The sequence below is a fragment of the Streptomyces sp. NPDC025638 genome (assembly GCF_055558775.1).
Window position 1 is genome coordinate 225,782 of record NZ_JBVHLX010000014.1, and the last position, 55,260, is coordinate 281,041.

Genomic DNA, 55,260 nt, shown 5'->3' on the forward strand with positions numbered 1-55,260 from the left:
GTGCCGTTCGGGCTCGCCCAGCCGCGCCACCTCGTGCGGTCGCGTCCCCGGCAGCTGGACACGGCCGTCGACTACAAGCAGGCGCGGATCGAACGGGTCGACCTGGACGCCCGCACGGTGCACCTCGCCGAGGGCATCCGGCTGTCGTACGACATCCTCGTGGTCGCCACCGGAGCGACGCTGCTGCCGGAGGAGACCGAGGGACTGACCGGTCCCGGCTGGGGCGAGAAGGTGTTCACCTTCTACGACCTGCCCGGCGCGACCGGTCTGCACGACGCGCTGGAACGCTTCGACGGCGGCCGCGTGGTCATCGACGTGGCGGACCTGCCGGTCAAGTGCCCCGTCGCGCCACTGGAGTTCGCGTTCCTTGCCGACTGGTACTTCCAGCGGCGAGGCATCCGGGACCGGGTCGAGCTGACGTACGTCACCCCGCTGGACGCGGCCTTCACCAAGCCGGTCGCGGCCAAGGCGCTGGGCGGGCTGCTCAAGGAGAAGGGAGTTGAGCTGGTCACCGAGTTCACGCTCGGCGAGGTCGACGGTGCCGGGGGCCGGCTGGTGTCGTACGACGAGCGCGAGGTGCCCTTCGATCTGGCGGTGGTCGTGCCGCTGCACGCCGGCGCGGAGTACGTGGGCCGCTCCGAGGGACTGGGCGACGAGCTGGGCTTCATCCCCGTCGACCCGCACAGCCTCCAACACCCGGACCACCCCGAGGTGTTCGCCATCGGCGACGCGGCCGGCCTGTCGGCGTCGAAGGCGGGCTCGGTGGCCCACTTCGAGGGCGAGGTGCTGGTGCACAACATCGGGCGCTTCCTCGCCGGACAGCCGCTGGACGCCGCCTTCGACGGGCACACGAACTGCTTCGTGGAGACCGGCTTCCACAAGGCCCTGCTCATCGACTTCAACTACGACACCGAGCCACTGCCCGGCCACTTCCCCGGCCCCGTCGGCCTGCCGCTGCTGAAGGAGTCGCACGCGAGCCACCTCGGCAAGCTCGCCTTCGAATGGCTGTACTGGCACAGCCTGCTGCCCGGCCGAGAAGTGCCCGGCATCGGCTCGGCCATGCCCGAGCGCGGCAAGAACCACGTGTCCGCCTGACCGAGAGGAGCACACCGTCATGCCCACCGCCACCTACGCCGACACCGCCGTCCCCGTCGACGACGAAGGCTTCTTCACCGACCCCGCGCAGTGGACCGAGCCGATGGCCGAGCAGATCGCCCGGGAGCAGGGGATCGACGAACTGACCGACCGGCACTGGACGGTCATCCGCTTCATGCGCGAGCAGTACGCGGCCAAGGGCACCGGCCCCACCGTGCGGGTGCTCGGCAAGACCTCCGGTGTGAGCGTCAAGGAGCTCTACCAGCTCTTCCCGAAGGGCCCGGCGAAGATTGCCGCGAAGATCGCCGGGATTCCCAAGCCCCGCGGCTGCATCTGAGGAGGTGCCCGTCATGGCCGACACCGCAACGATCGAGAAGGTCTCGATCATCGTCTCCAAGGGATCCCTGGAAGGGATCTACCCGGCCCTGATCATGGCCAACGGCGCCCGCGCCGAGGGCATCGAGGCCGACCTGTTCTTCACCTTCTTCGGCCTGGACGCGATCACGAAGAAGCGCTGGGAGCACATCAAGCTGGCCACCGTGGGCAATCCGGGCCTGCACCTGCCGACCCTGCTGGGTGGCATGCCGGGCGTGCCGGACCTGGTCACCCGGTACATGGAACGCAAGATGGACAAGCTCGACATCCCGCCGATCCCCGAGTTCATCGAGATGATCGCCGACACTGGCGCGGGCATCTACGCCTGCAAGGCGTCCGTCGACCTCTTCGAACTCGACAAGGACGACCTGGTCGAGCAGGTCCAGGGGATCATCACGGTCGGGGAGTTCTACGAGCGTGCGGCCGGCAGCCAGATCATCTACACCTGAGATGACCGGGGTCCTCGCGGGTCGGTACGACGGGCCAGGCGCCGCTCTCGGCCTGGCCTGCCTGCAGAAGGAGCAGGCGGGCCAGGTCACGTGCCTCGTCGGCGGTGAGCGCCGCCCACACGCCCGGTTCGCCGCCCTGGTCGCGGCCCACGTCCAGAGTGACCCGGCCGATGGGCCGGTCCGCGGACGCCAGCCGCAGATACCGCACGGCGATCCTGCGCCCGCAGGTGGTCACTACGCAGCTGTCCTCGCTCGTCGTGGGCCGGTCACGTCCTGTCGTCGTCATGGTCCTCACGCTCCTCCGCCGGGTTGCTGACGGTCCCCCTCGGCTGTCGTCTGCGATCTGAATACCCGGAGGGGTATAAGCAACAGCGTCACGCGAGGCCGCATTGTTCCCCGGCGCGGGGCGCGCGTTTCCCGTTCACGGGCGGGTGGCGAGGCGATCCGGGCTTCCGTTGTCCGGCATCGCCGGGGCGTCGCTCGTCCGCTCCGGTGTTCGTCCGGAGCGCCTGAGCATGTACCAGCTGAAGGCGATCCCCGCGGCCGCGGCCACGGAGGCCCATGTCCAGGGGCTGGTCAGCAGGGTGTGGCGGAGGTCGGTGCCGATCTGCTGGCTGAGGACGAACACGCCCATGACGGCGACGAACCAGCCGAAGGACTTGCGCAGCGCGTCCTGCGGGATACGTCCGGCGAGCAGACCGCCGATCACGCTGCCGACCACGGCGGTCGCCGTGACGAGGGCTGCGAAGCCCCAGTCGATGTGCACGCTGGCGAGGTAACCGGCCAGGCCCGCGAAGGACTTCATGGCGATGACCAGCAGTGAGGTGCCGACCGCGACGGTCATCGGCAGGCCGCCGAGCAGCGCGAGGGCGGGCACGACGAGGAAGCCTCCGCCGGCGCCGACCAGTCCGGTGACCAGGCCGACGACGATGCCGTCCAACAGCACGTGCAGGACGGGGAGTTCGTGATGGACCTTCTTCGGCGCCTGCCTCCGCCCCCGGATCATGGCGACCGCGGTGGCGATCATCATGAGGGCGAACGCGATGAGCAGGACCGTGCCGGGGATGAACTCGGCCAGACGTCCGCCCGCGTAGGCGCCGGTCATGCCCGCCAGACCGAACAGCAGCCCCGTACGCCAGCGGACGCGTCCGGCACGGGCGTGCGAGACGACCCCGGCGGCACTCGTGACGCCGACGACGAACAGGGAGGTGGCGATGGCCTCCTTGGTCTCCATGCCGGCCAGGTAGACCAGAATCGGCACGGTCAGGATGGATCCGCCGCCGCCCAGGATGCCGAGGCTGACGCCGATGAGCAGGGAAGCGGCGATGATGACGGCGATCATGACGCACCCCGCAGGGCGGCGACGACCGTGTCGAGGTCGGTGCGCGGGCCGCGGTTGTAGGGCAGCTTCGACAACAGCATGCCCATCGCGCAGGTGTTGGTGAGCGCGGCGACGGCCAGCCCGGCACCGACGGCCGTGCCGATCAGGTGCAGTCCGGGCACGAACAGGCCCGCGACGCCCGTCACCAGCACCAGGCTTCCGGCGACGAGCCGGACCTGGCGCTCCAGGTCCCAGCGCTCAGGCCCTCGGTTGAGCGGGCCGCCGGCGGACTCCCATGCCATGACGCCGCCGTCAAGGACGCGCAGGTTCGGCAACCCGGCCTCGGCGAGGGCCTGTTCGGCCTGGGCGGCGCGGGCGCCGGAGCGGCAGATGAGGACGACGTCCTCGTCGAGGTGGTGGAGCAGTTCGGCGCGGTGCTCGCGCAGGGTGTCGAGGGGGACGTTGTAGGAGCCGGGGATGTGCGCGGTGTGGAACTCGCCGGGCGTGCGCACGTCCAGCAGACGCGGGCCCTGGCCCGACTGGGTCAGCTCGCGCAGAGCGGCGGGATCAAGACGTGATGTGTCGGCATGGAGGGTCATCGGGGGTTCCCTGTTGTCCGTGAGGCGTTCTTTTTGTCTGTGAAGCGTCTTTTTTTATGGGGAGCGGGCGGCGTCCGGTGCCCCGGTCGCCGCCCGGTTCGCGGGTGGATCAGACGTCGGCCGACGCGGGCAGGGTGAGCCACGCGCCGTAGCCGCCGAGCAGGTCGGAGACGTCCGTGCGGCCCTTGTGCCGCAGCAGGCTGGCGGCGATGGAGGAGCGGTGACCGCCGGCGCAGTGCACGACCAGAGGCCGGTCGGCCGGGATCTCGTCGATACGGCGGGCCAGTTCGGCCAGCGGGATGTGCAACGAGCCCTCGATGAAGCCCTCTTCGCGCTCGGAGGTGTTGCGCACGTCCAGAACCAGAGGTGCTTCGTCGCCGTCCAGCAGCGGGCGCAGTTCGTCGGCGGACAGGCGGCTTGCCTGCTCCATCTCGTCGGCCAGGGCCGGGAAGGCGCCCTCGGGCTCGCGCAGATACCCGCCGACCTTGTCGAAGCCGATCCGGGCGAGCCGGGTGACGACCTCCTCCTCGCGATCCTGCGGCGCGACCACGACGACCTCCTGCTCGGGGGCGACGACCATGCCCGCCTGCTCGGCGAAGCGGCCGTCCGCGGGCACGTTGACGGAGCCCCGCAGATACCCGGGAGCGAAGTCCTGCGGCGAGCGGGTGTCGATCACGACCGCTCCCGCCGCACGCCGCTCCATGAACTCCTCCACCGACAGCGGCCGGGGCACGGCGGCCGCGTCGAACAGGCCGTGCTCCTTGCGGTTGAGGATGGCGTCGTAGACGAAGTAGGCGGGCGCGGACGGCTGCCCCGCCGTCACCAGTTCCACGAACCGCTCCTCGCTCATCGGCCGGCAGGCGTAGTTGGTGGCACGCTGCTGGCCGATGGTGGACTGGCGCTGGGTGGAGAGGTTCTTGCCGCAGGCGGAGCCGGCGCCGTGGGCGGGGAAGATCCGCACGGCATCCGGGAGGGCCATCAGCTTGTGCTGGACGGTGTCGTAGAGCATCTTGCCGAGTTCCTCGGCGGTCACTCCGATCGAGGCCAGCAGGTCGGGGCGGCCGACGTCGCCGATGAAGAGCGCGTCACCCGTCAGCACGCCGTAGGGGACCGTGTCGTCCGCGTGCTCGTACACCAGGACGCTGATCGACTCCGGGGTGTGACCCGGGGTTTCGAGGATCTGGAGCTGGACGTCGCCGAGGCTGATGCGTTCGCCGTCGGTCAGCTTGTGTATGGGGTACTCGGCCTCGGCGCGCTGCCCGTAGCCGATCCAGGCGCCGGTGCGGTCGGCGAGCTCCAGGTGGCCGGCGAGGAAGTCGGCGTGGAAGTGGGTGTTGATGACCGCCTCGATGGTGAAACCGTGGGCGGCGGCGTCGGTGAGGTACTCGGAGACGTCGCGGCGCGGGTCGATGACGACGGCCTTGCCCGTGGTCTCGTCGGCGATCATGTACGAGGCCTGGGAGAGGCAGTCGAGGTAGTACTGGGCGAAGAACATGGTCGGGTGACCTCCATAGCGGATGCGATCAATTACCCCGGGGGGTATGTGGAAGGGTCTGGTCCGCCCTTGTCGGAGGGCGGGGGCGGTGGCCGGCCCGGGTCGGGGGATGCCCGGGCCGACCGGTCAGAGGCGGCCGGTGAGCATGCCGTGCCAATACACCGGCGGCAGGCCGTACCGCTTGAACAGCCACATCGTGCGGCGCTCCTTGAAGGGGTCGAGCAGCGGGAACGTGGGTGTGGGGTTCAGGTCGTAGTCGAACTCGGCGAGCAGCATCCGGTCGCGGGCCGTCACCAGCGGACAGGACGTGTAGCCGTCGTACCGGCGCGACAGGGAGCGTCCGTTCATCACGTCCAGCAGATTCGCGGCGACCACCGGGGCCTGCTTGCGTACGGCCGCGCCGGTCTTCGAGGTGGGCAGGTTCGCCACGTCGCCGAGCGCGAAGACGTTGTCGTACGACGGGTGCTGGAGCGTGTGCTTGTCCGCGGCGACGAAGCCCTGGGGGCTGGCCGGATCGGCGAGCGGACTCGCCTTGACCCAGTCGGGCGCGCTCTGCGGCGGCACGGCGTGCAGGAAGTCGTAGCCGAGGATTTCCTTCGTGCCGCCGGCGTGGTCGGTGACGGTGAGTTCGCGGGCGTCACCGTCGACGGCGGTCATCTCGGAGCGCAGCCGCACCTCGATGCCGTACCGGTCGGCCACCTTCTCCAGTACCTGTGACCACGCGGGCACCTTGAACATGGCCGGATCGGGGATGACGAGGACGATCCGGATATTGTCGAGGACCTTCCGCCTGCGCCAGTGATCGGCGGCCAGGTAGGCGATCTTCTGCGGGGCGCCGCCGCACTTCAGCGGGGTTGCCGGATGGGTGAACACGGCCGTGCCCGAGCGCATCTGCTTGATCAGCTCCCACGTGCGTGGGGCGTACTCGGGTGCGTAGTTGCTGCTCACCCGGTCATGGCCCACGGCCTCGCCGAGGCCGGGGACACCACCCCAGTCGAGCTGGAGTCCCGGTGCCATCACCAGGTATTCGTAGGCGAGTTCGCCGCCACCGGACAGGGTCACCGTGCGGGCCTGCGGGTCGACGGCCAGGGCGCGGCGGCGGATCCAGCGCACGCCGTCCGGTATCACCGACCCCTCGGGGCGCCGGGAGGTGCCCAGGGTCGCCTGGCCGCCGCCGACCAGGGTCCACAGCGGCTGGTACCAGTGGGTGTCGGACGGTTCGATCAGGGTGATGTCGTTGACGCCTGCGCGGCGCAGGCGGGCGGCGACGCTGATGCCGGCGCTGCCGCCGCCGATGACGGCGACGCGGTGGCGGCCGGAGATCGGTGCGTCGGTGGGGGAGGGGGTGGCGGCCAAGACGGCTCTCCTTTCCAGCTGGCGGGTGTGCGGGTGTGCGGGTGTGCGGGTGTCGGACGGGGGTCAGGCGGCGTGCTCGTGCGAACCGGCCGCGAGGGGGCGCCCGCCGCGGGCCCAGGCGTCGGTGCCGCCCGACACGGAGTAGGCGTCGATGCCGCGGAAGGTCATCAGGTCGGCGGCGGTCCTGCTGCGGTTGCCACGGGCGCAGATCACGTACACCGGCCGGTCGGCGGGCAGCTCGTCGCACCGGGCCGGCACGGTGCGGAGCGGCATCAGCCGCGCGCCGGGAACGTGCCCGGCCGCGTATTCCTCCGCCTCCCGTACGTCGACCACGAGCGCACCGTCGGCCCAGGCCGCGGCGCATGCCTCGGGTGTCACTTCACGAGCCAATTGGTTGCCTCCTCAATTACCCCCAGGGGTATCTCTTCGGCGAGAGTACGGCCATCCGGCGAGGAGCGTCAAATACCCCGTGGGGTATTTGCCCGCGGGGCAATCCGAGGCTCGGCGTCAGGGCCGGGAACCGGTCGTGATCCCTGTGGTGGGCTCTGAGCAGCCGGTGCGTCATCCGCGTGCCGCGGCCCGGTCCGAGGGGCGCGGTGACCGTGCAGCCGTGGGTGGTGATCAACTGCTCGGACGACGAGGGCGGCGAGAGGAAAGCGGCGGCCATGGAGCGGGGCGGCGCGGTACCTGTCAACTCGGCCGGCAGCCGGCTCACCGTGCAGCGCTGACGTCGATCGGCATGACGCCATGCCGGGTCACCGTGATGATGGTGCTGCCGATGGCCGGGCTGGGGCCGGCCGGGGGATCCTGGGGCTGTCGCTCGGAGTCGCGGCGTACCACGAGGTGATCCTGATGATCGAGCCTGCTGCCCAACTCGCCGTCCCGGCCCGGATGCCGGACGTGTGGCGCCCCGGGGCGATGGCGCTGCTGGTGCCGGCCGGGGTGGCGATCGCCGCACTGGGCGCGGCGATTCCGGCGCGCGCGGCGGCACGGCAGGCCACCGCCCGGGTTCTGCGTACGGAGTGAGTGAGGGCCGCGGTCACGGCGATGACGATCCGTCAGGTCACTGGCCATGTGCGGAGGCCCGCTTCACGGTCACAACGGAGCACATGAGATCAGCCGGATGGCCTCGATGAAAGCCGGACCCCACATCTCGTGCTGCCGACCGGCACCGGATCAGCGGTGCTCGATCCAGTAGCCCACCCCGGCGGCCACGGCCACAACGGCAAGGGCGACTCCGGCCGCCTTGTCAGCTTCCGGGTTGGCCCAAGCTCCGCTTGTGGGTGGGTGAGCTCCCGCTGGTTCAGTGTCGCTGTCCTCGGCCCATGCGGTCCGTGAGTCTGGGCTCATCGGCTCGCCCGGCTCCGGCGGCTGCGGCATCGGTGCAAGCCGAGGGAAGAGCAAGCGTGCGATTAGTGATGCTCGCGTCGAAGGCGGCCGGCCGTGAAGGTGAGGGGCGTCGGCGTGTCTCCCGGCTACGGCGGCAATGACCAGGCGCTTTCCCTGGCTGACGGGAAGTCACCTGCGGAACTGGATTGAGGGTCCGTATTGCGGCGGTGTGTGCCGTGTCACGCATTCCAAGGCTGCCCAAGTTGCATGCATCACAGCGCAAATGTCCGTTTAGCGTCCATGCTCGAAACGGCTACCGACTCCCGAAGTGGAGCCCATCGGCAACCTCTTGGGCGCGAAGTCCCAAAGTGACCCATGACACAGCACTCGTGACATTCCTGCTTGTTCCCCCGGAAAGGTGCCACATTATGGCCGCTTACCTCTGTCCTCCTGCCGTAATACACGGCGAGCACGCCGTGAAGACCAGCCAGATCGTGGCGGAGGTGCGCGACCGGCACCCGCACGCGGCGTGGGCGCCGCGGATCGACGGCATCGCGGCCAGTACGGGCATCGAGACCCGCGGGTGGATGCTGCCGCTGGAGACCGCCGTCGCGCCGGGCAAGGGCAACGGCCTGCAGGCTGTCGGCATCGGGCCGGCCCAAGAGGCGCTGGCACGCGACGGGTTCAGCCAGCAGGACGTGGACCGTGTGATCGCCGCCCTTGAGGCGATACCCGCGCCGCAGACCGTCCAGGAGCGCACCGCGCCGGCCTGGGAGGCCGTGCAGTCCTACGGGGAGCGTGCGGCGCGCGGTGCCCTGCAGATCGCCGGGCTGGACGCCGCGGACATCGACTGCCTGATCACCAGTCACTCCACCACCCCGGCGCTGCCGGGTCTGGACATCTCCCTGGCCAACAAGCTTCAGCTCCGCAACGATGTGATGCTGCTGCCGGCCTCGCAGTGGGCCTGTATCGCGGGGACCCGCTCCCTGGCGCTGGCGGCGGAACTCGTGGCCGCGGACCCCGACCGGGTGGTCCTCGTCGTGATCGCGGAGGCGCTGAGCACGACCTACCAGCCCGCGGACGACACCCTCGAGTCCCTGATCGTCCGGCTGCTGTTCGCGGACACCGCGGTCGCCGCGGTGGTCACGGGCCGCCCGAGGCGCGAGTCGATGCTGCGGCTGGACGCCGCCTGGCACCACACCCTGCCCGGCACCCACGACCTGCACCGCCTGGAGACGAGGTCGGACGGCACCCACTTCGTGATGGACCGGCGTGGGCCGCGCGCCGTACAGGAGACGGTCACCGCGATGTGGGAGTGGCTGCGCGTCCGTTACCAGGACAACCCCGACTCCTGGCACCCCGACGTGCTGCTCGCCCACCCCGGCGGGACCCGGGTGCTGGAGTACATGGAGCAGACGATGCCCGACACGTGGCCGTCGGGGCTGCTGGACCACAGCCGGGACAGCTACACCAGCGGCAACCGCGGAGGCGCCGCCGTGTTCGACATCATGCGGCGGGCGCACGACGCCGGGCAGAAGTCGGGCAGTCGCGCCGTTCTGTACGCGGCGGCACCGGGCCTGACCGCCACCGCCCTGGAGGGGGAGTGGCTGTAGTACGAGCCCGCGCGACCCGTACCAGCAGAACGGGTCGCCCGCATCACAGGTCACGACACCTGTACAGCTGAGGGCGCCGTGCGTACCGTCGGTGGCTCCGGCGGACGCGCACGCCGCCCGTACCCTCGCCGCGCTTCAGGTGCCATACGCCGGCCGCGCGCCGCCCTGCGGCCGTGTCACCTGGCGACTTCCGCCCAGACCACCTTGCCGGTGTCCGTCCACCGCACCCCCCACCGGGTGCTGAGCCTGTGCACGATGTACAGGCCACGACCGCCGTCGTCGAGGAGGCCGCCCCGGTTCAGACGTGGACTGCCGTTGCCGGTGTCGCCCACCTCGCACAGCAGGCCATGACCGGCCCTGATCAGCCGTACGGTGATGGGACCGGTGGCGAAGCGCACCGCGTTCGTGACCAGCTCGCTGATCAGCAGCAGCACGTTGTCCAGGGTGTCGTCCTTGGTACGCCATTGCCGCAGCAGCGCGGATACCTGTGCGCGGGCACGGGCGGGTGCGTCGTAGCGGGCGGGCAGCCGCCAGGTCGCGGTGTCCCCCTTGCGGTATCCGATCATGCGCGCGAGCAGCAGGGTCACGTCGTCGCGCTGACGCACGGGCGCCAGAGTGGAGACGACGCGCCGTGCGGCCTGCTGCAGGGTGTCCCAGGGGTGCACCGTGGACACGGCGTCCGCCAGCCTGCCGATGCCCTCGTCGATCGACAGGGCCGGATCCTCCACCAGGCCGTCGGTGTAAAGGGCGAGCAGGGAGCCCGGGGGTGCGCCGAACGTGTGCACGTCGAACGGCTCCCGCAGCGCGAACTCGGCGCCCAGCCCGGGATGAGGGCGGACCGCGAGCGGGCCCGCGTGCCCGTCCGGGGACACCAGGACCGGGGGGAGATGGCCGGCGCTGGACAGCGCCACGTCGTGGCTGACCGGGTCGTAGAGGGCGATGCAGCAGGTCGACCCGAGGGCGCTGTAACCGGCGGCCAGCCCGGACTCCGAGTCGTCCAGCAGCGTCACGGTCTCGTCCAGGTGCTGCAGCACCTCGTCGGGCGCCAGTCCCGCGGACAGCAGCGCGCGGGCCTCCATGCTCAGCTGGCCCATGGTTGCCGCGGCTCCCAGGCCGTGCCCCACGACGTCACCGACCACCAGCGCGGTGCGGCCGTCCGGCAGCGGAAAGCTGTTCACCCAGTCGCCGCCGACGCCCGCGCTGTCGGGGGTGGCGGGCTGGTAGACGCTGGCGATCTCGATGGTGTCCCCGCCCGCCCGGGGCAGCAGCCGGCGCTGCAACGCCAGCACCTGCGTGTGCTCGCGCTGGTGCTGACGGGCCAGGTCGACGTGATGGACGGTCCTGGCCACCAGTTCCTGCAGGTCGAACAGCTCGCTGTCGCGGAAGGGAGAGTCCGCCCGCCGCCAGACCTCCGCCACGCCCAGTACGACAGGCGGCGGGCCGTCCAGGACCAGCGGTATGCATGCCACACCCGCCGACCGGTCACCGGGCACCAGGGCACGCATCACTCGCGGACTGCCGAGTACCCGCTCGACCGCCTCCCGGTCGGGTATGACGATGGCCTGCGGGGCATCGTCCCGCTGTACTGCCTGCGCCAGCAGGCGACTCGCGTCGCTGGGAAGATCGTCGCCCGGAGTCACATAGCCCTCGGGCCATGCCCGGTCGGGCACCAGGGCCGCCCGCCGTAGCCGGATGCGCCCCTGCGCCCGCTCGGTGACTCCCTCGCCCGTCCACACGGCGAAGTCGAGGTCGACGGCGGCCACGTCTCCCCAGGCCAGCAGGGACTCCGCCAGCGACTGCGCGGTCTCGCCGATGTCCAGCGAGGTGCCGATCGCGGTCTCGGCGGCGTACAGGTGCAGCCGCCTGGCCATGGCGATCACGGAGACGGTCAGGCCTTCCTGGGGCACGGCGGCGGGCAGGATGCTCAGCGAGACCACCAGCTCCGACCCGTCGCCGCGCCGCAGGCGCTGGATCCGGGCGACGTGCGCCTCACCGGTTTCCAGGACCTGCCGCAACCGCCTGGTGACTGTCGGTATGTCCCCGGGAGGCAGGAGATCGACGAAAGCGCTCCCGACCACGGCGTCCAGACCCGCGAATACGGGGGCGTCCAGATTGCAGCGGGTGATTCTCAGGTCCCTGTCCAGGTTGACCGCGCCGAGAATCTGCTCCTGACGGCTGGTTGCCGCGTCGTCGGGTACGCGTCGGCCGGTGGTGCGGTCGCCCTGCGCGTCGGCAGGACGCGCGGCCGCTGCCGCTCCGCCGCTCGGGATGTAGCGCCCCAGAGCGCTGCTGACCAGTTCGAACGGCGAAGAGGACGAAGGGGAGGGTGTGGAGTCCATGCGGCTCTCTCCCTGACGGGCACACCTCATTGAATAACATCGGGAGTCGCTTCGCCCACATCGGCGGATCACGCGGTGAACGCGGACCGTGAGGAGTGCAGTGGCCGGTGGGGCGGAGCACACCTTGCCGGGGGCCGTGGATGCGACGACCGCGGCAGGACTGCTGGGGCGCCGGCACCGGCGCCGACGGCTCCGGTGAGGTCCGGGCACGTCGGCGTCGATGCCGGCGACGTGGAAGCCGCAGCCGGTCAGCGACTCGTAGTAGTGCGTCCTACTTCGGTGCCTGGAAGCCGCCGATCTTCTGCTCGAGCAGTTCGGCCAGCCGCAGCGGGGTGCGGTCCTCGAACATCGGACCTATGAGCTGCACTCCCACCGGCAGACCCTCTGGGGACCGGCTCGCTGGTATGGCGGTGGCGGGTAGGCCGGGCATGGTGGCCAGACCGGCCCAAACCAGTTGGTCGAAGTACGGGTACTCGACGCCGTCGATGTCGATCCGGCGTTCCCTCGGATCGGGGTTGTGGTCGTGCGGGAACGCGGGAGTGGGCGTGATCGGACACACCACGGCGTCGAACTCGGCGAAGAGCTGCCGCCAGCCGTGGCGGTGGAGCTCGCGACGGCTGTTCGCCTCGATCCAGTCGCGGTGGCTGAGCACCATGCCGCGCAGCCGTGCCGCATCGAGGCTCTGGTCGTCTGCGCTCAGTCCGGCGGCGCGGCTCCGCAATAGTTCGTACGCTTCGACGGGAAAATGCGCGGCGGATCCCGAGAACAGCAACTGCGTGTAGATCAGCGCGGCTTCGGCCAGATCGGGCAGCAGCGGACTGCGCCGTTCGACGCGGGCGCCGCCGTCGACGAGCGCGTCGGCCACCCGGCTCACGCCCGCCCGCACAGCGGACCCGGTCGCAATGAACGGATGCATGTCGAGGACCAAGACCCGGAAGTCGCAGAGCCGCTCGTGGCGCGCGGGCGGCAGCCTCAACTCGTGCGCCACACCGAGCGTCAGCGGGTCCGGTCCGGCCATGACGTCGAGCAGGAGCGTGAGGTCGCGGGCAGTGCGCGCCATCGGACCGACGACGGCGAGGTCAGGTTCGGTCGGCAAGGCCGGCGCACTCGGCACGACCATGCCGCGGTTCGCCGCCAGCCCGAGCGTCGGCTTGTGTGCGTAGACACCGCAGAAGTGTGCGGGGGTGCGCAACGAACCGGCCATGTCGGAGCCGATGGACAGCGCGCCGAATCCGGCTGCGAGGGCCGCCGCTGATCCGCCGGAGGATCCACCCGGCGTGCGAGCGTGATCCCATGGGTTATTGGTGGTGCCGTAGATCTCGTTGAAGCTCTGCACATCTTGCAGCCCCAAGGGCACGTTGGTCTTACCGAGCACCACCGCGCCTGCGGCCCTGAGCCGCGACACCTGCACCGCGTCCTCGGCCGGCACGTAGTTCCGGTGCAGCGGTATGCCCCAGGTCGTGGGTAGCCCGGCGATGTTGTAGGACTCTTTGACCGTTACCGGAATGCCGAGCAGCGGCCGGTCCTCACCGCGGGCGCGCGCCTGGTCGGCACCGCGCGCGGCGGCCCGTGCACGGTCGAAGTCCGGCACGCAGATCGCGTTGATCGCCTTGTCGTCCTGCTCAATACGGGCGATCGCGGCGTCGGTCAGTTCCGCCGAGGTCACTTCGCCGGCACGTAACGCAGCCGCGAGCTCTTCGGCCGTCAGAAAATTCCACTCCATGAATCCGACCGTATCGGCCTCTGGAACAGGTCATGAAATGCCGTTTCGCACAACGGGGTTCAGCGTCGTTGGTGAAAATCTCGGGTGGAGGGTTCGTCGAGCACCTGGGCGATCGTTCACGGGCATCCGCTGTGCAGGCCGCTACCCGACTACCGTCGCTCCACATGACGGCCACCGAGATGGACATCACCGAAGACTTGATCCGGGACCTGCTGCGCGAGCAGCACCCCGACCTGGCGGATCGCCCCCTGAAGCTCGGAGCGCTCGGCTGGGACAATCAAGTGTGGCGGCTGGGCGACGACCTCGCCGTCCGGTTGCCCTGGGCGACTCAGTCCGCGGACGCGCTGCTGCGCAAGGAACACGCCTGGCTGCCCCTCCTCGCCCCGCATCTTCCTCTGCGGATCCCCGTCCCGCAGCGTCTCGGTGAGCCCTCCGAACGGTTTCCGCGGCCCTGGCTCGTCACCACCTGGGTGCCGGGCGAGCCCGCCGACCGTGCCCCCGCTACGCGCGCCGTGGAGGCAGCCGTCACCCTGGCCGACTTCCTGACCGCTCTTCACCGCCCCGCCCCCGACGGGGCGCCGGCAGGCCGGGACCGCGGTGACCCGCTGGCCGACACGGCCGAACACTTCGCCCAAGGGCTTGCCTCGGCCACCGAACTGGGGCTGATTCACGACCCGGACGCCGTCCGCGCGGTCTGGGAAGATGCCGCCGCAGCGCCGGACTGGACAGGCCCACGTCTCTGGCTCCACGGCGACCTGCATCCAGCCAACATCCTGACCACGAACGGCACCTTCTCCGGGGTGATCGACTTCGGCGACCTCTTCGCCGGCGACCCGGCCTGCGACCTCGCCGCCGCTTGGATCCTGTTGCCGGACGGCGCAGTTGACCGCTTCCACGAGACCTACCAGCCAAGTCCGGACGCCGCGACCCTACGCCGCGCCCGCGGCTGGGCGGTGCTGCGCGCCCTCTCCTGCATCCACATCGGACACGCCGGCGTCCACGGCCGCCCCGGAGGCAAGCCCACCTGGGGCCCACCCGCCCACGCCGCACTGCAACGCCTCACCGCATCGGTTCACCAGTGATCAAGCACACCGGCGAGAGGTTACGAGACGTCGCGGCGGGTGGCACGCATCAACGTGCCCTGGATGATGGGGAGTTCCTCCTCGACCCGGTCCGGTCCCATCCGGCCGAGCATCTCGAGGCGGACCGCGTCCCGGAGCCGGCATCACGAGGTGCGGCCCGTCTCACGCCTCTGGCGACGCCGGCCCGGCGAATCCCGGACGAGTGAGCGCGTGCGATGCGACGTTCGAGGCCAGAGGTTGAAAGGCAAGCTGAGCGAGCGTGCTGGACGATCAGTCCTCGAAGTAGGCCTTTGAGCACTGCATCGTCGCCCTCGGCGATGACTTGGCGGAGGTCGAACTCCTTGGCTTGCACATGGTCTGCAGCAGCTCGAAGAACGTCCGCATACCCTCCGCCGAGTCGACCTCCGGTACCCACGGAATGCCCGGCGGGTGCGGGACTGAGAACGACACCGAGTCGGCGAACAACGCCGCCGTCTCCGCGTTCCGGTATTGGCGGGTAAGGGCGACCTCGCGGGCACCGCCGCGCTGAGCCGCCGGCAGGCAGGCCCACCATCAGCGGCGCACGGGCGCGCACGTCAGTCTTCGTCTGCGCTGGACAGGGCTTCGGTGATCAGGCGGGTGGCGAAGTCGCGGTCGTCGGTGAGTCGGTTGATGTGCTCCGCGAGCAGGAAGGTGGTGGCTTCCAGGGGGGTCAACTCGTCCTTGGTCCAGTATCCGTACTGCTTGCGCCACAGGCTGGGGCTCAGGCCGGTGCCTGCAGCGATGAGCAGGCCGGCCATGGTGGGGATGGCCTCGGGATGGACGCTCCTGGGCATCATGCGCATTGAGGCCACGAGATTGGGCACCACGCACTCGATGACATCCTTGCCGTGGTCCTCGTAGGCCATCCGCAGCCACTGCATGAACATGTAGATGAGTGTGCACGTGCCGTCCAGCATGTCATCGATTCCGCCGGGACCCAGGGACGCGGCGAATTGGTCGGTCAGCGCTTGTTGTTCGGCGTCGGTCTGGGTCTTGTGGTCGTAGACGGCTTTGAGCCGAGAGTCGATCATCATGAGGGCTGCGCCCACATCGCCGGCGGGGGCGTACTGGGGGTCGCAGGGCGATGACACAGGATTCCTCCTCGGGTGGCCGTGGGCAAACGCGGTGTGTTCGTACAGTAGTCATCCGGTGACGCGAGGGATTGGCGAATCCCTGTGAAGGACCTTTGGGCGGTGCGACCCGAGGGGTTTTTGAGTGTTATGTCCCTTTAGTCGCAGAGGTTGACTGAGGCGGTGACTGGCCGGCCGGCGTCAGACCCGGCGCGGCCCCGCCTCGAATCTGACGGTCTTCACCCTTCTACGTCTCGTAGTAGTTTGGACCGGCCGGAGAGAGCCCTGTCGGGCGGAGGTGGGGTCGAGCAGAAGGAGGTGTCCGCGTGACGGGCAGTGGGTCCGGGCCTGCTCGATCCCGTCCTGGCGCAGTTGCTCGGCCAGGGCCTGGTTGCGCCCGCACACCACCTGACCTCGCTGGAGGCGTTCGCCGTCCGGGCTGCCGGTGGCCAGCCAGCGCCCGGCTCACCGGCCGCCCACAGGGCCGCCAGCACCTCGCCCTCCAGCTCCCCGCTCTGGCCTGCCGCCGCCTCGGGTTGACCTCGATGCTGTGGACCTGCTGGGGCGAGGACTGGCGCAAGCGTGCCACTTCCCACTCGGTTCACGACACCGTCCTACGGGACCTGCGCGGCGGCGGCACCATCCTGCTCCACGACTCCGACTGCACCTCCGCCACCGACTCCTGGCGCACCACCCTCCGCGCGGTGCCCCGCATCCTCGACGCCTGCCGGGCACGCGGCTGGCAGGTCGGGCCCCTCCACGAGCACGGCATCCCCGACCATCACACCGACCGTCGACTGCGGCTCGCCTGACCGCCGGCCTCAACAGGCACAACTGAGCGTGCCTCCCGCGCCCCTCGGGCTTTGTGGGTCGAGATCAGGAAGGGCTCACCGCGCCGGCCGGGCGGTCTCAGTGTTGGTGGGCCATGCCCCCGTGGGACGACTCGTCCTCCGACATGGCGGCATGGGGCAGAGACACCGTGGTCTCCGGGTTTTCGGGCACGACCGGGGCTCGCGATGTGAAGGAGATGCCGTTGGGGGCGTCACCGACCGGAATGCGGGCGACCACCTTGAGCGCAGCGAGGTCCAACACGGCTACGTCGTCTTCGTAGACGTTGGTGATGAAGGCGTGCCTGCTGGTTGCGTCGACGGTGATGCCGTGCGGGCCCTTGCCCACGGTCGGCCTGGCCACCACGGTGAACGTCGCCGTGTCGATGATCGAGACCGTCTTGCCCGGTTGCGCCTCCGTACCCTGGTTGGCGGCCAGGAGATAGCGGCCGTCAGGGCTCACGTAGATCTGGGCGGGATGCGGGCCGGAGAAAACCTTGGCCACGACCGTGCGCTTGGCGACATCGATCTTCGCGACCGCGTTCTCGCCTCCGAGTGTGACGTAGGCGTACCGGCCGTCCGGTTGGAAGGCAACCTGTACCGGAGAGGCTCCCACCGGGATGCTTGCCACCTGGCGGTCCTTGGCGGTGTCGAGCACGCTGACGGTGCCGGCGACCATGTTCGCGGTGTACACCCACCGCCCGTCGGGACTGGGCCGCATCCCGTGCGGGCCCTTGTCGACGGTGATTCCTCCGCCGCGGGACAGTGACTTGGCGTCGAAGACGGAGACCGAGCCGTCTCCGGCGTTGGACACATAGGCCTGTTTGCCGTTCGTGCCGAGGATGACGTGGGCGGGCATTTGGCCAGTCGCGGCCGTGCCGAGGAGCGAGTAGCGGGAGCCATCCAGCTTCACCACCAGGTTCGCCGGTTCACTGACCGCCCATACGGTGCGACCGTCCGGGGCGGCCTGCACATTGTGGGGACCGGCGATTCCCTTCACCGTGGCGGTCACCCGGTTCGTCGAGGCGTCGATCGCGGTCAGACTGGCCCCTTCCTCGTTGGCCACCCAAACGGTTCCGGTCACCATCCCCCGGTGCGCGGCAGCCAGTTCGGCCGCAGGCGATCGGCCGGGCCCCTGCGACTGCTCCGGTAGCACCAGGACGATAGTGGCGGCGGACAGGCCGACGGCTGCGGCTGTCAGAAAGACACGGGATTTCCTCACGGGCTGACCTCTCGTAACTGTGTTCAGCGACCAGATCCGATGGTTCCGGCGAATCATGACGATTCCGTCAAGCTTCGACGTTGCTTCCCTGAAGGTCGTGGCGATCGCTCGCTGCCGGAAGGCCGATACGGAACACGGCCCCCTTGCCCGGTCCGTCGCTGCTCGCGGTGATGCTGCCGCCGTGTGCGTGGACGAGGGCACGAGCGATGGCCAGGCCGATGCCCGTGCCGCCGTGCTCCCGGTCGCGGGCCGCGTCGGCCCGGTAGAAGCGTTCAAAGACGTGTGGCAGGTGTTTCGGAGCGATGCCCTCGCCGGTGTCGGCGACGCTGATCACGACGCCCCGGTCGGCGGGCTCGGCGGCGAGGGTGACTTGCCCGCCCGCCGGGGTGTGGCGTAGGGCGTTGGTCAGCAGGTTGACCAGCACCTGGACCAGCCGGTCCCGGTCCGCGTCGACCGGTGGTGTGCCGGGGGTGACCGTGACCCGCAGGTCCACGCCCTTGGCCTGGAAGCCGGGGCTGACCGCGGTCGCGGCTGCGTCGGCCGGCCGGTCCACCGGGAGGGTGGCCCGGGTCAGGCCGAGCCGGTGTTCCTCGGCGCGGGAAACCAGCGAGATGTCCTCGACGAGCCGGTGCAGCCTGGTGGCCTGCGCGCCAAGGACATCCAGGGTGTGCTCGTCGAGCATGCGCACCCCGTCGGCGAGGCCCTCCAGGTACGCCTCGATGGTCGCGAGCGGGGTGCGCAGTTCGTGGGCGACATCGCCGAGCAGTCGGCGCCGGGTGCGCTCGGTGTTCTCCAGAGCGTCGGCCATGGTGTTGAAGGCGCTGGTGAGAGTCTCAAACTCAGGGCCGAGGAGCGTCGGTCCAAGGCGCGCGGTGTAGTCGCCGGCGGTGACGCGGTCAGCCGCGTCGGCCAGCTCATGGATGGGACGGGACAGCCGTCGTGTGATGAGTACGGCAGCGGCGACGGCAGCGGCCAGGAATGCCGCGATGCCGATGCCGAGAGCGATGCCGCCCGCGGCCAGGAACGCATCCTGCAGATGCCGGGACAGCGGGGGAGACACCGCCCCCATCGCGCTGCGCAGGTGGCGCCTGAGCAAGGGCGGGCCGACGGCGAAGGCCACGGCGGAAAGAGTGGCCAGGCCGACGAGCACCACGAGCAACTGAGCCATCACCAGCCGCGCCGTGAGGCCGGGGCCCCAGGTCATCAGCCGGTGCCCATCCGATAGCCCACCCCGCGCACGGTGAGCAAGAAGCGTGAGACGGCCGGGTCGTCTCCGAGCTTGCGGCGCAGTCGCGCGACGTGGACGTCCACGATGTGCTCGTCACCACCCCACTCCGGTCCCCAGACCCGGTCGATCAGCTGCCGTCGGCTGAACGCCAGACGCGGGCGGGACGACAGCGCGTCGAGCAGGTCGAACTCCAACCGGGTCAACTCCACCGGACGGCCGACGAGGGTGACCTCCCGCGCCTCCGGATCGACGGCCAGGTCGCCGAAGCGGCGAACCGGCTCCTGCCCCGGCATCGGCTGCCCGCCCCGCGGCCGGCGCAGCATCGCCTTGACCCGGGCGACCAGTTCCCTGGGGCTGAACGGCTTGGTCACGTAGTCGTCGGCGCCGACGGACAGGCCCACGAGCTTGTCGACCTCGTCCGCACGGGCGGTCAGCATGATCACGTATGCGTCGGTGAAGGTGCGCAGCTGCCGGCACACCTCTACACCGTCGATGCCCGGCATCATCAGGTCGAGCACCACGACGTCGGGTTCTGTGGACCGGGCCGACGCCAAGGCGTCCGCACCGGTGGGTACGACGTCCACGGCGAACCCTTCGCGGGTCAGGTAGTCGCCGACCAAGCGGCCCAGCTCCACCTCGTCGTCGACCACCAGAGCCCGCCGGGTGCCCGCTGCTACAGAGCCGTCTGTCATCTAGGTCCTTCCTCCTCCGGAGACCTCCACGCTTCCTCGCGCAAGGGAAATCGCGCATGGGCACCAAGGGCCTTGACCATGGGCCGAACGGCCCTCTTGGAATGCGGCGGGCGTTACATCGGGCCTCGTACGGTTGGGTGAACGTAGGCGGTGAGACCCGTTCCCGGCAGGGGCTGGGCCGTCCAGCCGCGGGCGTAGTGGGGCGGGCGGGATCCTCTCCTGACCAGCGCGGCGGTGGGTACGCGCTCGGCGCGGTGTACCAGGGCACGCACGGTGGTGTTGCGGTTGTTGCCGCCGACGTTGGCCGAGGCGCAGTCGGCGTAGTAGCCGATGGGCGGGGCGTGTTTGCCGCTGACCAGGCAGGGTGCGGTGAGGCCGAGTCGGCGCAGGTCTTGGGCGGCGGCTCGGTACCGGTCGGAGAGGGCACGGGCGTCGGCCGCCTGGTGATGCAGGATCGCGAACTGGGCCGACAGGTGCAGGGCGAGGAGCCCACCGAGCAGGCCTGTGGCGAGGGTACGGGTGCGGGGTCGGTGGAGGGCTTCCACGGCGTGTGCGCCGAGCGTGGCGAGCGGCAGGGAGAGCAGGGCGTAGGTGGGCAGCAGGAAGCGCGGGGCGGAGTAGCCGATGAGCAGGAGATAGGGGACGCTCAGCGCGGCGGCGCAGGCGACGGGCAGCAGGGTGACTGTCGGTCGGCCCTTGCCCGTACGCCGGGCGACGACGCAGGCGGTGAGGGCGAGGGCGGGCAGGGCGAGCCACCACAGGGTGAGTTCGGGCCGGGTGAGCGGGACGTGGCAGGGGCGGCACAGCAAGGGGCCGTTGAGGCTGCGCCAGGCCAGGCCGCCCGCCCACTGCATCCGCATGCCGCCCTCCGTGCCGCTGGCCGCGTGCAGCCGGGCGCCGATGCCGCCCCAGCGGACGTATGCCTCGACGACCCATTCCGCCCCGCCGACGACGAGCCCACCGACCACCGCGAGCGCGGGTGACGGACGCCGCCAGGCCGGGACGAGCGCACACGCGGCGAGGAGCGGCAGGGCGAGCCAGATGCCGTCGGAGAAGCGGAACAGAGTGGCGGCCGCGACCGTGGCGCCCAGGCCGGGCAGCGTCGGCCGTCGTGCCCCGGTCGGTGCGGCACGTAGGAACCAGCCGACCGCCGCCACCGCCGACAGGGCCACCCACAGATTGGGCATGGCCAGCGGCCCGTACAACGCGGTGGTCCACAGGCCGGCGAACAGCAGCGCCGCCAGGGCGGTCCGGCCCGGGCCGAGCAACGGCCGCCAGGTGCGGTAGGCGGCGTAGAGGGCGGCGGCGGACAGCAGTGCCAGCACGATCCGGAGCGCGGTGGTGGATCCGGTGACGGCGAGCACGGGTGCGGTGAGGAAGCTGATGCCTCGTGAGCGAGGTGCGCTGAAGTACGCGGCCGGGTGGCGCGGGTCGACCTGGGAGACGTACACCGCCTCGTCCCAGCCGAGCCCCAGGTGCGGGACGACGAGCGCGAACTGCACCCCTGCGTAGGCGAGCGCCACCAGTGCCAGCCACGGGACGCCGCCCGGGGCCCGGAACCGGGCCGTCGGGGGCGGCGCGGCGGCGGCCGACGGGGTCATGCGCTCAGCGCACCGGTGGCCAGCAGGCCCAGCAGCGCCACCCCGACCACGATCCGGTAGACCACGAACGCGTTGAAGGAGTGCTTCGCCACGAACTTCAGCAACCAGGCGATCGAGCCGTACGCCACCACGAAGGACACGGCGGTGCCCACGGCCAGCGGCGCGACACCGACCCCCGCGCCCACGGCGTCCTTCAGCTCGTACAGGCCCGCGCCGGTCAGAGCCGGAATGCCGAGGAAGAACGACAGACGGGTGGCCGCCACGCGGTCCAGGTCCAGGATCAGGGCCGTGGACATCGTGGCGCCGGAGCGGGAGAAGCCGGGAAAGAGCAGTGCGAGGATCTGCGAACTGCCCACCAGCATCGCGTCCTTCAGCGTGGTGTCGTCCTCGCCGCGCTTGTGCCGGCCCATCTGGTCGGCCGCCCACATCACACCCGACCCGACGATCAGCGAGCCCGCGACCACCCACAGCGAGGCCAGCGCGCCCTCGATGAGAGGCTTGGCCACCAGGCCGACGGCCACGATCGGGATCGTGGCGTAGATGACCCACCAGGCGAACTTGTAGTCGTGGTGATGCCGCTCCTCGCGGTGGACGATGCCGCGGCCCCATGCGGAGACGATCCGCACGATGTCCTTGAAGAAGTAGAAGAGCACGGCGGCGATCGCGCCGACCTGGATGACGGCGGTGAAGCCGACCACGGAGGTGTCGTCGACCGGGATGCCCATCAGCCCCTCGGTGATCTTCAGATGGCCGGTGGAGGAGACGGGCAGGAACTCGGTCACCCCCTCGACTATGCCGAGGACGACGGCCTGACCGAGGCTGATGGCACTCATCGGGGTCCTTTTCTGTATCTCTGGTGGGCGGGGTAGAGGTGTCGGTGATCGGCACAGCGGCGGAGCTGTGGCACGGGCGGGTGCGGCGTCAGCGGCGCAGTCTGCGCAGGGCCCGGCCTGCCCGGCCGCGCCAATTGGCCCTGGTGCGTTGCCGGCCGCGGGAGGCGCGGGTGGCGGTGAGGTCGGCGAACAGGTCCTCGTAGAGCCGGGCGATCCGCGCGGGGTCGAAGCGGTGAGCAGCGCGCCGGGCGGCTCGGCCCATGCGGCGGCGGTCGGGCTCGTCGGCGATCAGGTCGAGCAGCGCGGTGGCCAGTGCCTGCCGGTCGCCCACGGGGACGAGGCGGCCGTCGACGCCGTCGTGGATGATCTCGGCGGGGCCCAGGGGGCAGTCGGTGGCGACGACCGGGGCGCCGCACCGCATGGCCTCGACCAGGGTCATGCCGAAGGACTCGGCATCGGAGGCGGAGGCGACGATGGACGCCTTGGCGAACTCGGCCTCGATGGGCGAGGCCACGCCCATCAGCACCGCCCGGCCTCCCAGCTCATGGTCGTCGATCAGTTGTTGCAGGCGGCTCTTGTCGGTTCCGGCGCCGTAGATGCGCAGGGTCCAGTCCGGGTGCTCGGCGGCGACCTCGGCGAACGCCTCGATGAGCAGGTCGAACCGCTTGCCGCGGGCCAGACGTCCGGCCGCGGCGATGACCTTGGCACTGCTGTCCGCGGCCGGAAGGCCGAGGTCGGGCACACCGTTCGGGATCGCCAGGACCCTGACCCCCGGCAGGCGCATCTTCGCCCGGTAGACGGCGGCATCCGCCTCGGTCGTGGTGACCACGGCGTCCAGGCGCCGGTAGTGGCGGGCGAGTTGGGCGCGCAGCTTCGTGCTGTGGCTGTCGTGGGTGAGGTGTTCCTGCGCGATGCGCAGGGCGTGGGGCGGGGCGAATCGGGCCAGGTACACGTTGACACCCGGCCGGGTACCGATGATCACGTCCGCGTCACAGGCCCGCACATACTGCTCGGCCCGCTGGTCGGTCAGGCGGCTGTACTGCCTGTACCGCTTCTCGGCGGTGGGGAAGACCTCGGCCGGCCGGTGCAGCAGCGGGTCCGTCGCATCGGTGCTGTTGTCACGTATGTCGACAAGTGGCACCACCGTCACCCGCGGATCGACGGCGAACCGCGGACGGGTGCGGTGACGCAGCATCGAGACGACGGTCACCTCGTGCCGGTCGGCGAGCGCGGCGGCGAGATTGAGTGTGGTGCGGATGGTGCCGCCGATCCCGTACACGTTGTGGATCAGGAAGGTGATCTTCACTCGGAGCTCCCCGGGGTCGGCTCCACGACGGTGCGGGTACGACGGCGGGACCTGACGATTTCCAGGGCTGACGGCAGCAGGGAGACGCCGACGATCACCCCGGCCAGGGGCAGCAGACAGCGGTCGACATTCGGGATGCTCGACCCGAAGGCGTATCCGCCCAGCACCAGCCCCAGCGTCCACACCAGTCCGCCGGTGACCTGCCACAGCGCGAGGGTGCGGGTGGGCACGCCCACGATCCCGGCGAGCGGGTTGAGCACGGTGCGCACCACCGGGATGAACCGGGCCAGCACGAACGCCTTGCCGTGGCCGTGCCGGGACAACAGCTCCTCGGCCCGCGTCACGCCGTTCGCCAGGTGGCGGTTGCGGGTGCGGGCCACGAACGCCCGGCCGGCGCGGCGGCCGGGCAGGTGGCCGACCTGGGCACCGAGCAGCGCCCCGGCCGCCGCGGCGGCCGGCACGGCGGGCAGCGAGAGATGCACACCGTTCTGCGTGGTCGCGCACAGCAGACCGGCCGTGCACAGCAGTGAGTCGCCGGGCAGGAAGAAACCGATCAGCAGCCCGGTCTCGGCGAACAGCACCAGGAAGACGCCCGCGGTGCCGAGTGCCGTGAGGAGTGAGGTGGCATCCAGCGGATCGAGGGCTTGCTGCACCTGGGAACCTTTCCGGCCTGTGCTGTCCTCGGGCACGGACGCATGGCACACTCGGACCACGGCAGCATTTACACGGCCGTAGAAGTTCTACACGACTGTAGAAGAAGAGCGGGAGAACGACAAACCCCATGGGAGCCGACACACACGAACGCGGCCCGAAACGGGCCAACGGTGCCCGCGAGGCGGAAATCCTCGACCTGCTCCAGCTCGCCGAGGCAGCGCTGACTCCCGGAGAGGTCGCCGAGCGGCTCGGGGGAGAGCTGACGTACAGCAGCGTGGTGACGATCCTGACCCGCATGCACACCAAGGGCCTGCTCACCCGCGCCCCGCGCGGCAGGGCGTACGCCTACGCCCCCGTCACCGACGACGCCGGCTTCGCCGCCCGCCGTATGCGCACCGTTCTGGAGGAACGTCCCGACCGCGAGGCGGTCCTCGCCCGCTTCGCCGACGGGCTGTCCAACACGGACGCCGACCTGCTGCGCCAGCTGCTCGGCCCCGACCAGCACCCCGGACAGTAGGAACAGGAAGGGGCCGCCCGGATGCATGTCGCCGTCTATCTGCCGCTGCTGCTCTCGCTCATCGCCCCGCTCGGGGCCCGCCCGCTGGCCGAACGCTGCGAGCCCCGCCTTGCCACCTGGCTGCTCGCCGCCTCGGCCCTGGTCCTGGGCGCGGCGACCACCATCTCCCTGGGCCTGCTCGCCGTGGCCGGCCTGGTCCGCATCCCGCAACTTGCGGCTCTGGGGCATTGGTCGGCGCAGACGGCACGGCACGACGACCCCGCCGAACTGTCCGTTTCGCTGATGGCCGGCCTGCTGCTCGGCGGCGCCGTGCTCATGGCCGCCCGGATGGTGTGGCGACGCGCCCGCTCACTGGCCACCGCCGCATGGGAGGCCGCCTGCATGCCCGCACGCGACGGCCTGGTCGTCGTCGACGACGACACCCCCGACGCCTTCGCCGTCCCCGGGCTGCCCGGCCGGGTCGTCGTTTCCACCGGCATGCTGCACACCCTGGACGAGTCCGAGTACGACGTCCTGCTCGCCCACGAACGCGCGCACCTCACCGCCCACCACTACGCCTTCGTCGCCCTCACCCAGCTCGGCGCCGCCGCCAACCCGCTGCTGCGCCCCCTCGCCACCGCCGCCACGTACACCATCGAGCGCTGGGCCGACGAGAACGCGGCCACCGCCACCGGCGACCGCACCCGTGTCGCCCGTACCGTCGGCAAGGCGGCCCTCGCCGCCCACCGCGCCCCGGCCCGCGCCCGCACCACCGGTGCCGCCCTCGGCATCCTCGGCCGCCGCAGCCCCCTCGCTTCTGCCGGCCCGGTGCCCCGTCGCGTCGCCGCACTCCTCGCGCCGCCGCTGGGGCGCCATCCGGCCCTCACCGCGGCAACCGCAGCCGTCCTGACCGCCGCGACGCTCTCCACCGCCGAGGCCGCCCACGACTTCCACCTGCTGTTGCGGACCATCGGCGCCTGGTCGTGACTTCTCAACGCGTCGGATTGCAGCCACGGGTGTCGTTGCAGAGCGGGCGCATAGGATCGCCGGTATGGCACTGCGACCTGTGATGGTGAACATCAAGGCTCTTGATCCATCGGCCGTCGGCCGGTTCTGGGCCCAGGCGCTCGGCTGGAGTGCCTACAGTCCGGGCGTGACCACCTACGTCGGACCCGCCGGCGGCCTCGTCTGGCCGGACCCCGTCGCCGTCGGCATCGACGTCGTTCCCGTCCCGGAACCCAAGACAACACCGAAGAACCGTGTGCACCTCGACCTCGCCACCACCTCTGCCGCCCATCAGGCGGAGCTGGTCGCGCGCCTGACGGCTCTCGGTGCGACGCCGGCCCACGTGGGCCAGGGCGACGTGCCGTGGACGGTCCTCGCCGATCCGGAGGGCAACGAGTTCTGCGTGCTGGAGCCTCGGGAGGTCTACCGGGACACCGGGCCGATCGCCGCGGTGGTGGTCGACTGCGCGGATCCGCGGGCCATGGCCCGGTTCTGGGGTGAGGCGATGGACTGGACCCTGCACGAGGTGACCGATGATCAAGCGGTGCTGCGCTCCGCCAAGGGTGTCGGCCCGTATCTCGAGTTCCTCCGCACGCCGGGCGTGAAGACCGTGCCGGACCGCATCCATCTTGACCTGCTGCCCTACCCCGGTGACGACAAAGCAGCGGAGGTGGCCCGGCTGCGGGCCCTCGGCGCCACCGACCTCGACCTCGGCCAGGGCGACGTCCCCTGGACGTGCCTGGCCGACCCGGAGGGCCACGAGTTCTGCGTCCTCGCCGGCTCATGAGCCACGACCCCGGGTGGGTCGGGCTGCGGAGTCTCTGCCGATTCCGGCGGCAGGCAGGGGCCGGCGTCGCTGCCGACGTTCAGCAAAACGCAGTTCACGCACCGTGCGGCGATGATGTGCGGGTGTTCTACGAAGATCTCAGCGAGTACACCTACCAGGACGAGGACACGTTCGGCGACAGGGAGTCCAGTCGTTGCTGAACCTCTCCATTGGGCTGGGTGCGCTGGCGCGGCGGGAAGAGGGGTTGGCTGCGATCGAGGAGGCGGTCGGCATTCGGCGTGTGCTGGCTGAGGCTGATCCCGACGCCTACTTGCCCGACCTTGCCCAGTCGGTGCTGAACCTCTCCATCCGGCTGGGTGACGTGGGGCATTGGGAGGAGGGGTTGGTCGCGATCAAGGAAGCGGTCGGCCATTACCGTGTGCTGGCCGCCGCCCGTCCCGACGCCCACTTGCTGTCTCGCCATGTCGTTGCACCGCCTGCCCAACTATCTGCGTGCTCTGGGGCCGTGGGACGATGCCACGGCCGCGATTGCGGAAGCGGTCAGCCATTACAGTGTGCTGGCTCAGGCGCACCCTGCGCTGTTCGACAACGCCTTGCGGCAATTCAGGGAGGCCATGGCCTGGCTCGACGTATTTCGTCAGATGCGGGAGGAGGGCAGCCCCTGACGCTGATCTTCTCCATGCCCTGCTCGACGAGGGAAGCATGTCGCCGGCACCGCATCGTCCGCAGTGCGCCCAGCCCGCCAACCGCAGTCACTGATTGCCGATCCAGGCCATCGGGCTACCCGAGTGCGGCTGCCTCGGCCGCTGCTGCCGCCGCCTCTTCGTCGCGCCCGAGCGTGGCCAGGCGGCGCGCCTGCTTGCGCAAGGCCTTGGCGAGGGCGGGGAGGTAGGTGCCGGGCTGGTCGGCGGCCAGGCGGCGCCGGATGATGACGGCCTCGGTGACGGCAGTCACCGCTTCCTCGTCGCGGCCCAAAGCAGACAGCCGGGTCGAAAGGTTGCTCAGACAGGTGGCGAGGTGTGGCTCGTGGACGGTGGGTCGGACGGCGGCCAGGCGGCGCCGGATCGCCACCGCCTCGGTGATCGCTTCGAGGGCCTCTTCACGGCGGTTCGCCTTCCCCCGTCGGACGGCCAGGTTGTTGAGGCTGAAGGCCAGGGCGGGGAGAGCGGCGTCCGGAACGCTGTCGGCGAGCCGGCGCCGGATCTCCACGGCCTCCTCCGAGGCGGCCAACGCTTCCTCGTGACAGTCCGCGGACACCAGGCGGGTCGACAGATTGGTCAGGTTGACGGAGAGAGCGAACCGGTGCCGCTCCGGCTGGACGGCAACCAACTCGCGGCGGATCGCGACCGCTTCGCGCACCGCGCTCAGCGCCTCCGCCGTCCGCGCAAGCTCCCCCAAGCGGAGCGAGAGGTTGTTGAGGCTCTTGGCGAGATCGTCGCGGTAGAGGTCGGGCCGTTCGGCGGCCAGTTCCTCGCGGATCTCCACGGCTTCCTGGATGGCGGTCAGCGACTCCTCCCGCTGTCCCAGCGCGGACAGGCGCAGGCTCAGGCCGTTGACGCTCTCCGCGAGGTGGGCCCGGTCCTCAAGCGCGGGAGGCGACTGCCGCGCGCGCAGCTCGCGCCAGATGGCCACGGCCTCCCGGCTGGCGTTCAGTCCCTCCTCGTACCGGCGCAGCGCTCCGAGCCGGTACGAGGTGCGGTCCAGAGCGCGCGCGAGGGCGGCCGGCCGGTCGGGGCCGTCGGCGTGGTCACGGTGGTGTTGTACCAGCCGCAGCAGCAACTGGGCGGCGACGTCCGCGAGGTTGTGGCTATTCTGCGGCAGACGGTCGGCCAGGTCCTCCAGGAGGGCGCCGGGGGTGGCCGGGTCGTCGGCGACACGGCGCAGGGCCTCGACCAGCGGCTGCGGGTTCTCGGTACGGGTGGCGACCTCTACGGCCGGCGCGGCGAGCAGACCGGGGTGCGCGGCGCACAGCGCGGTCAGATCGGAGCCGAGCCGGTCGCGGAGGTCCGGCTGGGCGGCTGCCCGGGTGAGGACGGTGAGCAGCCGGGTCGCCTGGGCCGGTCCGGAGCCGGGCAGCAGACTCTCCGGCAGACGCGGATGGCGGTGCAGATGGCGGCCGAGGAAGCGCTCGGCGAGCCGGTCGGGTTGGAGGCCGTCCCACACACGGGCGTCGTCCGGCGGGTACAGGGCGCGGATCCAGGCGCGCACGGCGCCCCGTCGGTCGCGGGGCTGGTCGGACAGGTTCGGCACCCTCGCCAAGAGCGCGTCCGCCTCGTCCCCGTCGTCGGCCCCGAACAGGAACGCCGCGGCCAGGGCGTCGACGAGGGTGTTCATGGTGAGCTGCGGGTGGAGGTGGTGGGCGGTCGCGGCGGCCGTCCAGTAGCGGCGCTCGTGGCCCAGCAACCGGTCCTCGACGGTCTCGGTGCCGGTGCCGGTGCCGGTGCCGGTGCCTGTGGCGGTGGCGGTGGCGGTGGCGCGGGCGTCCGGCGTGTCCGGGTGGTCGGCGGTGTGCGGGGCCTCGGGGCCCGTGCCGGTGGCCGCGTCGAGGAGGTCGGCCAGGACAGTCATGTGCAGGGTGAGAGCGCTCGCCAGGCCGGGCCCGCCCAGCGCCGGCACGGACAGGCTCGCGGCCAGCGCGGACCAGGGATGATCCTGCCAGTGCCGCACATGCCGTAACTCGGCGGCGAAGCCGTTTGTCGCCTCGCGGTAGGCCGCCTCACGGTCGCCGACTTCGGGCTCCAGCGGCTTCAGCGCGGTCACCGGGGCCCCACCCAGCAGATCCTCGGCCTCGAAGGTGCCGTCGCGCAGGTCGTTCCACCAGTCCTCGGCGGTCCGGGCCAGCAGGACCAGCTTGATGCGGACCGCGCCGCTGTTGCCGGCCAATGCCCGCAGCAGAGCGGACATTTGGCCGGGGCGTGTCTCGGCGTAGTCGACCACCAGCAGTGTGGGGACCGCGGCCGACGCCAGTACGGCCAGGTCCGCGGCGGGGGCGTCGGCGCGCAGCCACAGCGTGGCCCACCGGGGCGCACCCTGTTCGAGTCCGGTGGCGAGCTGATGGGCCAGACGGGTCTTGCCCTGTCCGGCCGGACCGTGCACCAGCCAGACGCCGAAGCCCGGCTCGTCGCACCAGGCGCGCATGCGTCTCAGCAAGCCCTCCCGGCCCCGGAACGGCACCACAGCGCGCCGGGCCCGCAACAGCACGGCGGGGGATGCCAGGAGGCCCGCCGTGGGGCGGGTGTCGTTGGTGTCGGCCAGATGCCGCCACTCCACGGGCTCCAGCGGCTCCCCGCCGTCCCGGGCCGCGCCATGCTCGGCCAGGGCCGCCCTGAAGGCCGGGTCGTGGTGGAGGACGTAGGCGGGTACGACGCCGAGGCCGGCGTGTCCGAACCCGGCGAGGTCGGCGGCGATCACCCCGGTGAGCAGGCCGCCGCTGAAGACCGCGGCCCCGGACATGCCTCCCCAGGGCGATGTGCCGTCGGCCGTCGGCGCGGGGACCTCGCGCAGGGTGACGACGTGCCGGTTGTCGGCGCGGCCGGTCAGGGGGTTCAGGGTGCCGGTCGCCTGCCACACCTCGCGGGGACGGTCGGGACGCTGGATGGCCTCCGGCGTCCCGGCGAACTCACAGGGCGTACCGGGCCGGTCGGTCACCAGCCGCCCCCAGCCGGGCGCGGCGCCCTCCGGCTGCACCCAGGCCGGATCGGTGACGGACAGCAGGGCGGCGTCGTCCCGGCCGCCCGGGGTGCCGCGCCAGATCACGGCGGCCCGGCATCTGGCCCCGTCGCCCGGCCTGAACACCTCGATCTCCGCAGCGTCCGGGACGACGTGTGCCGAGGTCAGCACCAGTCCGGGCGCGATCACGTACCCCGAGCCCCGCTCGCCACCCTCCACGGCCACCACTCGCTGACGGTGCATCGGTCCCCCTGACGGACGTTTCGAGAAGCGGTGCGGGGCAGCCCCTCAACCGGCCCTGAGATCCGGATCAGTCCGGGATGCGGTCCGCCGTGTTCCCGGGCCCGGCCGGCCGGTCGATGCCGCCGCTGACGAGCAGGTCACCGCCGGTGGCCTTGCGCGGGGTGAGCGTGAACGACACGCGGTGGGTGCGGCCGCGGGAGACACCCGCCTCGGCGTCCGCGCCGACCGCCCAGAGTCGGAAGCCCGCCTTCGCCTTCGCGTCCGCCCGGATCTCCACCTCGAACTCCATCTCCACGGGCCCGACCGCGAAGACCAGGTCGGGGTGGTTGCCGCCCACCCCCGCCGCCTCGATCAGCTCGTCGCGTACCGCGGCGACCGCCTTCACCAAGGGAATGTCCACCGAACCCCGCCCTTCCCGTCCCGCCTCGTACTTCGCCGACACCACCGTAGAGCGCACGTCTCCCTCGCACAGACGAAACGGGCAGTCGCGGGACACGGTCGGTCACGCTGTGCCGACCGCCGTGCCCGTGAGGCATGAAGCGGGTGATCCGGCGGACCAGAACCGGAGAGTGTCCGCGTGCCGATTCTCCGAGCCTCGGCATGGCCGAAGTGCTGGCGAAAAATCCGTACTTGAAGGACAGTTCTCATGGCAGGGTTCGGGGTGTCGCGGACACGTGCGGCGGGGGAGGAGGCGCGATGCATCGAGGCGCTCAGGGCGCCGCGTGTGTAGTGCTCGCCGTCGGCGTCGGTGTAGTGACCAACATCCTCACCAGTCATGTCAACGTGGCGCTTGTCGTCGCGCTGGGTGTGATGGTCGCCGTGTGGGCCGCGCTGGAGTGGGTGCGCTCCGGACCACCGGGCTCGGATCACCCGCGCCGAGTCACGGTGAAGCAGACGGTGCGGCGTTTGAACGCGGGTCGGGTGCTCGGAGCCAGGCGCACGGGAAACGCTGATGTGAGCGTCGACCAGAACATCGGGAGCACGGACGGTCACGCGGAGATCATCGGCGTGGACGATGCCGACGCATGAACCGGTCGGGCACGGCGGTCCGATGCCGTCGGACGTCGTCGCGCGTTCGGCCGAATTTTCCGGCCGCGGCTGGGCGATGCGCAAGATTGCGGCCTGGCTGCGTACGTCCGCCTCGCCCCTGTTGTTGATCACAGCTGGGCCGGGCTGCGGCAAGACGGCCCTGGCCGAGCGTCTCCTACAGGTTTCGGCGGGGACCGTTCGGGTTGACCGAGTCAACCGGACGGACTGCCGAATCGATGCGGCCAACTTCTGTGACCAGCGCACCTTCGCCTCGGTCGACCCGGTGCGGGTGTTGGAACGTCTGGGTGAGCAACTGGCGGAGAACGTCCCTGGCTACGGTGCGCAGTTGCTGACGGAAGCGGGCCGCAGTACGGGCGACATCTCCGTGCGCCAGCAGGTGCGGGCGCTTCCCGGAGCGGTTGTGTCGGTCCAGGCGGTGGTCATCAACTTCGGTGACCGCAACCCACGCCGGGCCTACGACGAGATCATCCGCCGGCCGCTGACGCGGCTGCATGAACAGCACGGCCGGCGAGTGGTTCTCCTCGTCGACGCTCTGAACGAGGCCGAGGCAGCGGCGAGTTCCCTGGGCGTGATGTCGCTGGGTGCGCTGCTGGGTGTGGAGGCGGAAAATCCGGTACCGGGGCTGCGCATGATCCTCACCAGCAGCCGCGGCCGGGTCGAACAGGAACTGGGTGGTGTCTGCCGCTTCGACCTCGTCACCGACGAGCCCGAGGGCAGCAGTGATGTGTACGACTACACGCGGGCGCGGCTCACCGGCCGAGTCGCGCACGCCGAGGACCTGGCGCAGCGCATTGCCCGCGTGGACGGGGGAAACTTCCTCTACGCCCGGTACGTCATCGACGACATCCTCAGCGGACGCATGTCGGCCGACCGAGCCGGACACGAGGCTCTGCCCGCCGACCTCGCCCACATCTATGCCGGCTTCCTGCAACGCGAACGGAACCGGGCCCCCGCCCGGTGGTCGGAGCAGATGCGACCGGTACTGGCCGCACTCACCCTCGGTCGCGGCGAGGGACTGACGCGCGAACAGATTGCCCGTGCTACGGATCTGCGGGTGTCCACAGTCGACGACACCCTGCGCGTCTGCGCGCGCTATCTGCAAGGTGCCTTCCCCCACGGGCCGTTCCGCCCGTTCCACGCCTCGTTCACCACGTATCTGCTCACCACCACCGATCAGGACCTCTACGCGGCGGAAGCCGGCGTTGACCTCGTGGAAGGGCTGGTCCGACCGTGGGTGCGCCGATGGGAGGAGTGCGACGCACTGACGCTGCGGCATGCGGTGGAGCACATGGTGGAGGCCATCACCCTGCAGAGCGACGGGCGCACACGCGACGATCTGGTGCGTCTGCTGATGGACACCCTGCAGGATCCTGCGTATCTGGTGGCCATGGTGGCACGGCACGGGGTCGAAAGCCTGGTGGTGGCCGTGGAACAGGCAGCGCGTGCCACGCGCGAGCTGTCCCGAACCCTCGACCCGCTTCAGTCGGTGCTGTCGAGGCAGCTCGGAGTGCTGCTGGAACTCGACGACGACTCCGGCACGTTCTTGTCCCAGCTCCAGTTGGAGGCGGCCGCGCAGGGCGAAACCGCCCTGGTCGAGGCCATCGACTTCTTTCGCACCGGAAGTGCGTGGCGTGGGCTGCGGGTGCTGGGCGGCACGACCTCCGAGTCTCCGTTGTACCGACTGTCCCTGGTCGGACACACCGAGGACCTCACCGCGGTGGCGGTGACGGATGACAGCCGCCACGCGATCACCACGTCGTGGGACCACACCGCCCGCGTCTGGGACCTGCTGACCGGACGTCAGTTGTCAGCCTTGGAGCACCGCGGCGTTCCCTGGCACGTGACGGCAGGCAACCGCTTCGCGGTTACGGCCGCAGACGAGGATGTCGTTCGGCTCTGGGACATAGCAAGCGGAATGCTGCGGCACGAGTTCGCCCCCGCGCTCCCGGCACATGCACGAGTCCTGCGCCTGGACGAGTCCCGCGGCCGCCTCACCACCGGCTGGAGCGACGGCCACATCCGCATCTGGGACATTCACACGGGCGACGTACTCTACGACTGCGTGCCGACCCCGAAGGGCCGACGTGATCCTGATCCAGCCGTAACCGCCCTCGACGTCGACTGGGACCGCGGACGTCTGGTCCACGGCACCAACGGCGGGACCGTCACCTTGTGGAAGCTGGGCAAGAAGGGCGCGCGCCGAGAGAGGCAGTTCCGGCTTGAAGGTATGTATACCGCGCACAGCTGGGAAGTCGAGGAGTGCTTACTGCATCCGGACGGCCGACGGATCATCACCGCTGGTTCGTTCGACCATTGCATCCGGGTCTGGGATCCCCAGCGCAAGCGCCCCGTGGTCGAGCTGCGGGGGGACATGTTCAGCCTTGCGGCGCTCCGGCTGATCGATGACGGCCGCACAGCGCTGTCCATATCAACGGCGGGCACGGTCGAGGCATGGGACCTCGACACGTATCAACGATCGGCCTTCATCCCAACGTCGAGGCGAGGCGAGCACACCGAGTTCCACGAGCTGTGCGCATGGGCGGTCACCCCCGACGAAGACCACGTTCTTGTCGGCTTCGCCGATGGCAGGCTTGCGGTCGTCGACATCCATCACCAGGCCGTCATCGAGGTGCTGGAAACCTCACCCCGCCGCTACAGTCGGCTTTGCGGGGTGGCGGTGACGAAAGACGGCCTGCGCGCTGTCACCGCGTCCGCTGACCAGGACGCGAGAGTCTGGCGCCTGGATCCCCAAGGTGCCGACCAGCGGGCGCGGACCCCAGCCTCCGACGCCGCCGACACCGACACCGACACGACGGAACTGGCTCGGAACATCGACTTCGGCGATGTCGGCGTAACCGAGCTCAAAGCCACTCCGGACGGCGAATCCCTGATCACAGTCGCCGAAGACGCGATACGGGTGTGGGACACCAACACCGGGCAGCAGCGCTACGCCCTGTTCGAGGAGGACATCCTCCACCGGGGCCAAGCATGCTGGCGTACGGAGACCCATGAGCGGGTGCTCACCTACGATCACGAATACGGCCACTGGTACAGCGCCTGTCCCGACTCGTTCGCCGCCTTCACTGTCGGCGACTTCATGAGAGACCTCGGCTCGTACTGCGAACACACAGTGCACACCTGCGCGGACGAAGGCACCCGTCGCAACGCGCCGGTGCGAGCCACGGTACTTCCCGACGCCCATACCGGCCTCGCAGTCCAGTTGGACGGCACGTTCACCACCTGGGACATCGACACAGGCTCAGTCCTCAGACGCTTTCAGGACGGACTGCCGGGAATGCCACGGCTACTGGCAGCCGGGCAGACTCTGCTGGCCGTCTGGCCCCAGAGTCTGCGGTCCTGGAACTGGACATCGGGGCGCCCTCTGCTGGCGCTCGACGAGCAATTCGTCCCGGAGACCATGGCGATGTCCTCCGAAGGCCACCACGGCATCATCGGCACACCCGACGGCACCGTACTGGTGTGGCGCAGTCCGGACCCCGGTGACCTGCTGCAGTGGCAGGCGCATCGCAGCGACGTCACCGGTTGTGCGATCGACGAGAGAGGAACACTCGCCCTCACTGCCGACGCCACAGGTGCGTTGACGGCGTGGACCCTGACCGTTCGGCCGGGCGAGCCACAAGCGTTGGCAACCCTGTCCCTTCCAGCGCCGGCAGACTGGATTTCCTCCCTCGCGGATGCCGACCTCACGTTCACGGTCCACACGCAGTCCGACAGCAGATTCACGGTCCGCGCGACAGGGGCGTAGCGTCATCCGCTTCCCGCCGCCCCGGGCACTCTGCCGCTCGGGCGCTACGGCGCCATGGGGCGTCTTCGGTACGTCGGCCGCAGCACCACGCTGCCGCAGGCCGCAGGCCGCCGGTCGTACCGTCGGCGAGATGCTCGCCCCGGCCGCGGGTGAACACCCATGGACCGGCTGGACCCGAGCTGGTGGTGGAGGTCGGCGTCCCCGCCGCCGTGACAGATTCGGAAGAACCACCCGGTCGGCATCAGCGACCGCCTCGTCGCCGACCTGGCGCTCTGGGGCCGCGGGCCGCGGGCTGCGTGCGGCCGCGCAGCCGACGACCGCGCTGCACCACCTCGAACAGATCGAAGGGCCGGCGTGGCGCCGCCTGGCCGCCCTCGACCTGTTCGGCGCCGCCGTCCGCAGCGACCGCCCCGACCTCGCCTGCGTCTGGCTGACCGAGCTGGAGCGGTTCGCCGCGGGCACCGGTCTGCCGGCCGCGACCGCGGTCGGCGAGCACGGCCGCGCCCTGCTCGCCGACGACGGCGACGCCGAGACCCACTTCCAGCGGGCACTCGTCGCGCACGCCGATTCGCGTCGGCTGCCCGACCGTCGTCGCCGCGACGCCACCACCGCCACCGAGCTGACCCCGCAGGAGTGCCAGGTCGCCGCCCTGGTCCGGCGGGGCCTGTCAAACAGGGACGCGGCCGCGCAGCTGTTCGTCAGTCCACGCACCGTCGAGTTTCACTTGCGGAACTGCTACTCCAAGTTGGGCGTCAGCTCACGCGCCGAGCTCACTGCTCTCCCGATCGACCTGTGACCGGTATGGCCCCGCAGCTGAACGGGTCGTCCACCGTGCCGCGCACATCGCCGGGCGCGTTTGAAGTAGGCCAATTTCCCTTTATATTTCAAGAGGTTCCTCGCCAGGTAGGTGTCGTCTCGTCCGTTAGGCGCTTGGAGCTCGTAACAGGATCTTGTTGAAGTGCCCCGCTCGGGCGTGACTGTTGTGACGATCTGACCGTTCGGGTGGGTGTGACGAATCGGCCGTGGATTGTGGACGACGGCTTGTGGGCGCTGATCGAACCATTGCTGCTACCCTGGCCCGAGCAGTCGCCGGGACCGAGACCGGTGCCGGACCGGTTGTCCCTGCAGGGCATCCTGTACGTCCTGCACCAGGACCTCGCCTGGCAACTCCTGTCCCTGGAGCTGGACTTCGGCTCCCGACAGACCTGCTCGCGGCGTCTGGATCGCTGGCAACAGCGAGGAGTCTTCGACCAGTTGCACCGCATTCTGCTCGCGAAACTGAACGCGTCCGGCGAGCTCGACTGGTCCCGCGCCTGCGTGGACGGCTCCCACATCCGCGCGAAAAAAAGGGGGGAGCCGCGACCGGCCCGTCGCCGGTCGACCGGCGCAAGACGGGCAGCAAACATCACCTGATCTGCGACGGGAAAGGTACCCTGCCCGGGCCATCACCACCGCGGCGAACGTCAACGACATCACCCAGACCCTCGCCCTCGTCGACGGCATTCCGCCCGTCGCCGGACGTCCGGGCCATCCCCGCCGACGCCCCGACGCCCTGCTGTGCGACAAGGCGTACGACTCCCGGGCCGTCCGTCGTGAACTGCGCAAACACCGGATCGTGCTGGTGATCTCCCGCAAGGGCGTCCCGAACATCCAGGGCCCGGGCAAGCTCCGCTACGTCGTCGAGCAGACCTTCGCCCTGCTCCACCAGTTCAAACGCCTCACCGTCCGATGGGAACGACGCCGGGTGCGGGGCAAAACGGCCAGCTGAAGTTCGAAGAACTCACGCAGGAAGGCAGCAGCGGGAAACCACTGCGGTACCGGGCCGGCGTACCTCTCCTAAACCGGCAGGCGCCCATGGGGCGGGTCATGAGAAAGTACCGTTCGATCCGGGACAAGGGGGGAAGGGTGGGGCTGATCTACGGTTACGACATCTATCTGCGTCCGCGGAATGTCACCAGGGCGTTGGCCAATCTGGCCGAGCTGGCGCCACCGGCACGTGCCGTGCCGCCGCTTGAGATCACCCTGCCCGGCGGTGACCGGCTCGTCCTCCCGTTCACGTCCCATTTCAAGAGCGATCCGGTCGACTGTTCCACGAGCAGCACGCTCGAGCTCGACATGTCCCTCATGTTCGACGTCGATGATGCACTGCGTGAGTACGCGCAGACGAACGGCCCCGAACCCGGCGCGGACGGGCGCATCCAGATCGGGTACATCTACGCGACAATCCGGTTCGAGTCCCTCCTGCACCCTGGCTACACGTCGGTGGAGTGCTGGGCGGCGACGTCGGGGATGAGCCGCTTGTTCGCACGGTCGGCCAACATCAGGAAGGTGTTCACCGACCTCACCGCCGACAGCGGCGGAGTGTGCTGTCTGTTCGACACTGGCGACGGCGCCCCTGAGCAAGTGTGCTGGCTCAACGGTGAACCCACCCAGGAGATAGTCTCCGGTCCCCGCTTTCCAGACCGGCGAGCACTTGTGGCGACTTGGTCCGACCCCGAGAAGTGAGCTTCGGTGCTCCGCCTCTGAGGCCACAAGATTGTGTTACGAGCTCTTAGAGGAGCTAACACAATGCCTGGACTCGCCTGTAGGTGATCACACAGCAGGCGAGCTTCAGGAACGCCTCGTGGATGTCGTCGCGGATCTCCCAGCGGATCCGTAGCCGTCGGAAGCCGTGGATCCACGCGTTCGTCCGCTCGACTACCCAACGGACCGAGCCCAGGCCGGAGCTGTGCGGAACTCCGCGTCGGGCGATGACCGGCTTGATGCCGCGCTTCCACAGGAGCCGGCGGTACTTGTCGAAGTCGTAGCCCCGGTCGGCGAACAACTGCCGCGGCCGGTGACGGGGGCGACCGGTCACTCCGCGGATCCGCGGGATCGCGTCGAGCAAGGGCAGCAGCTGGGTGATGTCGTGGCGGTTGCCACCGGTCAGGGTGATGGCGAGCGGGTGCTGCCTGCGTCGGTGATGACGTGGTGCTTCGAGCCGGGCCGGGCACGGTCGACCGGGCTCGGCCCGGTTTTGGGCCGCCCCGACGGGCCTGGTGGTGGGAGCCGTCGATCACCGCCCGGGACCAGTCCAGCTTCCCGGCACGGTGCAGCTCGGTCAGCAGCACCTGGTGCAGCCGGTCCCACACCCCGGCCTCGTCATCCCGGACCCGAAGCCGAGCTCCTGCGGCAGCCACTCCCACTGGATCCCGGTGTGATGCACGAACAGGATGCCCTGCAGGCAACCACGGTCGTCCAGTGGCAGCCGGCCGGGATGCGCGGACGCCGCTGCCTGACCGGCAGCAACGGCTCGATCCGCCCCCACAGGTCATCCGGCACCATCCACGGAGGACCGTTCCCCTTCCCCATGACTCGTGCAACGAGCCAGCCAGGAAGGGGATATGGCTACGACCAGGCTTTCTATTAGGTGCTCTAACTCCCGCAGCTGACGGCCTGGAAAATAGGGTGCGGTCGGCTGAGCTGGGGTGATAGGTAAGCGATGTGACAGAGAGTCTTGAGTATTCGGCCCTGCTGCAAATGATCGACGAGCGGTCGGCCGCGTTCCGGAGTGCGGTTGCCGCCGCGCCCAGCCTTGACGCGCCGGTGCCGTCCTGCCCCGAGTGGACGTTGTTCGATCTGGTGCAGCACCTGGGTACGGGCCAGCGCTGGTGGGCCGCGATCGTCGCCGCGGGCCCGGCCGAGGCTCCGCCGGCCAAGGATGCCGCAGAGGTGCCGCGCGAGCTCGAGGCGCTGCTGGCCTGGTACGCCGAGTCGAACGAGCTGCTGCTGAGTGCGCTGCGCGAGGCTGGCCCGGAGCGCGAGTGCTGGGCGTGGTGGGGCGCCGGCGTGTCGCCGGCGAATGCCTGGGGCGTTGCCCGGCGCCGGGTGCACGAGGTGCTGGTGCACACCTACGACGCCCAGCTCGCCGCAGGCGCCGTGCAGCCGATGCCGGCGGACGTCGCGATCGACGGCGTGGCCGAGTTTCTCGACACCTGCAACTCCACCCCGGCGGCCTGGCCGCACGAGGCCGCCACCATCCACTACCACGCCACCGAGGGCCGCTCCTGGCTCCTCGCGCTGGACGGCATCGGCGCCTGGCCCGCACCCCTCACGGACGACGCCGCGCCCGCCTCCGCTTCGGCCACGGGCACGGCCGAGCAGCTGCTCCTCTTCGTCTGGGGCCGCCTCACGCTGAGCGACCTGAAGATCGACGGCGACCAGCAGGTGTTCGAGCAGCTGATCGCCTGGGAGCCCGAGGAGTAGCCAGTCAATACCGCCAGCGGACGGCCTCGATGACGTCCGCGTCGGTGAACATCGCGAACAGCTCCGCCTCCGCGCGGCGACGGCCAGTACGGACTCGTACAGCTCGGGCCCGAGCGTCTCCCGCAGCACTGCCGACTCAGCCAGGAAGGGGATATGGCTACGCCCAGGCTTTCTGTTAGGTGCTCTTAGAGGGCATCTGATCACTGTTCACGATGTTGTGATCGGGATGTCCGTTTCGATTCGCCAGGTTGGTGTGGATTCTCCCGTCAGTTCGCGGGACATTTTGTTGGCCATGGCCCAGTGGATCATCGTGCGAGATCTCTGCGGCAGTGCTTCGTAGTCCCGTGCCAGGCGGCGGTGTTGCATCAGCCAGCCGAAGGTCCGCTCGATCACCCAACGCTTGGGAAGTGGCTCGAACCCCTTCGCCCGGGTTCGCCGCACCACCTCCACGTCGATGCCGTATCCGGCGCCGTGGTTGAGGATGCTGCTCTGGTGGCCGCCGTCGGCCCAGACCTTGGTGACGCCGGGATGTTCTGCCGCCAGGTCGTCGAGCAAGTGCTTGCCGCCGATGGTGTCGTGCATGTTCGCGGCGGTGACCAGGACGGCCAGGACGAGGCCGAGGGTGTCGGTGATCGGATGCCGTCCACGGCCCTTGATCTTCTTGCTGGCATCGATGCCCTGGCTGGTCTCGGCCATGTTGGGCGAGGTCTTCACGCTCTGTGCGTCGACCACGGCCGCGGTGGGCCCGACGCTGCGGCCGTGCACGCGACGGGTCTTGTCGCGTAACAGGTCGTGGACCTGCTGGGTGGTGCCGTCGGCTTCCCACTTCGCGTAGTAGTCGTAGACGGTCTTGTACGGCGGCAAGTCGTGCGGCAGGTACTCCCACGGGATGCCGGTGCGGTTGACGTAGAGGATCGCGTTGACGATTTCTCGCAGATCGTGCACCCGGGCCACGGTGCCCGGCCCGGTCCTTCCGGCCTGCCAGGCGGTGAAGACCGGTTCCATCAGAGCCCACCGGGCATCGGACACATCACTGCGGTAGGGACGACGCGCACTCACACCTCGTCCAATGACCACCTACACCGGCCGTTCACAGAATCATCCCTGACTACCAATTACGTAGATCAGATGCTCTCTTAGCCCCGTCCCGGTGGTGTGAGAGGGGCGGGGCAGGCGGGCTCTTCCGGTGCCGAGGGGTGGCGAGCGGTCAGGTTACCGGTGACGACGCCGACTTCGTCGGTCGTCGCGCAGTCCGGCCCGGCGGTGACTCGGGCGACGTACTGGTCGATGAGGCGCGGGGCGTTCACGCGCAGGTGTCCTCCCGCGGGCGAGAGGCCGTCAAGGCCGTCTTGGAGCTGGTGCCGTGACGCTGCCGCAGGTGAGCCAGAGCCAGGGCCCCAAGACCCTCTCCGCCCGACCGCAGGGCCCGACCGGTCCCATTGCGCGGGCGGTGCTCGTCCAGCGCGTTGTATCGCCCAGTGCGAAGGCCCGCAGGCGTCCGCGGCCGGGGACCGGCGCCCATCTGCAGCCAGCCGTGGCCTTGGGACGCTCGAAGGGTTCCCGTCGCCAACCTGGCCTTCGTAGTCTAAGGAGCGAACAGCAAGCAGCTCTGACCCGGCTGTCGTGACAACGAGGGCCAACTACACCGCGCCGGTGGCAAACAGCTCGAGGTGCCCGCACTTGGGGCAGCGGAACGCCTCTATCTGCCGCCGGGGCCGGCCCATCCGCTTGGCACCCCCGAAAATCCCCCGCTCCAACGCGCCCTCGATCCAGCGCGCGTACCCGCGCGAGTTCTCGCCGGCGTCCTCGATGAAACCCTCGGCCAGACCGACGGTGCCGCAATAGGTGCACGTGTAGTTGTTCATCCCGTGAGTGTAGGAAACAGCGCGGACGGCCAAGACGGACGCGTGACCATCGATTCCTACCCAACTGGGACGGCGGGGTCCAGTGCCGTATCAGGCAACGTTCGCCCTGTTCACGATCTCGCGTAGGCGTTCGTCTGCGGCGTACTTGTTCCGGCAGATGATGTAGCGGCGGATCATGCTGCTCTGCTCCTCGTGGCTGGCATGGTCGGTGCCGTCGAGGGTGAAGTAGCGCGGGGCGGTGAACCGGGCCTCGATCCGGTTCAGCCACGAGCTGTTGGTCGGTGTGTAGGCGAATTCGACGTTGTCGGCTGCGGTCCAGTCGCTGGCCCGGGCGTCCTTCCTCGTGCTCGGGTGCGGGGAGAAGTTGTCGAGCACGATTGCGATCCGGATCCCGGGCGGGTAGAGGCCGCGCAGGTAGCGGCAGAACTTGAAATCGGGGTCGCCTGAGACCTTCCAGGTCTTCACGCGTTGAAACGAGACGCTGTCCTCGCGGAGCAGGGGCCGAAGGCCCTCGTGGCTGATGTCGTCGACCACCCCCACGGCGACCAGGAAGCCGGCCAATTGGCCAGACTCCAGGTCGAGAACGGCAGGCCGTGCTCGATCGGCTTGGACTTGGTGATCTTCTTGATCTCGCGGCGTTCGGGAAGGGTGAAGGTCTTGGGCCGACCGCCTTTGTACTTGGGTAGAGCGAGTTGAAGCCGTCGACATTGAAGTCGTGGATCACATCCCCGCCCCGGTCCGGGCTGGTGAACGTCACCTCGGCGATCTTCGCCACCGGCCTGCCCTGAGCGGATAACAGCACCATCTGGGCCCGCCGCAAGGTCACCACCGAACCGGTGCCCCGGCGCACGATCCACAGCAGGCGCCGACCCTCGTCGTCATCGATCTCCCGTACCCGCCCCCGTTCAGCCATCCGCACAGCTTCCCCGAGCCGTCCGCTCCGCGGCCGTAACCGCCGTGTTCGGCCTCCTCCGCTCGCGAAGACGTCGCGCAGGACTGGCTACTGTTCGGGGCATGTCTGAGACTTCCGGCCAGCTTTCCCTGGGCATCGATGCCATATCCCGACCCCAGCCCCCCGTTGCGGTGCCGGGCCTCAAGTACATCGCCGACTGGCTCACCCCCGACGCCTGCCAGGCACTGCTCTCGGACATCGACGCCGCGGCGTGGTCGGCACAGTTGAAGCGGCGGGTGCAGCACTACGGCCACCAGTACGACTACGGCCGTCGCAGCGTCGCAGGCGACCGGCAGGCCGCCGCGCCGCCGCTACCCGCATGGGCCCGTGAGGCAGCCGCGCGCCTCGCGCGTGAGGGCCTGATGGACCAGGAGGCGGAGCAGGTGATCGTCAACGAGTACCAGCCGGGGCAGGGGATCAGCGCCCACGTCGACTGCCTGCCCTGCTTCGGTCCGGTCATCGCCGCGGTCTCACTGGGCTCAGGCTGCCTCATGGACTTCACCAATCCCGAGGACGGCGCGAAGCTGGCAGTGCCGCTCGCACCGGGCAGCCTGCTGGTCATGACCGGCCCGGCCCGCTACACCTGGCGCCATGCCATCGCCGCGCGCAAGAGTGATCCCGGAACCACCGGCCGTGTCCCACGCGGCCGACGCGTGTCGGTGACCTTCCGCACCCTGCTGCATCCCGGCAAGTAGTTCCCACCGAACCAGCATCAGACCGTCCACCCACACTCTCCACACGGCCAACGCTGCCTGATGCGGCACAAGCTCCCAGAGCTCCTCGTTCTCCACGTCCAAGTCACATGCAGAGCAGACGAAGACGTAGGACGTGAAGGCCACGACGGACTTGCTCGTCTCGTCGATGTGGGTGGCGCCGATCGCGGCCACGCCGACTCCGATGGCCGGGGCGCCGCAGCCATCGCCAGGCCGCCATCGACACACCCCGGTCGCGTTCTTCCAGTACCGTGCTGCGACCGTCGTCGGGCTCGCGTAGCGGAGCCCCCGCCCGACCAGCCCATAACAAGAGAATCACATCGCTTCGTCCCTTCTGCTGGTTTCGGCGGACGGCATCTAAGGTCACGCCAGCCGCTGCGCCGGAGGACCCCGGCGATGCGGCATGCGCCTCGAAGGGAAAGGACCGATCGTGCGCAAGCGTTCTCTCATAGCTGTCACCGCCGCGTTCGCCGCTGGAGCACTCTCGCTCACGGCGTGCGGTTCCCGTGACGCAGGATCAGCCGACGACCCCTCCGGCGGTTCCACGGTCGTCACCATCGGATTCGACGCCCCTCTGACCGGGGACCTGTCGGCTCTCGGCCTCGGTATGAAGAACTCGGTCGACCTCGCCGTGAACCAGGCCAACAAGAACAAGGAGGTGCCGGGCGTCACCTTCAAGGTCGTGGCGCTCGACGACCAGGCCCAGCCGTCCTCCGGCCAGCAGAACGCCACCAAGCTCGTCGCCGACACGAGCGTGCTCGGCGTCGTCGGCCCGCTGAACTCCTCCGTGGCCCAGTCCATGCAGAACGTCTTCGACGCCGCCCAGGTGCCCGAGGTCTCGGTGAACACCAACCCCGCCCTCACCCAGGGTGACAAGTGGGACACGGGCGAGAAGGTCCGGCCGTTCAAGACGTACTTCCGCACCGCGACCACGGACGCGATCCAGGGCCCGTACGCCGCCGAGTACCTGTACAACACCGCCAAGAAGAAGAAGGTCTTCGTCGTCGACGACAAGAAGACCTACGGCGCCGGCCTGGCCGCGACCTTCTCCGCCCACTTCAAGAAGCTCGGCGGCACGGTGGTCGGCAACGACCACGTCAACCCCGACGCCAAGGACTTCTCGGCCGTCGCCACCAAGATCAAGAACTCGGGCGCGGACGTCGTCTACTACGGCGGTGAGTACCCGGCGGCCGGCCCGCTCAGCGCACAGGTCAAGAAGGCGGGCGCCGCGATCCCGCTCATCGGCGGCGACGCGATCTACAGCGACGAGTACCTCAAGCTCACCGGCCCGCGCGGCGACGGCGACCTGGCCACCTCGGTCGGTGCGCCCGTCGAGAGCCTGCCCTCCGCGAAGAAGTTCATCGCGGACTACAGGGCGGCCGGGTACAAGGAGGCGTACGGCGCCTACGGCGGCTTCTCCTACGACTCCGCCTGGGCGATCATCCAGGCAGTGAAGGCCGTGGCCAAGGACGCAAAGCTGCCCTCCGACGCCCGCGCCAAGGTCACCGAGGCCCTGCAGAAGGTCTCCTTCGACGGGGTCATGGGCAAGGTCTCCTTCGACGAGTACGGCGACGCCACCAACAAGCAGCTCACCGTCTACAAGGTCAAGGGCGGTGCCTGGAAGGCCGAGACCACCGGCACGTTCACCGGCTGACCGAACCCGGTCACTGGGCGAGCCGCGGGCGACCCGGCACGTCTCGCGCTTCCGGGCAGGCGTCGGCCGTTCGCCCGCAACGACACGAGACCGGGCTGCTCTTCCCCATGCGGGACGGGGCAGCCCGGCCTCGCCCGTACTGCGGCCGCGCCAGCCGGGCGCGCCTCCGTCACCGGCAGGGAGAAGACGCTGAACGCCGCCTGCTACGGCTCCACGGGCCGGATGGGGGATGCCGAGTACGACCACGTGATCAGCCTGCAGCTCGGCGGCGACCCCAACACCCTGACTGCCGCGCAGCGCGCGATCGTCACCGACTGGACCACTGCCCTGAGCAGCGGCCCTGGGCCTGGGTGATGTCTAAGGTGACGGCCCGGCCTTCCTGGAGCTCACGGAAGCCGCTTCCGCTGATGTTGGAGTAGTGCGCGAAGGCCTCGGGGCCGCCCCCGTCCTGCGCGATGGAGCTTGCCCGGGAGCTGGAGCAGGAACGCTTCGGCGACATAAGGGCTCCGCTGAGGGCGATCTCCCAGTTGCGGGCATCCGGGCACTGCTGACCCCAGGGCTTCGGCGTAGTCGGGTGGCGTCCGATTTGCGCTCAAGCGGGGTCGACTTCGACAAGATCAAGACGGTTCGCGTGACCGTTATGCCATGGGAGGGGTGGCGGCGTCCCGACACCGTGCGAAACCGCCGCCCACCCTCCGTCCCAGCCATTGTTGTATCTATCGAAACTCGATAGATTCCCATCGCAACTCGATGGAAGGACGGGGTATGGGAAAGCTGACAGTGCGTGCGCTGCGTGCCGTGCTCGTGGTGGTGCTAGCCGGCACCGTGTTCGTACAGGCATTGATGGTGTGGGCATTGGCCACCGACCCGGAGGACGGGTCGCTTCCGCTGACCCCGCTGCGCGTGATCACGATCCTGGGCATGGTGTCGGCCCAGGTCGCGCTGGTCTGCGTATGGCGGCTGGTGACGATGGTGCGACACGGAACCGTGTTCTCCCACGCCGCCTTCCGGTACGTGGACGGCGTGATCGCCGCGATCGTGGCGGCAGCCCTCGTATGGTTCGCGGTCACGGCCCTCAACGCGCCAGGCCAGCGGGACGACCCGGGCGTCACCCTCATCATGGGCGGGATCGGCGTGGCCATCCTGGGGGTCGCGCTCATCGTGCTCCTGCTGCGGATGCTGCTCGCCCAGGCCGTCGCACGCGACGTCGAAGCGACGCGGATGCAGGCCGAGTTGGACGAGGTGATCTGATGGCGATCGCCGTCGACATCGACGTGATGCTGGCCAGGCGGAAGATGTCCGTGGGCGAGCTCGCGGACCGCGTAGGGATCACGCCCGCCAACCTGGCGGTACTCAAGAACGGCCGCGCCAAGGCGGTGCGCTTCGTTACGCTTGCCGCGCTCTGCGAGGTGCTCGAGTGCCAGCCGGGCGACCTGCTGCGTTGGGAGGCCGAGGACGCCGCGGGCGGATGACGTGCTTCAGGGCGAGCGTGGTTCAGCCGGTTCAGCCGACGCACCGCGGCCAGGACATGCGTGGAATCCGTGCGCTGGCCGCCGGGCCGTACCAGCAGGCCCGCCTCCCGCGGCCGATCCAGGACCAGGTCCAGCACACGCCGGGACGCTCGGTCAGCCACCAGTCGGTCCCGGAACTCGCCGAGCACGGAGCAGTCGAACCCGGGATCGGTCAGCTCCAGCCCCAGAAGAAGCTTCCAGTCGATGTGCCCGTGCAGGGCAGCCGCTGCGTGGCGGTCCGACAGCCCCTCCGTGAACTGCAGCACTGACACGAGCGCCAACTGATGTGGTGGCAGGCGGGTTGACCACGCTGCGGGAAAAGATCCACGAAGTCCTTGTCGGTGACAGCGGTCCGAGCTCCTCCCGGGTCCGCATGCACAAACAGCCCTTCGGGAACGCCCGGGCCACCTCGGCGATCTGGGCCGGAACCTCGCCCGGCAGACGCGGACACAGCGACACCACGATCACGTCACGCTCGCGCCCCCACGTCGCTCCAGCCATCATCCCGCCACCGCAAGGTCATATGTGGTGACCACCGCCGAATTCGCCAACGGTGTCCCCGGCGGGACACCATCGACAGGGCGAGTCGACGAAATGGGGCGAACGCTCGAAGATCGAATGAGTTGCCGAACAAAGGGGCCCGGGCAGGGTGTCGGCCTGATGGCACGGCCGTGCCGTCCCGGAAGGATCCACACCCGGATGTGATCACCGCCACAGAGACGACAAGCAGCGAGCGGACAGGGCTGGTTGTGGAGCTTTCCTTACGTGAGCGGATACGGGCCGGTGACCCGGAGGCCTTTGCCGAGCTGTTCGGTGCGCATGCCCGCGCCGTGTACAGCCACGCCGCCCGGCTGACCGGAGACCGAGGCGCCGCCGAGGACGTGGTGTCCCTGACCTTCCTGGAGGCATGGCGGCTGCGGGAGAAGTTGAGACCCGATGCCACGGCCATCGAAGGAGACGCCGGGAGACCCGACGGTGATGGCCTGCGTCCCTGGCTCTACGGCATCACCACCAACGTCCTGCGCAACACCCGCCGAGCCGCCCGCCGGCACAGCGCCGCGCTCGCCCGGCTCCCGGACCGCCCGGCGGACCTCGACAGCGTGCCCGACTTCGCGGATGAAGTGGTCGGCCGCATGGAGAACGCCGAACGCCTCGCCGCTGCCCGCACGGCGCTCGGCCGACTCCGACGAGCCGAGCGCGAGGGTGTTCGCCCTGTGCGTCTGGTCGGGACTGAGTTACGACGCCGCGGGTGAGGCCCTCGGCGTACCGGCCAGCACCGTACGGTCGCGGCTCTCCCGGGCAAGGCAACGCCTACGGCGCTTGTCGGAGGCGGAGTTGGCCCGGCATACGTCCGGCAGGCGGCCACCGCAGAGCCTGCAGGCACCAAGTGCCCGCATACAGCCGGAAGACCCGCTGAAGAAAGAAGATTCGAGACTCGGGCCGCGCACCGGACAGGTATCGGGTGGCCGTCCCAAAACGGCCCGGTCGACACAGGAGAAGCACCGATGAATCCCGAAGAGCGCGAAGAACTGGCCAGGCTGGTGCCGAGCCCGGGTGAACCGGTCCTGACGAGCGACCGCCATGACCTGTTGAAGGACCATCTGATGCGAGAGCTCACCAAGGAATCCCAGGGTTCCCGGGAGATCGCGACGGCGCCCGGGGCGCCCGAGCCCGCCCCCCGCCTCCGGTTCGCGATGATCGCCGTGCCCGTTGCGGCAGTCGCCGCAGTCACTGCCACGGTCGTCGTCGGCGCCGTCGGATCCGGTACTGCCACAAGCGATCCGAAGGCGGTCGATCTTCTGAACCGCATCGCCGCGGTCGCCGCCTCGAAGAAGGCCGTGGCCGTCCGCGACGACCAGTATGTCTACGTCCGGACCAAGGGCTTCATGAAGTTCTCGGACAACGACATTCGGATCCTGCGCGAGTCGAACTGGACCGCCGTCGACGGCAAGCGGTCGGGACTCCGCCGGATCACGGTGCTGTCGGGCCCGCCGCCCCGTCCGCGGGACCCGTTCTCCTCGTACGCCAAGGGCACAAAGGACATGAAGCTGAGCCCCGACCCGAATGTCACCACATTCCGGGAGCTGCAGGCGCTGCCCACCGACCCCGACGCGTTGCTCGACAAGATCTATGCCGACACGAAAGACAAGAAGTCGATCAACCGGGGCGCGGCGCTGGAGAAGATCGGCGACATGCTCGCCGACGCGACGCTGCTTCCCGAGGTGGACGCGGCGCTCTACCGCGCCGCGGCGAAGATACCCGGCGTCTCGGTGGTCGAGGACGTCAAAGACTACGCCGGCCGCCCAGGTATCGGCCTGAGCTTCAAGAACGGCGACGACCGAGCTGTATGGGTCTTCGACAAGAAGTCGCTCAGCTACCTGGGCACGGACGAGGAGGCCCTGCTCGACACCGCAGTCGTCGACAAGATCAGTGAGACGCCAGGCAACTGAGACCTGGTCAGGTAGTGAGGCAACGGCCCCTCGCCCGGTTGGGCGGGTGCCAGGTGGCGGCGCGCGTGAGGTCGTCAGGTGGAATCGCGTACCGCCGCCCGGTGCCGGGACGGTTCAGCTCAGCGGGACGTCGAGGACTGATGGCGATTCTTGAAGCCGGCCGGGGCCGCTCGTCGCCTCACTTGGTTGGTCCTCGAAGTGAGTGGGGAGGGTGGGGAGCGAAGAGCACGTCTTGATCACTCATGGGTAGGCTCGGTCCATGAGCGGTGACTGGCGGACGGACCGGATCGGGGCTGCTCTGCGGGGCGAGAACCCGACTGTGCTGCGGCGACTTGAGTCTGGCTTCGCGGTGATCGGCGACGTTCAGTTCCTGCCCGGGTACTCGCTTCTCCTCGCAGACGAACTGGGTGTTCAGCGGCTGTCTGACCTGCCGAGGGCCAAACGACTGTCGTTTCTGTCCGACATGGATCAACTGGGAGAAGCGGTTGAGCGGGCCTGTCGCCGGATGGACACCGGCTTCCGCCGGGTCAACCTGGAAATCCTCGGCAACACGGACCCGTTCCTGCATGCCCACGTCTGGCCGCGGTTCGAGTGGGAGCCGGCCGAGCTGGTGAGCAAGCCGGTGTGGCTCTATCCGCGTGACCGCTGGAGTGACAAACGGTTCAGGCTCGGCTCCCAGCACGATGTGCTGCGGGATGCGATCGGCAGCGAACTGGACCGGCTGGGTTCGATGGCCAGAGGGTGCGGGCCCGCCGACCGTCGGGTCGGCGGGCCCGGTGATCAGTGACGGTCAGTGGACGTCAGGGAGTCCGTCGCAGCGGAACGATGTCAGGGATGGCCGCGGGGACGGAGGGACGGGCCGCTTCCGGGGTCGCCAGCAGCGCGACGATGGTGACCGCTGCGTCGTGGTAGTCACCGTCGTCGTGCCAGCCGCGATCAACCATGATCACCTCACTCCTGGACCCTACAGCCCGGCCATCTCGCCCGGAACCGACGGTACTGGCCAGTAAGCGATGGGGGTGATCGCCCGGACAGTTCCTGGTCGTGCTTCGTCAGATCTTCCGATCTCAGCTGGCCAGCGGGATGTTGGCGGTATGCAGCTTGGGGAGGTGGAACGGCTCCGGGGTGAGTTATCGGAGTTCGTTGCTGATGTGTTCGCCTCGCTGCCGCGCCGGGACCAGCGTGGGTGGGGCGGGCGATATCTGCGAGGTCCGATGCTGGGCGGGCGACGTAAGTCGATCCAGCCGATGGCCGAGCGTTTGTCGGATGGGAACATGCAGGCCCTGCAGCAGCTCGTGAACCAGTCGCCCTGGGGTCCGCTGCCGGTCAGGCGATGGATCGCCGAGTGTCTGTGCGGGGCGGTGGGTCCGCATGGTGTGGGTGGTCGACGACGTGTCGTTCCTCAAGTGCGGCAGGGCATCGGTGGGGGTGACCCGGCAGTACTGACGCTGTTGGCGAATCGCTGTCTGCCGATGCTTGGAGATCCACTCCATGAGGGGTATTCAATGGTGAAGCCAGGCAGCAGCGGGCTGCCTCGGCCCTGGGTGTCGCTCGTGCGGCGGCGTTGAAGGAGAGATACATACCGATGGCAACAGGCGTAGTGAAGTGGTTCAACGCCGATAAGGGCTTCGGGTTCATCCAGCAGGATGACGGCGGACCGGACGTATTCGTCCACTTCTCGGCCATCCAGTCCACTGGGTTCAAGGAGCTGTACGAGGGCGACAGGGTCGAGTACACGGTGACGCAGGGGCCGAAGGGACCGCAGGCGGAAAACGTTCTTCGACAGACGTAACTCTGCCGGGGCGTAGGGGCTCCGTCCCGGCCGTGAGGTCGCTGGGACGGAGCCCCGGCTGCTGATTCGCCCACAGTGTCCGGCTTCAGGTTGGGACGGCACCCGAATGTGGGGGAGTGTGACCAGTGACCAGGTTGGCGTCGGATGCAGTACGAGCCCTTGCCGCAGGACGGGCGCGGCTCGTCAGGCGGGCGCATCCTGGAGTTGGATAAGCCGCCGCACGCGAACCCGAACGTGTCTTGGTAACGCGGCATCCCGGGTGTGGTGGCACGTGGCGCCGACAGCCCACTCGGGAGCGACCATGAGACTTTCCTTCCTTGAACCTCTGTACAAGCAGCCCGGTCCCTTCGCGTCCGTCTATCTGGACACGTCCCGCGACGCCGCCATCGACGACCCCGATGCCGCCATAGAGCTGCGCTGGCGGCATCTCCGGGACGCCCTGATGTCCGAGGGAGCGGACCGGGACTCCATCACCGCGGTGGCGGGCACCGTAGGCAGCGACGGGGACGTCCCCGGCACGCACGGTCAGGCCGTGTTCACCGCGCATGGACGACTGGCTCTGCTGGATGAGCTTCCTGCCCCGCCCGCCCGGGACACGGCGCACTTCGGAACCCTGCCGGACACCATGCCACTGATCATCCAGCACGCGCCCGGGATCCCGTACCTCGCGGTGCACGTGCATTACAGCGGCCGTCACTCCACGGACGCCAACGGTACCGTGCGCATCGAGGCCGAGGCGGGCACGTGGCCGCTGACCAAGGTCACGCCGGGACACCGTCTGGGGGAGGAGATCCCAGTGGGAGACTGGACACGCGCCGCCGGGGAGATCGGCCGGGAGCTGGAAGGTCACGCACGGCGTATCGATGTTGAGACGGTGGTCGTCGCGGGGGACGTCTGGGCCCGCGGCATCCTCATCCGTCGGCTTCCCGCTTCCCTGCGCGGGCAGGTCACCACCGTCGAAGGCGCCGGTCAGTCCGAGCCGGGGCGGGCGCTGCTGGAGCAGCAGCTCGACGGCCTCTTCAGAGGCCGCATGGCCGCGCACGACCGGGCACTTCTGGATGCCTTCCTCGCAGAGCGAGCCCGCGATGGAGCATCCGCGGAAGGTCTTGCCGCCGCCGTGTCGGCGCTGCAACGCGGCCGAGTCAAGGCCCTTTTCCTCAATGACCACCCGGAGTCGCCGTTCCACCTGTCGGTCGGTCCGGAACCAGGCCAAATAGCCCTCGCTGAACAGGAACTGCGCTCCTACGGCACAAGGGAGGTCAGAGAGGAACGGGCCGACGCGGCTCTGGCCCGCGCCCTTGTGGGCACGAGGGCCGAACTGGTCGTGGTGCCCGAGCGGGAGCTGTGGTTGTGTGAGGGCGTGGGCGTGCTGATGCGCTATGCCGACCCCACGTCCCGCGAGTGAACAGACCTCCGGGAAGGGAGCAGCACGTAGACGCCCCATTGCTGGGTGAGTCAGCCGAGGATGTCCGTGATCCGGCTGCTGAGGGTCTCGGTGTCGGTGATGACCTGGTCGAGCAGGGAGCGGCCGACGACGTCGCGGACGGTGGTCCGGGCGATCTGGCTGATCGCGGACGATACGTCCTGGATGGAGTGACCTTCCACATCCGGTCCGCCAGGGTGGCGGGGCTGGATCCGGTGTGTGGCCTGCGGTCGTCGTGGGAGACATGATCAGCACGGGCGGAACTGCGCAAGCAGCTGTACAGATTCTGGTGGACCGCGGGGCCGCTCGCGACATCGCCGTAACCCACGGACTCCTGTTGGGAGCCGTGCAGGACAGACTCGGCCGCCATTCCATCCGGCGCTTGCTCATCACCGGCACCCCCACCGTCCGACGGTCGCACCGACTGCGGCTTCGGGTGGAGTAAGCGGCCCCCATGCTCGCCGATGCCATCAACCGACTGCGCAACAGTGAGCCCCTGGACAGGCTGCTGATGTGCGCTTGAGTGTGCTGGCCGAGTCGGTTCAACGCGGTTGCGGAGGTTCTAGCCTTTGAGGACGCCCAGCGGCACCAGGCGGGCGACCGGGTGGCCGAGGTTGTTGTGTTCGCTTGCCCGGACGACGGCGTCGACGTCCTTGTACGCCTCGGGTGCCTCCTCGGTCACGCTGTGCCAGGAGACGGGGCGCACCGCGACTCCGGCACCGGCCATTTCCTGGCGTAGTCGCCGGGTGGGCATTTCGCGGTGGGCGCGGTGGCGGCTCCAGACCCGGCCCGCGCCGTGGCAGCAGGAGTCGAAAGCCTGGTTGCCGGTGCTGCCGGTCATGACGTAAGAGGCGGTTCCCATCGTGCCGGGTACGAACACCGGCTGGCCGAACGGGCGCAGGGCGTCCGGCAGGTCGGGGTGGCCCGGTGGCAGGGCCCGGGTGGCGCCTTTGCGGTGGACGCACAGCAGCGGCCGGGCTGCTCCGTTGCCAGTATGACGTTCCAGTTTGGCGAGGTTGTGGGAGACGTCGTAGAGCAGGTCCAGCCCCTCGCCGGTGGCCTCGCGGAAGACTCCGCGGGCGGCGTCGGCCAGGAGCTGGCGGTTGGCGCGGGCGTAGTTCGCGGCCGCGGCCATCGCGCCCAGGTAGGCGCGGCCGGCGGGTGAGTCGACGGGTGCGCATGCGAGTTGCGGGTCGGGTACGTCGATGCCGTACCGGCGCATGACGGTGTCCATCGCCCGCACGTGGTCGGCGCAGATCTGGTGGCCCAGGCCGCGTGAGCCGCAGTGGATCATGACGCACACCAGGTCGGGGCGCAGGCCGAACGCCCGCGCGCACGTCTCGTCGTAGATCGCGTCGACCGCCTGGACCTCCAGGAAGTGATTGGCGGACCCCAGGCTGCCGACCTGCCCGGCGCCGCGGTCCAGTGCGCGGTCTCCGACCTGGGTGACATCGGCGTCGCCGACGGCTCCACCGTCCTCGCACCGCTCCAGGTCACGACGTACCCCGTGGCCTTGTTCGACCGCGTATCGGGCGCCGCCGCGCAGGATCTCGTGCAACTGTGCCCGGCCCGCCAGGTGCCACAGGCCGCCGCGCCCGAGCCCGCGCGGGATCAGCCCGTCCAGCCGGTCCATCAGCACGGGCAGCTTCTGCAGCAGGGTAGCGCGGTCCACGTGCGCGGTGAGCAGGCGTACCCCGCAGGAGATGTCGAAGCCCACCCCTCCCGGCGATATGACTCCGCTGTGGTCGACGTCGGTCGCGGCCACGCCGCCGATCGGGAAGCCATAGCCCCAGTGGATGTCGGGCATGGCGTACGAGGCGCGGACGATGCCCGGCAGGGTGGCCACGTTGGCCACCTGCTGAAGGGCCTGGTCTCCGGGCTCGTCGGGCAGTAGCTCGCGTGGGGCGAGGACGACGCCGGGCACGCGCATGGCGCCGGTCTGTTCTATGCGGAACCGCCAGGGCCCGTCCGCCACCAGATTGATGTCCATCTCGGTGCCGTCCCCTCGACGAGGCATCCCAGCGCCGGATGCCTGGAAGGCGCGTCACACATCCAGCGTCACCCGGCAGACCCACCCGTGCGAGTCCTGGGCCAGGTTCAGTCCGTGCAGCGCGACGGCCTTGGGCACGGCTCCGGTCTGCGTTGCCGTCGAATCATCGGCCATGGTGAATCGCACGCGCACCCCGCCCGGCTCCGGCGTCACCGCGACGTCCGTGGGCAGCTCGCCCGCAGCGTCCATGTGGTAGATGACTTCCTCGAGCACGGCGACCAGGAGCCGGCCGTCGTCCTCGGCTGACACCACGCACTCTCGGTCAATGCCGGAGGCGCCTGCTGGCAGGTCGGCAAAGCTCTCGACCACGCCCCGCACCGCTTCGACGATGCACCCCTCACGTGTCGGCGCCCACGCTTCGACCCGCAGATCACCGGTGTGCGGAAGACTCCGATGACCATGCGACGACCGCCCGGGGCCGGTATCGGCCATCCTGCCTGGACAAGTTGTTCCGAGAGTCGGCGAGACGGCCGAGAATGCACGCCGCCACCGCCGATCATGACAAGCGAGCGCGGCTTCGTCGCGTGCCGCAACGGTGTACCGCAGGTGTCGTACCACGTCCTCGTGCCGCCCTTCGGCCGGCCACCCGCACCTGTCGAGCGTGCCCATGTAGGCGCGGTGGATCAGCCCTCGATCTTGATGTGATGGGGCTTGGCTGCGTGAGCCTTGGGGACGGTGACGGTGAGGATGCCGTCGGCGAGGGCGGCGTGGACATCCTCGGCCTTCACGTCGGTGGGTAGCAGCACCCGGTACTCGAATCGCCCGGTGCGGCGCGTGGTGCGGCGCAGGACGCCTTCGCGTTCGCGTTCCTTCAGCTCCCCGGTGATGTGCAGTTCCCGTCCGCTGACCTCGACGTCGATGTCCTCGCGCTTGATGCCAGGCACTTCGCACTCGACCTTGTACGCCTCGTCGGTCTCGCTCAGGTCGGCCAGCGGCGACCAGACCATGGGCTCGGTCCAGGACGGTGCGGCGGACTCCAGGAACCGGTTCATCCGTTCGAAGAGTTCGTTGAACTCGGCGGCCATCGGCTCACGCCAGGGGTAGGCCCGCTCCACCGGGCCGCCGTGCCTGTGTCGTACGGGCAGAGTCATGCGGCTCACCTCCGCGGATGTGAACTCGAAGAGCCATCTGACTCCCCCCTCTCTCCATCATGAGCGACGTCCGCCCGGTCGGCGACCTCGCACTGGCAGGGCACGGAAGTACGGAGGCGTACCCGAGCAGTCGAAGATCAGTGCGGCAGGTCGTCCGGATGCTGTGAGGCGGCCGGCCGCTGTCGAGCGATGCACGTCCTTCGTCGCAGAGTCGCGCCTCAGGGATGACTGATCCATGGACTGTCGCCCGTATGCCGGCGCCGGGTTG

53 protein-coding genes and 6 pseudogenes (1 of these 59 running past the window's edge) are annotated in these 55,260 nt (G+C 69.6%); 30 read left to right on the plus strand and 29 right to left on the minus strand.

Translation table 11 applies throughout. The features are described from left to right. The 3 genes in view from sqr to ACZ4EG_RS33030 are tightly spaced (at most 19 nt apart) and all read left to right on the plus strand, a layout consistent with a single transcriptional unit that may run on beyond the window. Positions 1-1,095: the 3' portion of a type III sulfide quinone reductase, selenoprotein subtype gene (gene sqr, locus ACZ4EG_RS33020; protein ID WP_467793233.1), read on the plus strand. The gene continues 147 nt to the left of window position 1, outside the view; the window shows 1,095 of its 1,242 coding nt (coding positions 148-1,242); its start codon lies off the left edge, out of view; it ends in the stop codon at positions 1,093-1,095. A 19-nt stretch (positions 1,096-1,114) separates the two neighbouring features. Beyond that, on the plus strand, positions 1,115-1,432 hold the full coding sequence (locus ACZ4EG_RS33025) for a TusE/DsrC/DsvC family sulfur relay protein (RefSeq protein ID WP_453552922.1): 318 nt from the start codon (positions 1,115-1,117) through the stop codon (positions 1,430-1,432). 13 nt (positions 1,433-1,445) lie between these two features. Continuing rightward, positions 1,446-1,919, plus strand: a complete 474-nt coding sequence (locus tag ACZ4EG_RS33030) for a DsrE/DsrF/DrsH-like family protein (RefSeq protein WP_390711790.1) — start codon at positions 1,446-1,448, stop codon at positions 1,917-1,919. Here ACZ4EG_RS33030 and ACZ4EG_RS33035 read toward each other — a convergent pair. From ACZ4EG_RS33035 to ACZ4EG_RS33060, 6 genes are all read right to left on the minus strand, one after another. After that, complete coding sequence (locus tag ACZ4EG_RS33035) at positions 1,906-2,205, minus strand: hypothetical protein (protein WP_467793234.1); 300 nt, start codon at positions 2,203-2,205, stop codon at positions 1,906-1,908. The genes ACZ4EG_RS33030 and ACZ4EG_RS33035 overlap by 14 nt on opposite strands. 135 nt (positions 2,206-2,340) lie before the next feature. After that, positions 2,341-3,261, minus strand: a complete 921-nt coding sequence (locus ACZ4EG_RS33040) for a sulfite exporter TauE/SafE family protein (RefSeq protein WP_467793235.1) — start codon at positions 3,259-3,261, stop codon at positions 2,341-2,343. Beyond that, positions 3,258-3,839: a rhodanese-like domain-containing protein gene (locus ACZ4EG_RS33045; RefSeq protein ID WP_467793236.1), complete on the minus strand. Its 582-nt coding sequence runs from the start codon at positions 3,837-3,839 to the stop codon at positions 3,258-3,260. The genes ACZ4EG_RS33040 and ACZ4EG_RS33045 overlap by 4 nt, the downstream gene beginning before the upstream one ends. A gap of 109 nt (positions 3,840-3,948) precedes the next feature. Next, on the minus strand, positions 3,949-5,334 hold the full coding sequence (locus ACZ4EG_RS33050; protein WP_467793237.1) for an MBL fold metallo-hydrolase: 1,386 nt from the start codon (positions 5,332-5,334) through the stop codon (positions 3,949-3,951). A 126-nt stretch (positions 5,335-5,460) separates the two neighbouring features. After that, positions 5,461-6,690 carry an NAD(P)/FAD-dependent oxidoreductase gene (locus ACZ4EG_RS33055; RefSeq protein WP_467793238.1) on the minus strand — a complete coding sequence of 410 codons (1,230 nt, stop codon included), beginning with the start codon at positions 6,688-6,690 and terminating at the stop codon, positions 5,461-5,463. Between the two features lie 63 nt (positions 6,691-6,753). Continuing rightward, positions 6,754-7,080, minus strand: a complete 327-nt coding sequence (locus ACZ4EG_RS33060) for a rhodanese-like domain-containing protein (RefSeq protein ID WP_390711796.1) — start codon at positions 7,078-7,080, stop codon at positions 6,754-6,756. Positions 7,081-7,286: 206 nt separating this feature from the next. On the opposite strand from ACZ4EG_RS33060, the gene ACZ4EG_RS33065 reads away from it, so the two are divergent. The 3 genes from ACZ4EG_RS33065 (at position 7,287) to ACZ4EG_RS33075 (ending at position 9,632) form a co-directional block, all read left to right on the plus strand. Continuing rightward, positions 7,287-7,418, plus strand: a complete 132-nt coding sequence (locus ACZ4EG_RS33065; RefSeq protein ID WP_467793239.1) for a hypothetical protein — start codon at positions 7,287-7,289, stop codon at positions 7,416-7,418. A gap of 124 nt (positions 7,419-7,542) precedes the next feature. Next, positions 7,543-7,716: a hypothetical protein gene (locus ACZ4EG_RS33070; protein WP_467793240.1), complete on the plus strand. Its 174-nt coding sequence runs from the start codon at positions 7,543-7,545 to the stop codon at positions 7,714-7,716. A 731-nt stretch (positions 7,717-8,447) separates the two neighbouring features. Then, entirely contained in the window at positions 8,448-9,632 is a 1,185-nt protein-coding gene (locus ACZ4EG_RS33075; protein ID WP_467793241.1) for a beta-ketoacyl-[acyl-carrier-protein] synthase family protein, read from the plus strand. A gap of 176 nt (positions 9,633-9,808) precedes the next feature. Here the strand turns inward: ACZ4EG_RS33075 and ACZ4EG_RS33080 are convergent, their stop codons facing one another. Together ACZ4EG_RS33080 and ACZ4EG_RS33085 are read right to left on the minus strand one after the other, a co-directional pair. Further along, positions 9,809-11,971 carry an ATP-binding SpoIIE family protein phosphatase gene (locus ACZ4EG_RS33080; protein ID WP_467793242.1) on the minus strand — a complete coding sequence of 721 codons (2,163 nt, stop codon included), beginning with the start codon at positions 11,969-11,971 and terminating at the stop codon, positions 9,809-9,811. 271 nt (positions 11,972-12,242) lie between these two features. After that, positions 12,243-13,694: an amidase gene (locus tag ACZ4EG_RS33085; RefSeq protein WP_467793243.1), complete on the minus strand. Its 1,452-nt coding sequence runs from the start codon at positions 13,692-13,694 to the stop codon at positions 12,243-12,245. Positions 13,695-13,858: 164 nt separating this feature from the next. Between ACZ4EG_RS33085 and ACZ4EG_RS33090 the strand changes: the two genes are divergently transcribed. Beyond that, positions 13,859-14,776 carry an aminoglycoside phosphotransferase family protein gene (locus ACZ4EG_RS33090; protein WP_453552900.1) on the plus strand — a complete coding sequence of 306 codons (918 nt, stop codon included), beginning with the start codon at positions 13,859-13,861 and terminating at the stop codon, positions 14,774-14,776. Between the two features lie 575 nt (positions 14,777-15,351). On the opposite strand, the gene ACZ4EG_RS33095 is transcribed toward ACZ4EG_RS33090, so the two are convergent. Beyond that, entirely contained in the window at positions 15,352-15,888 is a 537-nt protein-coding gene (locus ACZ4EG_RS33095; protein ID WP_467793244.1) for a hypothetical protein, read from the minus strand. Between the two features lie 524 nt (positions 15,889-16,412). On the opposite strand from ACZ4EG_RS33095, the gene ACZ4EG_RS33100 reads away from it, so the two are divergent. Then, positions 16,413-16,679, plus strand: coding sequence for a polysaccharide deacetylase family protein (locus ACZ4EG_RS33100; RefSeq protein WP_467793245.1), 267 nt, complete (start codon positions 16,413-16,415; stop codon positions 16,677-16,679). A 97-nt stretch (positions 16,680-16,776) separates the two neighbouring features. Here ACZ4EG_RS33100 and ACZ4EG_RS33105 read toward each other — a convergent pair whose 3' ends face one another. From ACZ4EG_RS33105 to ACZ4EG_RS33135, 7 genes are all read right to left on the minus strand, one after another. After that, on the minus strand, positions 16,777-17,760 hold the full coding sequence (locus ACZ4EG_RS33105) for a YVTN family beta-propeller repeat protein (RefSeq protein WP_467793246.1): 984 nt from the start codon (positions 17,758-17,760) through the stop codon (positions 16,777-16,779). Between the two features lie 223 nt (positions 17,761-17,983). Beyond that, the gene (locus ACZ4EG_RS33110) at positions 17,984-19,120 is read right to left on the minus strand and encodes a sensor histidine kinase (protein WP_467793247.1); all 1,137 of its coding nucleotides are present in this window, start codon (positions 19,118-19,120) and stop codon (positions 17,984-17,986) included. Beyond that, a complete protein-coding gene (locus ACZ4EG_RS33115) occupies positions 19,120-19,836 on the minus strand; it encodes a response regulator (RefSeq protein ID WP_467793248.1) in 717 nt (238 codons plus the stop codon). Before ACZ4EG_RS33115 ends, ACZ4EG_RS33110 begins: the two co-directional genes overlap by 1 nt. Positions 19,837-19,949: 113 nt before the next feature. Further along, entirely contained in the window at positions 19,950-21,437 is a 1,488-nt protein-coding gene (locus tag ACZ4EG_RS33120) for a hypothetical protein (RefSeq protein WP_467793249.1), read from the minus strand. Next, positions 21,434-22,270: an undecaprenyl-diphosphate phosphatase gene (locus tag ACZ4EG_RS33125; RefSeq protein WP_467793250.1), complete on the minus strand. Its 837-nt coding sequence runs from the start codon at positions 22,268-22,270 to the stop codon at positions 21,434-21,436. Before ACZ4EG_RS33125 ends, ACZ4EG_RS33120 begins: the two co-directional genes overlap by 4 nt. An 88-nt stretch (positions 22,271-22,358) precedes the next feature. Continuing rightward, a complete protein-coding gene (locus tag ACZ4EG_RS33130; RefSeq protein WP_467793251.1) occupies positions 22,359-23,576 on the minus strand; it encodes a glycosyltransferase family 4 protein in 1,218 nt (405 codons plus the stop codon). Beyond that, a complete protein-coding gene (locus ACZ4EG_RS33135) occupies positions 23,573-24,229 on the minus strand; it encodes a DedA family protein (protein WP_467793252.1) in 657 nt (218 codons plus the stop codon). The genes ACZ4EG_RS33130 and ACZ4EG_RS33135 overlap by 4 nt, the downstream gene beginning before the upstream one ends. A 128-nt stretch (positions 24,230-24,357) precedes the next feature. Here ACZ4EG_RS33135 and ACZ4EG_RS33140 point away from each other — a divergent pair, with 128 nt between their 5' ends. The 4 genes from ACZ4EG_RS33140 to ACZ4EG_RS33155 all read left to right on the plus strand — a co-directional run bounded on the left by ACZ4EG_RS33140 (position 24,358) and on the right by ACZ4EG_RS33155 (position 27,183). Then, positions 24,358-24,747 carry a BlaI/MecI/CopY family transcriptional regulator gene (locus tag ACZ4EG_RS33140; RefSeq protein WP_467793253.1) on the plus strand — a complete coding sequence of 130 codons (390 nt, stop codon included), beginning with the start codon at positions 24,358-24,360 and terminating at the stop codon, positions 24,745-24,747. 21 nt (positions 24,748-24,768) lie between these two features. Beyond that, the gene (locus ACZ4EG_RS33145; protein WP_467793254.1) at positions 24,769-25,713 is read left to right on the plus strand and encodes a M56 family metallopeptidase; all 945 of its coding nucleotides are present in this window, start codon (positions 24,769-24,771) and stop codon (positions 25,711-25,713) included. A 64-nt stretch (positions 25,714-25,777) separates the two neighbouring features. Beyond that, positions 25,778-26,518: a VOC family protein gene (locus tag ACZ4EG_RS33150; RefSeq protein WP_467793255.1), complete on the plus strand. Its 741-nt coding sequence runs from the start codon at positions 25,778-25,780 to the stop codon at positions 26,516-26,518. A 461-nt stretch (positions 26,519-26,979) separates the two neighbouring features. After that, complete coding sequence (locus ACZ4EG_RS33155; protein ID WP_467793256.1) at positions 26,980-27,183, plus strand: hypothetical protein; 204 nt, start codon at positions 26,980-26,982, stop codon at positions 27,181-27,183. Between the two features lie 115 nt (positions 27,184-27,298). On the opposite strand, the gene ACZ4EG_RS33160 is transcribed toward ACZ4EG_RS33155, so the two are convergent. Both ACZ4EG_RS33160 and ACZ4EG_RS33165 read right to left on the minus strand, forming a co-directional pair. Next, entirely contained in the window at positions 27,299-30,430 is a 3,132-nt protein-coding gene (locus tag ACZ4EG_RS33160; protein WP_467793257.1) for a tetratricopeptide repeat protein, read from the minus strand. Positions 30,431-30,497: 67 nt separating this feature from the next. Beyond that, positions 30,498-30,887, minus strand: coding sequence for a trypco2 family protein (locus ACZ4EG_RS33165; protein WP_467793258.1), 390 nt, complete (start codon positions 30,885-30,887; stop codon positions 30,498-30,500). A 143-nt stretch (positions 30,888-31,030) separates the two neighbouring features. Between ACZ4EG_RS33165 and ACZ4EG_RS33170 the strand changes: the two genes are divergently transcribed. The 7 genes and pseudogenes from ACZ4EG_RS33170 (at position 31,031) to ACZ4EG_RS33200 (ending at position 37,751) form a co-directional block, all read left to right on the plus strand. Beyond that, a complete protein-coding gene (locus tag ACZ4EG_RS33170) occupies positions 31,031-31,459 on the plus strand; it encodes a hypothetical protein (RefSeq protein ID WP_467793259.1) in 429 nt (142 codons plus the stop codon). Between the two features lie 22 nt (positions 31,460-31,481). After that, a complete protein-coding gene (locus tag ACZ4EG_RS33175) occupies positions 31,482-35,246 on the plus strand; it encodes a P-loop domain-containing protein (protein WP_467793260.1) in 3,765 nt (1,254 codons plus the stop codon). A 130-nt stretch (positions 35,247-35,376) separates the two neighbouring features. Continuing rightward, entirely contained in the window at positions 35,377-36,042 is a 666-nt protein-coding gene (locus ACZ4EG_RS33180) for a helix-turn-helix transcriptional regulator (RefSeq protein WP_467793261.1), read from the plus strand. A gap of 212 nt (positions 36,043-36,254) precedes the next feature. Continuing rightward, positions 36,255-36,659 (plus strand): transposase, encoded by a 405-nt coding sequence (locus ACZ4EG_RS33185; protein WP_467793262.1) that lies wholly within the window; start codon positions 36,255-36,257, stop codon positions 36,657-36,659. Position 36,660: 1 nt separating this feature from the next. Continuing rightward, positions 36,661-36,861: pseudogene (locus ACZ4EG_RS33190) on the plus strand (transposase); the annotation flags it as partial. Continuing rightward, complete coding sequence (locus tag ACZ4EG_RS33195) at positions 36,862-37,014, plus strand: hypothetical protein (protein ID WP_453552866.1); 153 nt, start codon at positions 36,862-36,864, stop codon at positions 37,012-37,014. It begins immediately after the preceding pseudogene. Between the two features lie 137 nt (positions 37,015-37,151). Continuing rightward, positions 37,152-37,751: a hypothetical protein gene (locus ACZ4EG_RS33200; protein ID WP_467793263.1), complete on the plus strand. Its 600-nt coding sequence runs from the start codon at positions 37,152-37,154 to the stop codon at positions 37,749-37,751. 55 nt (positions 37,752-37,806) lie between these two features. On the opposite strand, the pseudogene ACZ4EG_RS33205 reads toward ACZ4EG_RS33200, so the two are convergent. After that, positions 37,807-38,570, minus strand: a pseudogene (locus ACZ4EG_RS33205) (IS5 family transposase). A gap of 159 nt (positions 38,571-38,729) precedes the next feature. Between ACZ4EG_RS33205 and ACZ4EG_RS33210 the strand changes: the two are divergent. Continuing rightward, positions 38,730-39,491, plus strand: a complete 762-nt coding sequence (locus tag ACZ4EG_RS33210; RefSeq protein WP_467793264.1) for a maleylpyruvate isomerase family mycothiol-dependent enzyme — start codon at positions 38,730-38,732, stop codon at positions 39,489-39,491. Between the two features lie 207 nt (positions 39,492-39,698). Here the strand turns inward: ACZ4EG_RS33210 and ACZ4EG_RS33215 are convergent, their stop codons facing one another. From ACZ4EG_RS33215 to ACZ4EG_RS33225, 3 genes and pseudogenes are all read right to left on the minus strand, one after another. Continuing rightward, positions 39,699-40,550 carry an IS5 family transposase gene (locus ACZ4EG_RS33215; protein WP_467793265.1) on the minus strand — a complete coding sequence of 284 codons (852 nt, stop codon included), beginning with the start codon at positions 40,548-40,550 and terminating at the stop codon, positions 39,699-39,701. 581 nt (positions 40,551-41,131) lie between these two features. Next, the gene (locus ACZ4EG_RS33220; protein WP_453552855.1) at positions 41,132-41,356 is read right to left on the minus strand and encodes a hypothetical protein; all 225 of its coding nucleotides are present in this window, start codon (positions 41,354-41,356) and stop codon (positions 41,132-41,134) included. Between the two features lie 90 nt (positions 41,357-41,446). Then, positions 41,447-42,269 (minus strand): annotated as a pseudogene (locus ACZ4EG_RS33225) (transposase). Positions 42,270-42,370: 101 nt separating this feature from the next. Here ACZ4EG_RS33225 and ACZ4EG_RS33230 point away from each other — a divergent pair. Further along, positions 42,371-43,003, plus strand: a complete 633-nt coding sequence (locus tag ACZ4EG_RS33230) for an alpha-ketoglutarate-dependent dioxygenase AlkB (RefSeq protein ID WP_467793266.1) — start codon at positions 42,371-42,373, stop codon at positions 43,001-43,003. A gap of 448 nt (positions 43,004-43,451) precedes the next feature. Continuing rightward, positions 43,452-44,675, plus strand: a complete 1,224-nt coding sequence (locus ACZ4EG_RS33235) for a branched-chain amino acid ABC transporter substrate-binding protein (protein ID WP_453552851.1) — start codon at positions 43,452-43,454, stop codon at positions 44,673-44,675. Positions 44,676-44,982: 307 nt separating this feature from the next. Here ACZ4EG_RS33235 and ACZ4EG_RS33240 read toward each other — a convergent pair whose 3' ends face one another. Beyond that, entirely contained in the window at positions 44,983-45,174 is a 192-nt protein-coding gene (locus ACZ4EG_RS33240) for a cold shock domain-containing protein (protein ID WP_467793267.1), read from the minus strand. A gap of 266 nt (positions 45,175-45,440) precedes the next feature. On the opposite strand from ACZ4EG_RS33240, the gene ACZ4EG_RS33245 reads away from it, so the two are divergent. Further along, positions 45,441-45,926: a DUF2975 domain-containing protein gene (locus ACZ4EG_RS33245; protein WP_467793268.1), complete on the plus strand. Its 486-nt coding sequence runs from the start codon at positions 45,441-45,443 to the stop codon at positions 45,924-45,926. Next, on the plus strand, positions 45,926-46,147 hold the full coding sequence (locus ACZ4EG_RS33250) for a helix-turn-helix domain-containing protein (RefSeq protein WP_467793269.1): 222 nt from the start codon (positions 45,926-45,928) through the stop codon (positions 46,145-46,147). The genes ACZ4EG_RS33245 and ACZ4EG_RS33250 overlap by 1 nt, the downstream gene beginning before the upstream one ends. 224 nt (positions 46,148-46,371) lie before the next feature. On the opposite strand, the pseudogene ACZ4EG_RS33255 reads toward ACZ4EG_RS33250, so the two are convergent. Next, positions 46,372-46,458: pseudogene (locus ACZ4EG_RS33255) on the minus strand (hypothetical protein); the annotation flags it as partial. Positions 46,459-46,935: 477 nt separating this feature from the next. Between ACZ4EG_RS33255 and ACZ4EG_RS33260 the strand changes: the two are divergent. The 3 genes and pseudogenes from ACZ4EG_RS33260 to ACZ4EG_RS33270 all read left to right on the plus strand — a co-directional run bounded on the left by ACZ4EG_RS33260 (position 46,936) and on the right by ACZ4EG_RS33270 (position 49,423). Beyond that, positions 46,936-47,695, plus strand: a pseudogene (locus tag ACZ4EG_RS33260) (RNA polymerase sigma factor). Next, positions 47,692-48,636: a CU044_5270 family protein gene (locus ACZ4EG_RS33265; RefSeq protein ID WP_467793270.1), complete on the plus strand. Its 945-nt coding sequence runs from the start codon at positions 47,692-47,694 to the stop codon at positions 48,634-48,636. Before ACZ4EG_RS33260 ends, ACZ4EG_RS33265 begins: the two are co-directional and overlap by 4 nt. Positions 48,637-48,895: 259 nt before the next feature. Then, on the plus strand, positions 48,896-49,423 hold the full coding sequence (locus ACZ4EG_RS33270) for an HIT family protein (RefSeq protein ID WP_467793271.1): 528 nt from the start codon (positions 48,896-48,898) through the stop codon (positions 49,421-49,423). Positions 49,424-49,436: 13 nt separating this feature from the next. Here ACZ4EG_RS33270 and ACZ4EG_RS33275 read toward each other — a convergent pair whose 3' ends face one another. Beyond that, on the minus strand, positions 49,437-49,580 hold the full coding sequence (locus ACZ4EG_RS33275) for a hypothetical protein (protein WP_467793272.1): 144 nt from the start codon (positions 49,578-49,580) through the stop codon (positions 49,437-49,439). Between the two features lie 150 nt (positions 49,581-49,730). Between ACZ4EG_RS33275 and ACZ4EG_RS33280 the strand changes: the two are divergent. From ACZ4EG_RS33280 to ACZ4EG_RS33290, 3 genes and pseudogenes are all read left to right on the plus strand, one after another. Beyond that, positions 49,731-50,079 (plus strand): annotated as a pseudogene (locus ACZ4EG_RS33280) (transposase); the annotation flags it as partial. 142 nt (positions 50,080-50,221) lie between these two features. Beyond that, on the plus strand, positions 50,222-50,428 hold the full coding sequence (locus tag ACZ4EG_RS33285) for a cold-shock protein (RefSeq protein ID WP_361619219.1): 207 nt from the start codon (positions 50,222-50,224) through the stop codon (positions 50,426-50,428). Between the two features lie 301 nt (positions 50,429-50,729). Continuing rightward, entirely contained in the window at positions 50,730-51,833 is a 1,104-nt protein-coding gene (locus tag ACZ4EG_RS33290; RefSeq protein ID WP_467793273.1) for a baeRF2 domain-containing protein, read from the plus strand. Between the two features lie 50 nt (positions 51,834-51,883). On the opposite strand, the gene ACZ4EG_RS33295 is transcribed toward ACZ4EG_RS33290, so the two are convergent. The 4 genes from ACZ4EG_RS33295 to ACZ4EG_RS33310 form a co-directional block, all read right to left on the minus strand. Beyond that, positions 51,884-52,033 carry a hypothetical protein gene (locus tag ACZ4EG_RS33295; protein ID WP_467793274.1) on the minus strand — a complete coding sequence of 50 codons (150 nt, stop codon included), beginning with the start codon at positions 52,031-52,033 and terminating at the stop codon, positions 51,884-51,886. Positions 52,034-52,413: 380 nt separating this feature from the next. Continuing rightward, a complete protein-coding gene (locus ACZ4EG_RS33300) occupies positions 52,414-53,841 on the minus strand; it encodes an RtcB family protein (protein WP_453552831.1) in 1,428 nt (475 codons plus the stop codon). A gap of 54 nt (positions 53,842-53,895) precedes the next feature. Then, on the minus strand, positions 53,896-54,333 hold the full coding sequence (locus ACZ4EG_RS33305) for an archease (RefSeq protein ID WP_467793275.1): 438 nt from the start codon (positions 54,331-54,333) through the stop codon (positions 53,896-53,898). Positions 54,334-54,524: 191 nt separating this feature from the next. Beyond that, positions 54,525-54,992: an Hsp20/alpha crystallin family protein gene (locus ACZ4EG_RS33310; protein WP_467793276.1), complete on the minus strand. Its 468-nt coding sequence runs from the start codon at positions 54,990-54,992 to the stop codon at positions 54,525-54,527. Positions 54,993-55,260: the final 268 nt, after the last annotated feature.

Bases quoted from the DNA above. Each gene is read 5' to 3' on its own strand.
- ACZ4EG_RS33025 (WP_453552922.1), top strand. From the start codon at position 1,115: ATGCCCACCGCCACCTACGCCGACACCGCCGTCCCCGTCGACGACGAA.
- ACZ4EG_RS33030 (WP_390711790.1), top strand. From the start codon at position 1,446: ATGGCCGACACCGCAACGATCGAGAAGGTCTCGATCATCGTCTCCAAG.
- ACZ4EG_RS33035 (WP_467793234.1), bottom strand. From the start codon at position 2,205: ATGACGACGACAGGACGTGACCGGCCCACGACGAGCGAGGACAGCTGC.
- ACZ4EG_RS33040 (WP_467793235.1), bottom strand. From the start codon at position 3,261: ATGATCGCCGTCATCATCGCCGCTTCCCTGCTCATCGGCGTCAGCCTC.
- ACZ4EG_RS33045 (WP_467793236.1), bottom strand. From the start codon at position 3,839: ATGACCCTCCATGCCGACACATCACGTCTTGATCCCGCCGCTCTGCGC.
- ACZ4EG_RS33050 (WP_467793237.1), bottom strand. From the start codon at position 5,334: ATGTTCTTCGCCCAGTACTACCTCGACTGCCTCTCCCAGGCCTCGTAC.
- ACZ4EG_RS33070 (WP_467793240.1), top strand. From the start codon at position 7,543: ATGATCGAGCCTGCTGCCCAACTCGCCGTCCCGGCCCGGATGCCGGAC.
- ACZ4EG_RS33075 (WP_467793241.1), top strand. From the start codon at position 8,448: ATGGCCGCTTACCTCTGTCCTCCTGCCGTAATACACGGCGAGCACGCC.
- ACZ4EG_RS33080 (WP_467793242.1), bottom strand. From the start codon at position 11,971: ATGGACTCCACACCCTCCCCTTCGTCCTCTTCGCCGTTCGAACTGGTC.
- ACZ4EG_RS33085 (WP_467793243.1), bottom strand. From the start codon at position 13,694: ATGGAGTGGAATTTTCTGACGGCCGAAGAGCTCGCGGCTGCGTTACGT.
- ACZ4EG_RS33090 (WP_453552900.1), top strand. From the start codon at position 13,859: ATGACGGCCACCGAGATGGACATCACCGAAGACTTGATCCGGGACCTG.
- ACZ4EG_RS33100 (WP_467793245.1), top strand. From the start codon at position 16,413: ATGCTGTGGACCTGCTGGGGCGAGGACTGGCGCAAGCGTGCCACTTCC.
- ACZ4EG_RS33110 (WP_467793247.1), bottom strand. From the start codon at position 19,120: ATGACCTGGGGCCCCGGCCTCACGGCGCGGCTGGTGATGGCTCAGTTG.
- ACZ4EG_RS33115 (WP_467793248.1), bottom strand. From the start codon at position 19,836: ATGACAGACGGCTCTGTAGCAGCGGGCACCCGGCGGGCTCTGGTGGTC.
- ACZ4EG_RS33120 (WP_467793249.1), bottom strand. From the start codon at position 21,437: ATGACCCCGTCGGCCGCCGCCGCGCCGCCCCCGACGGCCCGGTTCCGG.
- ACZ4EG_RS33125 (WP_467793250.1), bottom strand. From the start codon at position 22,270: ATGAGTGCCATCAGCCTCGGTCAGGCCGTCGTCCTCGGCATAGTCGAG.
- ACZ4EG_RS33140 (WP_467793253.1), top strand. From the start codon at position 24,358: ATGGGAGCCGACACACACGAACGCGGCCCGAAACGGGCCAACGGTGCC.
- ACZ4EG_RS33145 (WP_467793254.1), top strand. From the start codon at position 24,769: ATGCATGTCGCCGTCTATCTGCCGCTGCTGCTCTCGCTCATCGCCCCG.
- ACZ4EG_RS33150 (WP_467793255.1), top strand. From the start codon at position 25,778: ATGGCACTGCGACCTGTGATGGTGAACATCAAGGCTCTTGATCCATCG.
- ACZ4EG_RS33155 (WP_467793256.1), top strand. From the start codon at position 26,980: ATGTCGTTGCACCGCCTGCCCAACTATCTGCGTGCTCTGGGGCCGTGG.
- ACZ4EG_RS33160 (WP_467793257.1), bottom strand. From the start codon at position 30,430: ATGCACCGTCAGCGAGTGGTGGCCGTGGAGGGTGGCGAGCGGGGCTCG.
- ACZ4EG_RS33170 (WP_467793259.1), top strand. From the start codon at position 31,031: ATGGCCGAAGTGCTGGCGAAAAATCCGTACTTGAAGGACAGTTCTCAT.
- ACZ4EG_RS33175 (WP_467793260.1), top strand. From the start codon at position 31,482: ATGCCGTCGGACGTCGTCGCGCGTTCGGCCGAATTTTCCGGCCGCGGC.
- ACZ4EG_RS33180 (WP_467793261.1), top strand. From the start codon at position 35,377: ATGCTCGCCCCGGCCGCGGGTGAACACCCATGGACCGGCTGGACCCGA.
- ACZ4EG_RS33220 (WP_453552855.1), bottom strand. From the start codon at position 41,356: ATGAACAACTACACGTGCACCTATTGCGGCACCGTCGGTCTGGCCGAG.
- ACZ4EG_RS33230 (WP_467793266.1), top strand. From the start codon at position 42,371: ATGTCTGAGACTTCCGGCCAGCTTTCCCTGGGCATCGATGCCATATCC.
- ACZ4EG_RS33240 (WP_467793267.1), bottom strand. From the start codon at position 45,174: ATGTCGCCGAAGCGTTCCTGCTCCAGCTCCCGGGCAAGCTCCATCGCG.
- ACZ4EG_RS33245 (WP_467793268.1), top strand. From the start codon at position 45,441: ATGGGAAAGCTGACAGTGCGTGCGCTGCGTGCCGTGCTCGTGGTGGTG.
- ACZ4EG_RS33250 (WP_467793269.1), top strand. From the start codon at position 45,926: ATGGCGATCGCCGTCGACATCGACGTGATGCTGGCCAGGCGGAAGATG.
- ACZ4EG_RS33265 (WP_467793270.1), top strand. From the start codon at position 47,692: ATGAATCCCGAAGAGCGCGAAGAACTGGCCAGGCTGGTGCCGAGCCCG.
- ACZ4EG_RS33270 (WP_467793271.1), top strand. From the start codon at position 48,896: ATGAGCGGTGACTGGCGGACGGACCGGATCGGGGCTGCTCTGCGGGGC.
- ACZ4EG_RS33275 (WP_467793272.1), bottom strand. From the start codon at position 49,580: ATGGTTGATCGCGGCTGGCACGACGACGGTGACTACCACGACGCAGCG.
- ACZ4EG_RS33285 (WP_361619219.1), top strand. From the start codon at position 50,222: ATGGCAACAGGCGTAGTGAAGTGGTTCAACGCCGATAAGGGCTTCGGG.
- ACZ4EG_RS33290 (WP_467793273.1), top strand. From the start codon at position 50,730: ATGAGACTTTCCTTCCTTGAACCTCTGTACAAGCAGCCCGGTCCCTTC.
- ACZ4EG_RS33300 (WP_453552831.1), bottom strand. From the start codon at position 53,841: ATGGACATCAATCTGGTGGCGGACGGGCCCTGGCGGTTCCGCATAGAA.
- ACZ4EG_RS33305 (WP_467793275.1), bottom strand. From the start codon at position 54,333: ATGGCCGATACCGGCCCCGGGCGGTCGTCGCATGGTCATCGGAGTCTT.
- ACZ4EG_RS33310 (WP_467793276.1), bottom strand. From the start codon at position 54,992: ATGACTCTGCCCGTACGACACAGGCACGGCGGCCCGGTGGAGCGGGCC.